The following is a 57,671-nucleotide window of genomic DNA, read 5'->3' on the forward strand; positions in this document are numbered from 1 at the left end:
CGGAAACGCTTCTGAAGGCGGTAAGCGCGCGGTTTCAGGAGACCTCCGCGCCCCGCGACCTGACGCTGTTTTTCGCCGCAGGGCAGGGCGATGGGAAGGACCGTGGCCTAAACCATCTGTCGCATCCGGGGCTATTGAAACGCGTGGTAGGCGGCCACTGGGGGCTGATCCCGAAGGTCGGGCGCCTGGCGACCGACGGCGCGATAGAGGCCTACAATCTGCCCCAGGGCGTGATCAGCCAGATGTTTCGCGACATCGCGGCGGGCAAACCCGGCACGCTTAGCAAAGTGGGCTTGGAGACCTTCGTGGATCCCCGCAAGGGCGGGGGCAAGTTGAACGCGGCGACGGTCGAAGACCTCGTGCGCGTCATGGATATCGATGGTGAAGAGTGCCTGTTTTACCGCGCCCTGCCCATCGACGCGGCGCTGCTGCGCGGGACGACTGCTGACACGGCAGGCAATGTCACGATGGAGAATGAGGCGCTGACCATCGACAATCTGTCCCAGGCCATGGCCGCGAAAAATTCCGGTGGCGTGGTGATCGTGCAGGTCGAGCAGGTGGTTGCGCGCGGCTCACTGAACCCGCGCGATGTGGAGATCCCGGGCGCCTTGGTCGATGCGGTGGTGCTGGCGGAACCGGGCGATCACATGCAGACGTTTGCCACTACCTTCTCTCCGGCGTTCACCGGGCGTTATCGCAAACCGGTTGAAGATGCTGCCGTCATGGCGCTGGACGCGCGCAAGGTGATCGCGCGCCGTGCGGCGTTCGAGTTGCCGGTGAACGGCGTCGTCAATCTGGGTATCGGCATGCCCGAAGGGGTGGCGGCTGTGACCGGTGAGGAAAAACTGCTGGACCACCTGACGCTGACGGCAGAACCCGGCGTGATCGGCGGCCAACCTGCCTCCGGCCTCGATTTCGGCGCGGCGGTGAACACCGACGCGGTGATCGCCCAGAACCAGCAGTTTGATTTCTACGACGGCGGCGGTCTGGACATCGCGATCCTCGGCATGGCGGAGGCGGACGCCCAGGGCTCGGTCAATGTCTCGAAATTCGGGCCGCGCCTGGCGGGGGCAGGGGGCTTCATCAACATCAGCCAGAACGCCCGCAAGGTGGTGTTCACCGGCACCTTCACCTCGGTCGCGCTTGATGTGGCGGTGCGCGACGGTGCCATCGCGATCTTGTCCGAGGGCCGGGTGCGCAAGTTCGTCGATGCGCTTGAGCATATCACCTTCTTTGGCCCCCGCGCGGCGCGGCTGGAGCAGCCAGTGCTGTTCGTGACTGAGCGCTGCGTCTTCCGCCTACGTGCGGATGGCTTGGAGTTGGTAGAGGTGGCGCCGGGTGTCGATATCGACCGCGATATCCTTGCCCAGATGGCGTTCCACCCGATCATCGAAGATGTGGCCCCCATGGACGCGCGCATTTTCAGTGAAGACACGATGGGCCTGGCCATTGATCTGCTGGCACTGGATTTGGATACGCGGATTGCCCTGGACCCGGGCGCGGACCGGCTGTTCATTAACCTCGAGAAACTGCGGATCCGCGACCACGCGGATGTGACCCGTATTGTAGCCCGGGTCGAAGAGGTCTGCGGGCCGTTAGAGGCCAAAGTCGACGCCATCGTGAACTACGACGGCACCATCATCTACCCCGAGATAGAAGAAGACTACGCGGCAGCGGTTCAAGGATTAGAAGACCGATTCTACCGGTCGACCACGCGATACTCTGCGTCTGCCTTCATGCGCATGAAGCTGGGCAAGGTCTTCGCGCGGTCCCAGGGCTCGCATATTTTCGAGACGGAGACCGAGGCCCGCCGATCCCTGGGGCCTGGCGGCGGGCAGTAGGGCTTCTTGGTGGTGGCTTGCGTAGGGTGGATGCAATGGCATGCGTCCAACCCGTCCCCAGATCGGTCAAATCTCACGGCCATCCAGAAGTTCCTTCAGGATCGCATTCGGGAACCGGCGCTTCAGCGTCACCGCGAAGAACGTCTCGCCAATATCTGGCAGTCGATCCGCTTCGATCAGGCGGCCACTGCTCAGCTCATCCTGAACCACGATCGGCGGCAGCACGGCCAGCCCAACGCCTTCGCGCGCCAGAAGGCGCATCATCGCCATATCTTCCACCTCCGCCGCGATCTGGGGCCGGATCCCGAGCCGTTCGGTCAAGGCGTCAAACCCGATGCGGACGGCGGTTTCGGCGGTTGGCAGGATCATCGGTTTCTCGGACAGCAATTCCGTCAGACCCGGTTCCCCAAGCAGAAGATCCGGCGCGCCCACAAGGCTGACGGGCTGCTCGGACAGGCGATGCGAGATGAACTGCGTGACCGAGTCTTGCGCGGGCGCGCGGTTGATCAAGACAACGTCAAGGTTCAGGGCCTCAAGGGACTGCAGCAAATCGGCACTCGTGCCGGAGCGTAGGATAACCTCCACATCGGGGCGGCCCAGGATCGGACGCAAAAACTCCATGTGGAAGTTGCGCGACAGGGTGGCCAGGGCGCCGATGCGGATCGCATTTCGGCTGCGGCCCTGTTCTTGCAGCGTGCCAAGCAACTCGCGGCCCGCCGCAAAGATCGCATCGGCATGGTCAAGCGCGATGCGCCCGGCCTCCGTCAGGATCAATTGCCGCCCGCGCCGCTCGAACAGCGCATGGCCAAGCTGCGCCTCCAACTGTTTGATTTGCACCGAAACGGCGGATTGCGACAGGTTCAGCCGCTCTGCCGTGCGGGTCAGATTGCCGTCATGGGCGACTGCCCAGAAGTAGCGCAGATGGTGGTAATTGAAGTCGGCCATATCGATACATTAAACAGAACGAATTAGATCAAACAATGAATTTTTATGGATGCTTTGGGTCTGCTAGCAACCGCCAACGCCGTTGTTCAGCCTCAAAGGACGCCTCGCCATGTTCATCGCCTTGCTGCCCTACCTCGCCCCCCTTGCCCTGATCGCGGGCGCGATCCTCGCCTTCCGCGGGCCGCAGATGCGACCAACCCAAGAGCTCGCGAAGGTTGAGATCGCGTCGCTCGTGGCCCTGGGGGTCGCGGTCCTTAGCGCCCTGGTGCTGATCCTGACCGGCCCGGCATCCAGCCTGTTGATTGGCGCGGGCGGCTTGGGGCTCTCGGCGCGGTTGGACGCGGTCAGCGCGGTGATGTTGCTGCTGGTCACCTTCGTGGGCTGGGTCGTGGTCCGCTATGCGGCCACGTATATGGACGGCGAGGCGCGGCAAGGTCCGTTCACCGGCTGGCTATGCCTGACCCTTGCCGCCGTCATGCTGTTGGTGATCGCAGGCAACGTCGCGCAACTCGTCCTCGCCTGGATCGGCACAAGCCTCGCCCTGCACAAACTGCTGTTGCACTACCCTGAGCGTGTCGCGGCGCAGCGGGCCGCGCGCAAGAAGTGGATAACGGCGCGCTTGGGCGACGCGGCCCTGTTGGGGGCCGTGGTGCTGATGGTCGCGGCCTATGGCACCGGCGATCTGGCGCAGATCCATGCCTCGGCCCGCTTGAGTGAGGGCAGTAACGCGGGATGGATCGCGGCGCTGCTGGCCATCGCGGCCATCCTGAAATCGGCGCAATTCCCGATGCACGGCTGGCTGACCGAAGTGATGGAGACGCCCACGCCTGTCTCGGCCCTGCTGCACGCAGGCGTCATCAACGCGGGCGGCTTCCTGTTGATCCGGTTCTCGGACGTCATGCTGCTGGCGCCCGGCGTTTTGGCGGTGCTTGTGATGATCGGCGGCTTCACGGCTCTGTTCGGCGGGTTGGTGATGCTGACGCAATCGGCGGTGAAGACCTCCTTGGCGTGGTCGACCGTGGCACAGATGGGTTTCATGATCCTGCAATGCGGCCTGGCGCTGTTCCCGCTGGCGCTCCTGCATATCGTGGCCCATTCGCTCTACAAGGCGCACGCGTTCCTGGCCTCGGGCCAGGCTGTAGACGGAGTGGCGGCGATCCGGCGGCCCGGGCCGGTGGCGATCCCCAACGGGCTCGCCGTGGGCCGCGCCTTTCTGATCGCGCTGGTGATCTACGCCGTCGTGGGCCTTGTTTTCGGCGTCACGGGGAAGTCACCCCAAGCCATTGCGCTCGGTGCGATCCTTATCTTCGGCGTCGCGTACCTCCTCGCGCAGGGCCTCGCCGACGCGGCACCGCGCGTCCTGACCCAACGGACGGCCGCCTATTCCCTTGCCGCCGCCGTCGGATACTTCGCGCTGCAAACCGGGGCCGAGTGGCTGATGTCTGGCACCTTGCCCGCCACGCCCACGCCGGGCCCGCTGGAATGGGCGCTGATCGTGCTGGCGCTGTTCAGCTTCGGCACCGTGGCCATCGCACAGGCGATGTTCCCCCTCTGGGCATACCACCCGGCGGCGGCGGGGCTTCGGGTGCATCTATCCAACGGCCTCTACGCCAATGCCGTCTTCGACAAGCTGCTGCGCGGCTGGTCGACCAAAACCTCTTCCTGAACCCTGCGCATAAGGATTACTGCCATGACTACTTCCTCTGACCTTTCCCTCGCGCAGATCAGGGCGGCAAGCGATGCTGCCGCCCGCGCGATCCCTCCGGTCTGGCCCCTGGCCTCCTCCGTCGCGGTGAACCCGTTCCTGGGACAAACGGGCGAAACACTAGCACAGGTCGGCGCTCGGCTTGGCCGCGTGGGCGGTGTCCCCGTCACCATGCCCAGGGCGCATTACAATGCCCTGATCGAGAGCGGTACGATCACCCACGCCGACATCACCGCGGCTCTTGCCGCTCAAGGCGCAACGGATCTGCCTGACCTGGCAGAGGTCAAACGGCTGGCGGACGCAGACGTTGCGCCGCCAGCGCCACAGCCCACGATTGCCGATCTGGCCGCCAAAGTGTCCGGCATCGATTGGCCCGGCGTCATCGCCGAGCGCTTCGGTATCTGGGCCGGGGGCTACTTCGATCAGGGTCAGGCGCTTTGGGCCGCCCCGCGCCGGCGCGGCGCCTATGACGCCTGGCGTCAAACGGCGACCCATGACCTGACGCCCGAGATCGTCGGGCTCACCGGCTTTGGGCAGTTCGTCAGCGAAACGCCCGATACAGCGGAAGAGGCCATGGCCGAGGCCATCACCGCGCTGGGGCTTGGTGCGGACGCGCTGGACACCTACCTGCACCAGCTTCTCTTCACGCTCGGCGGCTGGGCCCAGGTCGCGCGCTATCATCTGTGGCAGGCGGAACTGGCAGAAGGCTCGGACGCGACAATCACCGATCTGCTGACTATCCGGCTGGTGTGGGAGCAGGCGTTGCTAGGCCTCTATGGCGAACAGATCGCCGAGGATTGGGCCGATGTGAAAGCGGCCCATGCAGCACCCATTGCCGAAGATGCGGACATGGCAACCAACGCCGTCCTGCAGGAGGCGTGGGAGCGCGCGGTGCAGCGCGATCTGGCAGAAACCTTTGCCGCGCCCGCGCCAGACGCCCAGGACAAGCGCCCGGCGCTTCAGGCGGCGTTCTGCATCGACGTGCGCTCGGAAGTGTTCCGCCGCGCGCTGGAGTCCGTGAACCCCGGCATCCAGACGTTGGGCTTTGCGGGCTTCTTCGGCCTGACTGCCTCCCACAAGGGTTTTGCCTCGGACGTGGACGAATTGCGGTTGCCGGTGCTGCTGAACCCCGGGGTCACGTCGACCTCTGCGGGCAGAGACGCAAACGCCGACCAAACCGCCCGCTTCACCGCCCGCGCTAGCCGCGCTTGGGGTCGGTTCAAACTGGCTGCCGTGTCCTCCTTCGCCTTCGTCGAGGCGACCGGGCCGATCTATGCGGGCAAGCTGGTGCGCGACGCGCTTAGCCTCGCCCCCGATGTGGCCCCCGCGGGACCGGCCCCCCGGCTTGACCCGCCCCTGCCGCTTGAAGCGCAGATCGACGCGGCCGAAACCATCCTGCGCGCCATGTCCCTGACCGGGAACTTCGCGCGGTTGGTGGTGCTGGCCGGGCACGGCGCGAACGTGGTCAACAATCCGTTCGCCAGCGGCCTGCACTGTGGGGCCTGCGGCGGCTATGCGGGCGACGTGAACGCGCGGCTTCTGGCGGGTTTGCTGAACTCGGACGATGTTCAACGCGGACTTGCGGAACGGGGGATCGAGATCCCCACCGACACCTACTTCGTGGGTGCCTTGCACGATACGACGACGGACGAGATCACGCTTTTCGCCGCCGACACGCCCTCTACGGCCCACGATGCCGACATCCGTGAGGCCAAGGGCTGGTTCGCCCAGGCCGGGATCGTCACCCGGTCCGAACGTGCGCTGCGGTTGCCCCGGGCAAAAGGCGATGCGGATATCCCGCAACGGAGCAAAGACTGGGCCGAAACCCGGCCCGAGTGGGCGCTTGCGGGCTGCAAGGCCTTCATCGCTGCGCCGCGTCGTCGGACGGCGGGCAAAAGCCTGGGCGGGCGGGCGTTCCTGCACGACTATGACTGGAAGCAGGACAGCAGTTTCGGCGTGCTGGAACTGATCATGACCGCCCCCGTGGTCGTCGCAAGCTGGATCAGCCTGCAGTACTACGGCTCCACCGTCGCGCCCGACGCCTTTGGCGCGGGGAACAAACTGCTCCACAACGTCAGTGGCGGCATCGGCGTGCTGGAGGGCAATGGCGGCACCCTGCGCGCGGGCCTGCCCTGGCAATCCGTCCATGAGGGGGAGGGCTACGCCCATGACCCGCTGCGCCTGTCGGTCTGTATCGAAGCCCCGCGCGAAGCGATGACCGATATCCTCAAGCGCCATGACGGTGTCCGGGCGCTCTTCGACAACCGCTGGCTGCACTTGTTCGCCCTGAATGAGAGCGGCCAGATGGCCTGGCGCTATGTCGGCAACCTGGAGTGGGAGCAATGCGCGCAGGACGCTGAACGCGCGCCGACATTGGCGGCGGCGGGGTGATCTTGGCAAGGGCCGGGGGCACCCTTTAATGGGCACCCTCGGCCGCGTTGCCCGCTTAGTGGGACATAAGCACCGGCACCGTGGCGTCCCGGATCACATCCGTGGTGACCCCTCCAAAAACGTCATGGGAGAACTTCGAATGCTCGTAGGCGCCCATCACGATCAGGTCCGCCCTGATCGTCTCGGTCACGCTTAAAATCGTGCTGCCCACACTGCCGGACCTCGCGTGCTGCGCATGCTCGGCGTTGATGCCATGGCGTTTGAGGTTGGCGATCAAGCGCTCTGTCCCCTCGGGAGCCGTCTTGCCAATGGTCAGGACGGTGACTTTACCCTTCTCCTCCAGCATTTCCATCGCGTCCCCAATCGCCCGCGCGGCGGCGCGTTTTCCATCCCAAGCCACGACAACATGGGTCGACAGGCCGGGGGCGTCGTAGTCTTTCGGAACGATCAGGACTGGACGGCCCGACTGTAGGGCGATCATGTCGGGGCTGGCGGACATGTGTCTCTGGACCGGATCCTGGGTTTGTCGCGCCGTCACCACCAGGTCGAACGTCCGCGCAATGCTGGCAACAGTTGCGCCGTCCTGATCCACCACGTCGAAAAACTCCGACGCGTCCGCGCGACCCTGTTGTTGGACCAGATCCGTAAAGACATCCTTCACGCGCGCGATTTCATGGGCTTCGCTTTGTTGAATGGTTTCCACAAGCTCGCGAGGGGCCTGCCCGCCCAAAAGGCTGAGCACATGGGACCGCCCGTGGCCGACAATTCCGGTCACCCAGGCGTCATGTTCGTTGGCAATCTTCAACGCGTGTTTCAGCGGGCATTGCGAGGAATCCCAACCGGAATAGGCAACGAGGATGTTCTTTACGGTCACGAGGTGTCCCTTTCTTTCTCAATCGTATCAAAGAACGCTGCCGATGTGGACCGGCATCAGTTTGGTTCTTCCTGCGTCCCTTGGGGCGGCCCGCGAGGCGCGTCGCCGACGCAAACAACTCCATCTGTTGTCCTAAAAATAGAGCGATTTGATCAGAACCACCTTGTTCCAGATCAACTCGGGCCACAGGGCATGCTGTTTAGCACAGGCGCCTACGCCGCCTCGGACCCGCCCGACAGGATGACAGCCGATGCGCGTCACAGAAGGTGATGCGTCTGCGCCAGCTCTCTATCACACCAACACGCACCCCCGCATGGCGTGGATCTGATCCGATCCAACGCACAAAGCTTGATCACCAGAATTCGCGCAAGTGATCGAGTTTGAGGCCATTTGGGCGAAACAACAGAGACGCCGGGTACGCTCGGTCGGTCAAAAGCCGTTCTACCGAGAATTCGTCTTCCAGCGCTTGCAGTTTTTTCACCGCCTCCTCAGCCTCGTCCCAACGCTTTTGGTGGGCGAACAAACCGATCATGTATCGTATCGGGGGGCGGAACTGCGGGTTCGACCGGTGGACGGCGAGGAAGGAGTTCAAGGCACGGTCAAGCTCGCCGCGCGCCAGATAGGTCGCTCCCATCTGCAGCTCCCACCAGAACTTGCGGCTGGAACTGTGCGTGATCGTGCGACCATAGGTGGCGTGTTTGACCGATAGGTCCAAATCCCCAACATAAAGTGCCGCCGTGCTTAGCGACCACCTGGCCAGTGCATTGATCGGCTGTAGGCTGACGGCATGTTGGGCAAGCTCTGCAGCCCTGACTGAGTCGTTTTCCAGAAAGTGCGCCGTGTTGGCCGCAACGCTCAGGACGGTCGCGTTGAACGGAGCATCTTCCATCGCTTTCAGGGCGAACTCTTGTGCGGCTTCGGCCAGACCTTCGCGGTCCAGAAGATGGCGCTCGATATACTGGATAGTCCTGATCTGAGACCGCCAAGCCAGATAGGTTGCATCATCGAACTCTTCATAGAGCAATTGCAACGCCTCATCCGCCTCGCGCAAGCCATCGGCCTGCATCGAAAAGATCTTCCCGAGCACGGGCTCAAGCAAAGCACCCTGCGCTGAACGACGCCGAATGGCGTCATTGTGCAGGCACTTTGCAATCCCCTCAGATAGCATTGCGACAGCACGTGCGATACTCGGATCCCGGAACAATTGCAGCGATGCTTGCGCGAAATGCAGTTTTTGTCCCCAAAGCCGCTCCAAGGTGGAGCTGCGGCTGACACTGAGCCGCAAGGAGATCTCGCCTCTCAGAACCGGCGCGACTTGGATCTCGACAATAAGGTCTGAGGCGTCGTTTCGGGCGCTTAATCCGCTGCCTGCTTCGACCGTTTCGACAATAACGTCGGCTGGCAGCGACTCTCTCAACGCGGCTGCGGCCTCATCCGCAAGAGAAGACACCACCCAGTCAGCTTCCGCGCTTTCGCTGCGAAAGGCTAGGATCACAATGCGTTTTCTGGGGGTCGGTCGCCGCATCGGCTGCGACGGACCATCCGCCCCTTTGCCCTGGGCGCGGGCCGACAGGCGCATTTGGAACAGCCACTGGTCAAACTCGCGGTCGCCCACCTCCAACCCGCCAAGGAATTCCCCATTAGCCTCCGTCGGCCCCAAGACCTCTACGGCATCTTGCGCAAGGCCGACGCTTTGGCGGTCGGACAGGATAGCGTCTCGGTAGCGCCCGAAGTCGACGCGCAAATCGTGGACCGCCTTGCGCAGGTTCCCCTGCGCCTGCTCGACTTCACCTGTGGACCACAATTTGTTCTGAAGCCACACTCTGCTGCGCTCGAACGACGTGTTGGTTGCAAGCGCCGCAACCAGGGCTCTGTTCTTGGCCGACCGAGGGGTTATGTCTTCGCCGTCCGACCCCTCGACACGGAAATCTCCCCAGAGATTGACCCGAACCTTCAGATGTTCGGGCAGACGTTCGGGCATATGTTCTGGCAGAGAATCCATTTATTTCGCGTCCAACGACTAAATGGGATCATACCCGCAGAGGCAGAACCGTACAGTTATTTAATCGTTAATCACCGTTAACCTGTCCAGCATTTATTGCAAAACGCCCGGCCTGCCCAAATAGTGAATGCAGTTAACAAACCGGGGGGTGGAATATGTTCTTTTTGGGTGGAGCGAATGGCGGGGCCAACGGCGGAGCCAATGGGGGTGCGAATGGTGGCGCCAATGGCGGAGCCAACGGGGGCGCCAATGGCGGGGCGAATGGATCACACGCTGGCGGTCCCACCTCCGTCCTGCTCAGCGCGGCGCTGGGCGCAAGCCGTGACGCGATCCTCGGCTATTGGGACGGCACAATCGACGCTACCCGCGTCAACAGCCAACCGGTTGCCGGAGATGATCTGTCATACCTTTCAGGCGAGCGACGCGAAACGATCCTGGCTTCCGCGCTTGCCTCGTATTTCCGTGTCGCGCCGAAAACCGACGCCGGTCCACGGGAAGTAACGGTATTGTTCGATCAAGCGCCTTTGGTGAAACTGACGGCACCTGAAATTCCCACATTCGTGAAGCAGCTTGAACAGGTCCGGGCCTATGCGGACCTAAGGCTTGACCGCCTTTCGGAAATTCAAGTGCAGATCTACGACATCATGTCGTTCTTTGGCTCAATCCTCCAACTCGCTGAGGGGCGCCGTGAAAACGTATTGCGGCTTTTGCGGGTGGTCCAAAGCGTTACAATCATGGTCGAGCAACAGGTGAAACACGCCGTGCGCTCGCACCGGCCGATTGATTTCTCGGACAAGGTGCAGCCGATTATCCAAACGCCTGACCATTCCAGTTTCCCATCGGGCCATGCGACCGAAGCCTTCGCCATCGCCACGGTTCTGCACCGGCTCATCACGGGCCAAGGCCCGCAGAATGGGGCAGCAGAGGCGTCGATGCCCTTCCGGTTGGCCCATCGCATCTCAACGAACAGGGTCGTGGCAGGGGTTCACTTCCCGGTCGACAATGTGGCTGGTGCGTTATTGGGATGCCAAATCGGCGAAGCAATCGCCATTGCCGCGACGTCGGAGGAGGGTATTGCCAGCGAGGTCTCGTTCAAGTCATTCGCGGCAAAACCTGGAGAAGACTCTTTCGACTTTGCCCTCAGGCTCCAGGACGCAAACGCTAAGTTCTGGGGTGTCAGTAGTGTACTCGACCCGGCAAACAGCGAACCTCTCGACGAGGAGGAAAAACGGATTGGTGTGCCAGGTCATAGCTTTGACTTCGTGCAAAAAGCCTGGGCCAACGCACAGACCGAGGTCCTGGCATGACCTGGAAATCACTGAGCGAAGGCCTTTCGCCTTACGTCCACTGGTTCACAACCAAGAACAGTGTTCTTGTCGGCGGACAAAGCTTCTACGATCACAGAGATATCGCCCCCCCCTCGGATCTTGGCCCGACCACAACGCCAGGCGGTCATTCAGGGGCCAGCACGGAAGATGCGACGCCTTACGTGGCCGGTGACAACTTAGGCGAGCACTTAAGCAGCCGGGTCGGGCCCGAAGGGTTACCCTTTCTCGCCGGTTCGGTAGGGGCCAAAGGCGCCCCCATCGACATCGGGTCTCCGACACTGCCAAGCGATGAAGAGATGAAGGATCTCGCAATGGCGATATCCAAAGACGCGATCCTGACTGCAGTGATCGACATCGGCATTTCGCCGGTTCACCACCGCTTCCGGCACACAAAGGACACGACCCGTATCCTGAGTTCGTGGCAGCAATCCGGAGTGTTTGACGAAAAGCAGAACCGCACGCCTTTCGGATCAGAAATCCTGAAACGTGACATTGACGCCGCGTTGCGCGACCCAACCTTTGACGAAGTTGGGTATTTCCGGGAGGCAGGTCTTGTTCGCCCAGACCGACCCGAAGGGGCACGCGATCTGGAGTTTCGGTTCAGTCACGGCACCCATATGGCCGATTTGGCCTGCGGCGATGAACCCGGCGACGAGGATGGCCCGATCAGCCGCCCGATCTTAGCCGTCAACATGCCGTCCAAATATGCAATTGGCTCGGCAGGCACGTATCTGTCAGCCTTCGCGCTGTCCGCGTTGATACGGGTGGTCGCCTTTGCGAACAAGCTCTGGGAGCAAATGGACGCCGACCTTAAGGAGGCCTCCAAGTGGAAGGACGCGGGTGGGTTTCCGCTGGTCGTCAACTTCTCGTTCGGGATGCAGGCAGGGCCGAAGGACGGCAATGGTTGGCTTGAAATGCCGATGCAGCAAATCATTGCGCGTCGCAACGCGCCGCTGGACATTTGCATTCCCGCTGGGAACGACAACTTGAACCGAGTGAGTGCCCGTGCGGAGCTGAACTCCGGACATCTGTCACACACCTTTTCCTGGCGCGTACCACCGGCGGACCGGTCCAGCAATTTCGTCGAAATATGGACCGGGCCGCTGGCGGGAAATCGGCCGGACATCGAAATAACCGTCAAGGCTCCGGATGGCCGCGCAACTCAAGCGTTTGCACTGGCAACGGAAAATGACACTCGGGCAGTGAACCAATTCTGCGTATTCGGCCCCACCGTAACACTGTATCGGACCCGGTGGCCTGGTCCGAAAAAGGGCGACCAAGAGACGTTCCGATATCGGATCGTGATCGCGATTCTTCCGACAGAGATCGAAGCGTCCCTCCAAGGCGGCCCAATTGAGCCTGCACAGTCAGGTCTTTGGGAAATTGCGGTTCAGGCAACAGATCCTGCGTTGGTCACTGCAGATGAAGACAAAGTGGACGTGTTCCTCTACATTCAGTCGGACCAGGACATTCGCCCTGGCCGCGATCATACCTCGCTGCGATCCTACTTCGACGACAACAAATACACTACTCACACCGATGCCAGAGATCCGCTGGAAGGTGTGCCGATCGGAATGCCACGCGACAGCTACCACGTCGCGTTGGACAGACCCACGGCGACGTGGCGACTAGATGACTGGAGGTATGAAGGACCCGTTCAACGCAAAGGCTCTCAAAACGCGCTCGCAACCAACAGAGCCTTGTTCGTGGCCGGGGCGTACCGGCTGAGCGATGAACGTCCAAGTGCATATTCCTCGACGGCGCCCACCGAGAGGGCCGATCGCGACCCCGAAAAAGAGGAAAACCAGGACCAACAAAGCCCAAGCGGCATCACAGCACTGCTTCCCGGCGATGATAGCCCGATGCACCCGGGTCTGTTGGGCGCTGGAAGCACATCGGGATCAATCGTCACCCTGCAAGGAACCAGCGGGTCCGCCGCGCTCGCGACCCGGGAAATGGTGGAAACCTGGGCAGGCCTGAAGCGCAGTGAACTCAAGCCAAAAACAACCGGGCGCGACACGTTGCTCGAAAAAGCTGCCGAGACGCGAAAACCAATTCAAGAATTCCGGGCGGCATACTCCCGTCTCAAATCCGGCGCAGGAGTGATCGCGTCGTCCCACTACACCGCTCTGCGGCGGCACGGACCTGGGTGGTAGACCCGCCCAACACGTAACCAATTTCTGACCATCCGCAGCATCTGATGCCTTTTCAGATGACGGGAAAGGTGTGCCTGCCCTCCGCCATACCTGCGTAACCCTCTGATGAAAGGAGATAAATATGGAATTCAACGTGGCCATGCACAATATTTTGCAAACGGCGACCTACGAGGCCCCGGCCCGTCGCGGAAGCGCGTTCCATGAGTACCTGATTGTGCGCCGCCCGGATGCAGAGACGATCACTGTCTCAGACGCGGGCTCTGCTCCGCCGCAGGCCCCGTCTGACGCGCCCAATGATCTGGCGGCCAAAAACACGCAAGTGGGCACGCTGATCTCGCAAGATACCGTGGCCGGGACCGAGACGTTCATCCTCAACCGTTACCTGCCCCGCGGAGTCGTGCTCCCGGGAACGGAAACGTTCTTTCCGGCCGACGGCTTCGTGGTCCTCTCCCTTCAAGACGAAAAGCCCCGGGTGCGCGTCTCTGGCCGCCACGCCCATGCAAAGCAAATCGCCGGCGCGCGGTTTGTTCCCATCGATATGCCGGGCGAGCCTTCGACCTCCGCCTCGGCGTTCACCTGGCACTTCGACGCCACCTACCTTCCATGGGTCGGCGAAGCGCTTCCCTCCTAAACCCCCTGATTAATGAGGAAAAAACTATGACTTTTCATGATCCAAATCGCAAACCTGCAGACGTACGGAATGCGGCCACAAAGCTCTCGACCGAGGCACCGCTCGAACCCCACGATCCGAACGAGGATGAGGTTTCGCCCTATATCTTCAATTTCACCAAAGGGCTGACCCACACTTCGAACGGGCTTCTGTCCGACCCCGGCGACTTCGAGCAATTTGTCAAAGGGACGGAAACCCATGACCCCAAGGAATTTGCCAAGACGGTCCCTTTCCGCGGGGACTTTGAAGGCGCCGACCTGACCAACCTCCCCGAAAAGAGCCAACGCTACCGCCAATGGGAAAGCCCAACCTCGGGTCACGCCTACGTCCTGCAAGGGCCCGACCCCTACGCCGTAACCATGCCCCCCGCGCCCGCAGTCGGATCGGCAGAATTCGGTGCCGAGATGGCCGAGGTCTACCAGATGGCCCTCAGCCGCGACTGGGCTGTTGCCTCTTTCATGGACAGTGCTCTTGTTCACAAACTCACGGACTTGCACGGAAACCCAGTCTCCGCCGCGTGCAAAAAGCGCCTGTCCGACGACAACAAGAAAGTCGACCACGCCGCCAAACGCCTCAGCGCCATGCGCTGGTTCGAGGGCACGGCGGATGACAATCAGAAGCAGCTGCTGAAAGACCGCCGCCGCCACGGGAAACCTCAGACCGCAAGCAGTCTTTTCCGGGGCGAGGGCGAAGACAATTGGGCCACTCCGTTCCTGTCGCAGTTCATGGTCATGGGTTCCGGTGGACGCGACAAGGATTTCAAGAAGCGGTCCGAAGGCAAGATCCAGTACGGGGCGCAGTGCATCCCGCAGAAGGTTCGCGTCGCCAAGCCGGAAACGGATTATATGACCGGATGGCGGGATTGGCTGCATGTGCAAAACGGGTTTCAGGCACGGGGGTCGCTTCCGGCAACCGGCCCGGACGCAGAGTTCGTGGAAGACGCCTTCCGTCCGATCGCGCGGATGCGTGACCTGGCGACCTACGTCCATGATGATGCGCTCTATCAGGCGTACCTCAATGCCGCGCTGATCATGCTCGATGAAGGCTACGCCCTTGATCCGGACATCCCCTACCACGGCGCGGCCACGCGGAAGTTTCCGTTCCCCGGCGCCATGGCGGACGACACCAATCGGTCTCCGTTTGCCCTTTTTGGGCCGCCGCACTTGCTCACGCTGGTCACAGAGGTCTCAAGCCGGGCATTGAAGGCCGTGCGGCTGCAGAAGTTCTCGATCCATCGCCGCCTTCGCCCTGAAGCGGCCGGGGCGCTGTTCCATACCGTGTACTCCGATTACGAGCCGAACTGGGATGACGCCAACAGCCATGAATACGGGGCCCACGGCGACGCGATCGAGCAAAGTGCGCGTGACATGCTGGCCAAGACGGTGGCCGAGTACACCTTCCCGCAAACGCCCACGACGCCACCAACCGAGCCTGCGCTTGAGGACATCCTGACCGACATCCGCAAGCACAACCACGACCAGAACGACGGCAAGCTCAAGAACTCCTGGCTCTTGCCGATGGCGTTCCCCGAAGGCTCTCCGATGCACCCCGCCTACGGCGCGGGCCATGCGACGGTCGCCGGCGCCTGCGTGACGCTGCTCAAGGCGTTCTTTGCGATGACCGACAAGTTCGGGGCGCCGACCTACGTCGTCGAACCGGGGGAGGCTGCCTTGGTACCTGATTGCGGGACATCGCCCACGGATCAGACCATCGATCTGCTTGCCGTGAATATCGACCAGGGCCTGACCCTTGAGGGTGAGCTGAACAAGCTCATGTGGAACATCTCCAACGGTCGCAACGTCGCCGGTGTTCACTATTACACCGATTACATTGAAAGCGCGCTGTTGGGCGAGGCGATCACAATCGGGATCCTGCGTGAGCAGATGCTTGCGTATCACGAGCACGAGAGCGTTGGGATGACGTTGCCGCTGCTGGTGCCGCGCACATTGCCCAAGTCTTTGTTGACAAGTCAGACCGACCTGACACCCACCAGCGTGGTCAGCAAGATCCTGATCAAGAGCGATGGAACGCTGGCCGACGCCAGCTGATCGCTCTGGGTCCAGCCCGCGTCTCTCCCCTTCCGGCGGGCTGGACCGATCCCTTTCATACCCCTCTTTCAACAGACGTGCCTTGGGGCACGCATGAGGTGACACCATGGATAATTTCTTCAAATTCGCATCAATCGTCTTGGCCTTGGCAATCGGCTTGGGGGTGATCCAATCGGCACAAGTCGGATTGCTGGAGCTCAACGCAGATGAGGCGATACTCGCCAGCGCCGCCAACATCCTCTTGGTCTATTTCGTGCTTGCGCTGATGATCGAGCGGTCCTGCGAGGTGGTGATGGACGCCCTGACGGCCCTCGGCCTGGTCCCGCCCGGCATCAAACCCGAAACCGAGCCGCAGCCGCGAAGGCGCACTTTGATGGCGATCCTTGTCTGCCTGGGATTTGCCGTCGCCATCATGCTGACCGGCGTGCGTCTGATCGAGATGATCCTGATTGCCGCCTCCGATGCGCCCATCGTGACAACAAGCGCATTTGTCTACGCCGACACGATCCTGACCGCGTTCATCTTGGCCGGGGGCTCCGAAGGCATTCACCGGCTGATTAGCAAACTTCTGGGTGAGAAGAACCCGATCCCTGATCCCGCTTGATTACGAAAGCGGCGTGCGCCGCTGCCAGCCCCCACCAATCATTCAAAAAAGGAGACAGATTATGTTGAAAGAACCCGGAAACCTGTCGGACCTTGGCGCAGACGCTTTGAAGGCTTGGAACGACACGATCATCAACGAGGTCGAAACGGCGCAGCAAACCGCCTTTTCTGATCACTTCAAGCTGCTCCCCGATGCCGACTGGCCCGATGGCGAGGCTGTGGTGGATTGGGGCGGCGTTCCCCGGATCCTTGAGAACTGCCTGGGCGCCACCAGAGCCGCCAAGTTCTGCGATTGGAAGACCCCCGTCGGCGATCTGGGCCGCGTGTTTGGCCAGGATGAATATCTGGAGTGGCGCACCGTCCACAATCGCGCCGGAAAGCTCGTCCGCGTCGAAATCACGACGGAACTCGCAAAGTACTGGGAAATCCTCGCGGGCCATCACCCGATGACATGCCTGCGCATTCTTGGCCGTTTTGCCGGGGAGGACATGGCCACCTGGCAAGAGGTCTACGGCGACGTTGATCCGTTTGCCCCCGGCGTGACGACCCAACAGCGCTCTGACGCCTTCAATCGCATGATGGTTCGGCCGCCAAGCGGCCCCGTACGCAGTCCCTATAACAATGGTCAGAAGGCCATCGCGTTCCTCTCCAAGCCGGTCAGTTCCCTCCACGCCGCTGTCGCGCTTTTTGTGCGCGCTGCAGCACCCCTCGCCAAGATGGTCGACGGCGAGGAAGTGATGATGTCAGGACCAGAGGCCATCGCAAGCACGACCCAAGCCGCGATCGACTGCCGCAACAGCGACCCCACCATGGTCGGGCGCATGATCCAAGAGGTCTGGAACGGCGCGGCCGTGGCCTTCGACGATCCCGTCGGCGTCTATATCCGCAGCTTCGCACACACCACTCTGGTCGATGACACCGGCGTTCCCATGCCTCTGGACTGGGTCGATTTCCAGCGCGGATCCCGCCCAAGCGCGGGCGTCGGTCAGGAACGCTCGCAGCGGTTGGTCATTGAGGTGCCCCCGGGCAAGGGCTTCGTTCTGGGGGACATGTTCAACAAACACACCAATGAACGGATCGAATACGGATACCAGATCGCCGAACTGGTCAAAGCGGCATGCTACTTCCGGACTAGCGCAGACGGTTTCGTCACCACGCCCCGCATCGTCCAGCCCGTTGGCGCATTGGCCGATTGCACTAGCGAAGGCAACTGCAACTTCTGGCGCGCCCTCTTCAACGAGTTCGAGCAAAGCACCTCAGTCCCCTCCGAAGCCGTGGTGGCCAGCGACAGGTTGGGGGATCTCTGATGTTACAGGACGGGATTTACTGGGAGGGCGGGATGCCGCCCTTCTACCGGCTCTTGCAGGTGAACATCACGTCTGGGGCAACGCCGGCAAGGGTCCACGACGCCCTATCGCAGCTTTGGACGATGCTAGAGGCGCTGCGCCGGGGCGAGGTCCAGGATCTCCGCAAGGAACTCCGGCCCGGCGACCCTGACGTCGTGTTGGATGCGGGCGAGTTGCAGGTCCTGCTTGGATATGGGGGGCGTCTCTTCGACGACGCGCTGCACGTGCCACCCCTGGTCGACCCAGACGAAAAACCAAGGTTTCTACAGCCCTTGGATACGCGGCAGCCTACAGCGCCGTTTGCGAGACTTACCTGGCTGGATCACGAGGACCCTCGCCTGCATCCCCAGCACCCGAACACCACGCAATCCGATCTTGCCTTCCAGTTTACTGGAACGTCAGAACTCGCGGTCAACCGTGCCATCGTGGAAGTGCAAAAGTGCATCCACGACAATGACCTGCCGCTCCGCATCACCAACTTCTTTTCGGGCTTCCGGCGGGATGACAAACGAAGCTGGATCGATTTCCACGACGGCATCAACAACATGACACCGCCCGAGCGCCTTGTCGCGATGGAGGTGCAGAATCAGGGCAAGGCCTGGCTGCATGGGGGGACCTATATGTGCTTCCTGCGGATCCACGTGGACATCGAAGCCTGGCGCCGGATTCCGCGGGGGTTTCAAGAGCTGATCGTCGGGCGAAACAAACTGACGGCCTGCCCAATTGAAGACACCACGCGTTCCGACGCCCAATCCGATGTACAACCGGTCTTCCAAAGTGGCTGCCCGATGTCTGGCAACCTACCAGCCATGATGACGACCGATTTTCGGGACGCTCCCCAACCCACCGACAGGATCGCACTCGCGGCCCACATCTTCCGATCAAACCTGAACCGGACCGGAGGCCCTCAATCCGCAAGCAGTCGGATCTACAGACAGGGCTACGAATTCCTGGAACCTTCGCCCGACGGGGGAGTGTTGCAGGGTTTGAACTTTGTCGGCTTCATCCGGGATTTGAAAGAGTTCATCGACATTCTCGACTCGGTGGGTTGGTTGGGCGATGCGAATTTCGGCGGCCTGGAGACCGCGACAGAGAATGAACCGCCAAGCATCGAACTCATGAAGCTCCTGCACGGCTGCTACTACGCGGTGCCGCCCATGGGTTCGCCATTTCCGGGCTCAGATCTGCTGTTGTCTGGAACAACCCCGCTGGTCGCCTCAGCAGAGGGCGTGCAATCGACACCCCAAAGCGACGTTCGAGAGATTGCTGGTATCGGACAGGTCTACCAACGCCTTTTGAATGAAGCCGGAATATTCACCGTCGCAGATCTCGCGATGTATGAGGGGGGCCTAGCGGACGACTCCACGCCAGAGATCGTGAAGATCGCAATCGAGCGGGGCTGGGTGTCTGACGCTGCTAAACTCATATGACCTGTGAATATCGGCAGTTTCTCGGTCGTTACGATCCGACACACAGGCGACGCCCCCAGAACGTTTTAAGGGCAAGTACCTAGCGGGCGCCGTTCGTAAGCCTCGACCCACAACAATTGCGCCACAACACCAATCGAAACCGGCCACGCCGTGCGCCGCATTAACGCAAATGCCTTTCGGGGAATGGTAGCGGAGGAGGGACTTGAACCCCCGACACGCGGATTATGATTCCGGCGATCTAGTAAATCAATAGGTTACCTTTAGGGAGGCCACGGCTGAGTTAAGATAATTAATGATTTAACGTGAGTAGCTTACTCAATTTATTGCTGACAGAATTGACTCCGAAAATTCTCGGACTTGATGTTAGACCGATGTTAGACCAGATTTCCTACATGGACGAACTCAGGATCAACATTGACCTTCCAGGTGAGCCAGACGGCACTCTCACACTGGCTCTTCGGAAGCGGAGTGAGTCAAAGACGACCTATCAAGCTCGCCGCATCGTGCCCATGGAACTGAGGCGAAATCCAAGGAACCCATACGTGACCAAGAGCTTGGGCACGACTGATCTTGAGAAGGCCAAGGCGTTCGCAATTAGGTGGGAGCGCTCACTCTTCTCGAAGATTAGTCAAGGGCAAGCGTTGCACCCCATTCCTTTTGCCAGTGCGGCTCGAAAGTATCTTAAAAGGCTCGAAGCCGAGCAGAAGATTTTGGACCAAACCGGTCAACCCCTGGTAGCCCAATCTAAAGTCGCGAGGGCTCGCACAAGTATCAACCGTTACCTAGTTCCATTTTTTGGAGACATAGACGTTAGGTCGATAGATCAGTTGGTTTGCGATCAGTATCTGAACTGGCGAATGAAGTATTATGTTTCCGGTCCCGGGACAGACCAAGAGATGGTCACCTACCAGCGCGACGGGCTTCGACTGCAACGCCCGATCGCCAAAAATACCAAGCCAGCACCCTCGACGGTGAACAAGGACGTAGTGTGCTTCAACGAGATTTTGACTGAGGCACGGCTCTTACACAGCCTTCCAAACTGGAACTTCAAGATAAAGGTTCCGAAGGATAAGAGCAGTCGCACTCGCCGTCGTCCACGGTTCTACGATGACGAACTCAGATTAATGGAAGAGTGTTTGATCGAAGACTGCATCATGGCAACTGGTCGCACGTGGTTCCAGCGGCATATGCTATTCTACTTCATTCAATTTATCCTTGGGACAGGGATCAGAGTCTCGGAAGCTTATTGGATTAAGATGCGCGATCTTGAGCTTCGACCGATTTCGGACCGAAGCTTCGCTGATTGGAACAGAACTCCGGAGATGTGGCCAACTGAAGAGGGGTATGGATTTAGGCACACCGAGTTGCCGATAGTTGAAGATCGACCAATGGAGTTCAGGATTAGAGTTGGAACCGATAACCCGGGGCTAAAGCACCCCGATCATTCGAGGGTTGTTATCCCGACGCTGACATACTCTGAAGCTTTGATTCAACAACTAGGTTTTGTTCAGCAACGCTTGCACGAACTTGGCATGGTCAATGATGAGGCACCACTGAAGCTACCTCAAGATCGGTATGTTTTCATTAAGTATGATGGTTCCCGGGCGGCAAGCTATTCTAAAGGGTTTAACTCACTACTTGACCGAAGCAAGTCGCCAGAGTTCCCCGGTGGACTTAGGATGCGAGAGGGCAGGAACCGGCCTCTGACGAGTCTGCGACACACATATGCATCAAAGCAGATTGAAGCTGGGGCCACACGTAATGGGCTTGGTTTCCTTGCTGACAACATGGGAACTACGCCGGAGATGCTGCGAAAGCACTACGCCCAGGTTTTGCAGGAACTGAACGCCGATGACCTTCAAAACTACTAATTTTCATTAAGACCTTCGATAGGAAAGCTGCCGATCAACGCCCGTCATTCTTATTCTCCAGGTAAGCATATCTGGGCTGACAACATGCTCTTCGCAGGCGGCTTCAACACTAAGCCCTCTGCGTCGTATCGACAAAAGCGCTGGCCTCGGAAGCAACAGTGCTCCGGCCAACCAATCAGCTTCGTTCTCCTGCAACTGATCAAAGTGGCCCGGAACCAGTGAGCCATCTTCCAGAATGCAAGCATCGGAAAGTTCATGCCCCAAGATAATGTGGGATAACTCATGCATCACAATGCTGTTCCGCCTGCCTCTGGAATCAACGGGTTTGTGGACTACCAAATGGTCTGGTCCGTTCCTCATGGTAAAAGCCAGCCACGAGTCATCGTCAGCGTCATTGATCGTCCGCGATGTCGGTTCAGTTAGGTCCTTGACATCAGCGGCGGACCACACGGTGACCCTCAGCTCCTCTGCGAGTTTGTCGGCAGAAAGTGCTTCGTGTTCGTTCAGGCCGAAACGCCGACGGAACTCTACCGAGCGCTTTTCGCACTGAGACTTGAAACCGTGCTTGAACTTCAAATGTGGCCCCGTGCGTCGATTTCTTCTTCGAATTGGCGGGCGGCTTTCGTGATCAATTCGGCTAGTGCATGTGCTGTAGGCTGAGGCACGGCCTTTCTGTTTTTGAAAGCGATTTGCAGGTCGCCGACGCCTGTAAATCTCGCGGGGTCTTCTCCCAACCATTCACTGATTTTGTCCAATGTTCCGATATCTGGCACATGACCCTTTTCAATCCTAGTCAGTGTGGTCGGGCTTATCCCAATCTCTTTTGCAGCAGCCCGAACCCCCATGTTGCCTCGCTTTCTCAAGACAAGAGGCGCTAACTCCTTGATATCCATACATCCTCCAAGAAAGTGGGTCACAGATTGTGATTAGTGTTTCTTTAACTGTGACGCTCAGATATACCAGTCTGTGAAACACTTGAATCACGTAGAGACCTCGCGGTCAACTGCGACAAGATGGAGGCAGAAGCCTGAGTATGAATAAACCAATCAAGAAACTCACCCCACCTTGGCAAAGCATCGGTGAACAGTTGCTTGCAGCCGCCGCGGTTAAGATCGAACTGCCGCCGAGCCAGCATGCTTTGCTGGCAGAGCGGAAAGCAACGATTGAGAAGCACCTCGAACGCGATGGTAGCCCACTGAAGGGGCGCATCCGCATGTTCTACCAGCAAGGGTCTGTCGCAATCGGAGCTACGATCCGTGCTAAATTTCGGTTCGAAGGGTTCGATATCGACATCATTGTCGAATTGCTCGCGAACGGTATGACGCCTTGCGAGGTTTTGGACACCCTTTATGAAGCAGTTCGGGGTGACGAGGGATCACGTTACTATGAGATGACCACCCGCCAGTCGCGTTGCGTGACGGTGACCTATGCCGATGGGATGCACATCGATCTTTCGCCATCGGTGCTTCTCGATGAAAACGATCCTCGCCGCAGCAACATCTTCCATTCGAAGCTGGAAGAGCCTCGCAGCCGTGACACTACCATCCTGACCAACAGCTACGCCTTCGTTCAGGAATACATGGACCGCTGCCCAGTTGATCAGGCGTTCCAGGAAGACTATGCCCTTATCGTGGCTGCCGCTGACACAGGCTGGCAGCGAACCATGGCAGATGCTGAAACCCTACCGGTTCCGGAACATTCGACAGTTGTCGGTGGTAAGTCGGCTGTTACGGTCGCCTTGCAACTCCTCAAGCGCAATCGCAACATCCGATGGTCTACTCGTCACCGGCGCATGCCAGCCTCAGTAATGTTCAGTTGCCTCACTTTGGAGGTCGCTGCACCGGGACGGACGATTGGCGAAAATCTTCGCGTGATCGCGACATACATTCTTGATCGGCTGCTGTCGGCAAAAGGGCAGGGACGGCTAATTCATGTCGAGAATCCACGTTGCCCAGGTGATGTGTTCACGGATCGTTGGCCGGAAAACCAAAGTGCTCAAGACTTGCTCATCGGCGACCTGAAGCTGTTCCTGGAACAACTTCGCATTCTGCTGGATCAGAGTTCGTCTTTGGCCACGAAGGTTAAGGTTCTCAAAGAGATGTTCGGCGAGAACGTGGGTCAGGCGGTTGTAGACAGCATGGGTGACGAGTTGGGCGGGCTTATCCAATCTGGCAACCATCAGTTCGGGGCCACTGGCACGGTGTTGGCGGCTCCTGTTTCCACGCCTGGCAAGCTGAGAGTTCCAGCCTCAACCTTCTACGGCACACGGTGGGAACGTTGATGAAGTCGCTCCAAGACCAGATTCGGGCGATGGCTCGTGACTGGCCCCAATTTGAGCCAACAATTGGCATGGGGCCAGCCTCGGTCGTCTGGTTTGGCGATCTCTGTGGTCTCGACCGCCCCTTTCATCTCAGCGTTGAGTATGGGTTGCCGATGCGAGGCCGCGAGGACCTTTATCGGTTCATGCCCGTTGTTCGGGTTCTGCGGCCCGCGCTGGTCCCAAATTTCGACGCCGCCGATGAGGCACCACTGCCTCATATGTATTTCGAGAAGCCTGATATTGGGCTGTCGCCGCTTTGTCTGTTCGATCCGAAGGCGAACCAATGGGACGGCTCAATGCTGATCAGTCGAACCACCATCGGTTGGGCTGCCCGGTGGTTGGCTGCCTACGAATACTGGGAAGTTACGGGTCGTTGGATCGGTGGTGGTCGCCACGATTATCCCGATGATATTAAGGAGCCTGCACATGCCGCGTGATGATGCTTACAACCATACCGTGCCTCGCCGGTCAGACGGAACGCGGCAGACTTTTCGCCCAAAGCAGCCGTGGCCTGCGGACAAGCCCTTTCGCCTTCTGAGTATCGATGGCGGCGGTATCCTTGGCTTGCTGCCATGCCTTGTTTTAGCTGAGTTCGAGAAAAGGTTCCTAGACGGCGAACCAATTGGAACACACTTCGACATGATCGCTGGCACCAGCACAGGCGGCATCATCGCAATGGGACTTGGCCAGGGAAAGTCGGCTCAAGAGATTTCCAAGTTATACCTGGAGCGGGGGCACCATATTTTTCCCGGAAATTGGTTCAGTCGTATCTCTCGCAAGATCACACAATACTTCATGTCGGCCCATGACCGAAAGAACTTGGAGAATGAGTTGAGGCGCGAGTTCGGTGACCGGCTCTTCGGATCGAGCCAAAATCGGCTTTGTATTCCTTCTTTTGAAGGTCGTTATGGTGAGCCGTATATCTTCAAGACCCCTCACCACCCAGACTACAAACGGGACCAGCACAAGACTTTGGTCACCGTCGGTATGGCAACAGCCGCTGCACCTGGAACCTTTGCGGCTCATGAAGACGGGGGATATACGTTCGTCGATGGCGGGTTGTGGGCGAACAATCCCACAATGGTCGGCCTTACCGACGCCATGGCATGCTTTGATATCAACCCCCGCCAAGTTCGCATCCTCAGTCTGGGCTGTGGTCAAGACATCCATCGGATGTCCCGCTGGCAACGGGTCGGTGGTTTCTGGCATTGGAGAAAACACTTCACCTCGTCAGTGATGCGAGCACAATCCCACGATGCCATTGGGCAGGCCGGTCTCCATGTTGGGCGTGACAACCTCATCAGATTGGATGCGCCTGAAGTTGGAAAACGGATCGCGATGGATGATGTGGATCGTGCCGTGGTTCAGATGCCGCCTGTTGCAAGGGCGTTGGCAGAAGCGAGCGGTCATCGGGTGGCTGATACGTTCTTCTATGCTGAGGACGGGCAGCTTGCGCACAGAGACTTCGGACCGATGGAATGCAGATCGAGGCAAGATGAATAACCTGTTCGGCTGGCCATAATTAGCAACGCCGCCTTTCGCACTTTTTGGCTCTGAATGCATTGACTAAGATTTGAAGTATACACAGGTATTCGTATCTGAGATCCTGTTAAAGTATTTAAATCTGTGCCGCTTTGCGAGTCTTCGTTTCGGACTCTTGCGATCACTGGATGTTGGCGTTACTGGTCTCAGGGCCCAAATGTCGTCTAATTTTGGTTTTTTCCTAAATGGCGAACATAGCTTCAAAGCTAAAAAGTTGAGGCCAAAAGTGCCGCTGGTTTGGCCAATTTTCAGTTCTATGAAGCCAACAGACACGAGTATGCACAGTCTTGCGTGGAGAGCTTGCGACAAGCTATTTGAAGATGGACTTGCCAATCAAATAAGCAATTGCTCCGATCTGCGCGACTGATGCTGCTATCAATGCCAGTAAGACTTCCGTATTAAGAAGCCGGTCCGCCGGGTCCGAGTCCACCTCTAACAAAACCAAAGCTACGTCGAACGCCAACGCCGAGGCGATGATGCCCATCGTAAACGCTGATGAGTATCGGATGTATGTGCGCACGGCATCAGACCAATCTCGTCTCATCAACAAATTTTGACTCTCCCCTATACTGACTTCCGTAACTTCGAAATCTTCAAGAGGTTCATCGCCATCATCAGTAGTTTCGTTAGTCATAAAAATACCCCCATTGCGGGGGACCTCCACCTCACAACTTTACGGCAAGCGTTAATCCACCTTAATTTTCAACTTTTGGCCCTCTTCGGTCTGGAGAGTTAGCGCACCTTCCGAATCCGCATACTTACTAACCGCAGAAGTCTGTGATATTGCTCTGCGAAGCGCATCGTTGATCGACAGTGCATCAAAATGCTCGACCAACATTTCCAATTTTTCCATGTCTTTGTCAGACAAGTTCACTGTGCGACGGGGCATACATATCTTCCATTCGTTGACTACGTCCCTCTAACGCGGAGGGCAAACCTTTGGTTGCATCTAGAGACACTGGCTAGCACTTTCAAGTCAAGAGCATACTCTCATTCTCACCTCATCGGTGCAATTTTGCGCCCAAAATGCGTCACAGAGTTGACAGGCACTGCACTTGAGGTGTAAAAGAGAATCATAGCTACGATTGTCTATAGCGAACTGGCTTCAAAAGTCTTAAGGGTCTGTGCAGCATTGTGTTGGATAGACTATGGTAGCTACTGTTTCTGGGCTGAAGTTTGCCCACGAGAAGATTTCTATATCTCAAAGAGAATCATACTCGGTGCGCGTTGTCCACGTGGATTACTCTTGGGATTTAAGTTCTTCGATCATTGGAAAATCTCTCAAGTTCTTCGATGATCAAATTGATCGCACTGAGGTCAACACCAGGAACAGTTTACGGAAGTCACTAGAGACTGACTTGATCCCTGAACACGGAACCGCCTGCACCGCCATCCTGAAAACTGATCCATCTGTCATGCTGACGGAGCATGAATCGCAAGTATGGAACCTCGCGCCTTTCGCAAATGTATACGCGATGCCGCTTCAGATGACTGAAGGGATGCTTATCGGGAAAGATGCTGCGATGGTTCTTAACGCCTTGCTAGGTCGCGGGAACTTTGCAACCAACGAACTTGAAAAAGAGGTCGAAGAATTCGAAGGCCACTGGTTGAGGGGCTTTGAAAGTCAGGGGTATAGAAATACGCTCAGCGCCTTCCAGAAAGCAGTCAACCTTTGCCACGATTACCTGTCCTTCAATAATGCTCGAAATAGCCTGCTTTCTACGTTTGATCGACTGATAAACCTTTGTCACCGAGGTGAACTTGCTCCCGGTGATATTATCGTGTGTCCAATCAGTGCGCAAACGAGAGGGTTTTGCCCTACCACTGGGATTGTGAAGAGTTTCGATTTCCCCATTGCTCAGTTCTCGTCAGTAAGGCAACGAATTGCCAAGCTGACTACGGATCATTCAATAAGTGTCATTCTATCAGCAGGAAACAGTGGTCTCGATCTCAGTCATGGCGATCTCCCCCTCTTTTTCGGAACTATTGCCGACAGTTCGATCTATAGAAACCGGGGCATCGCCTGCGGAGCAGTCATTACTGGTGCCGATCTCAAGCATTCATCTAGAGCTACAACGAGAGCGGTTAATACTGGTAAATGTATTGATGCTTCCGGCAGATATGAACTGGACAACGCAGAAAAGTTCACTCACCGTGAACTGAAGCACTTGGCAAACCATTGGAGCTTGAGTAGCGGAGCATCAATGGTTGTCGCAGCTTGCCTAGCGTCCATTCAGCAATACCGCATCAATACGGGATACAAACCGTTGAAACCTTACGAAGCACGGGCACATATGAGGCAATGGACTTTGCTGCCGAACCATCGAGGGCGAGGAATAGTAAACGGTTCAGGCTTCATGGGAAGTCCGCCCGACCTTGAAGCTTGGATGGTTGGCACTGGCCTTGTATCGGCTGAGCTTTAGCTGAGTTTTCAAAAACGGTCGTTTATGGCTTCTCGTTACTCCCACCAAACTTGAAACCTGACACGCTTATACTACAGGTCTGGATATTCTCATAAACCCCTATCGATTCGAATCGGTCGTCCCGATATCATGTCGATGAGTTTTGAGAAGGAGATGCGATGCTGGTTGGTTACGCGAGGGTCTCGACCCGGGATCAGAATTTGGATGCTCAGATCGATGCGTTGAAGGCTGCTGGATGTGAGCGGGTGTTCACGGAAACAGCCTCTGGGGCAAAGAAGAGCAGGCCCGTGCTTGAGGAGGTTCTGGAATTCGTCCGAGCAGGAGACACACTGTGCATGTTCAAGCTGGATCGCGGGGCTCGCAGCCTGCCGCATCTCATCGAATTGTTGAATGATCTGAAAGCTAGGGGAGTGGGCTTTCGAAGCCTGACTGAGGAAATCAACACGACCACCCCAGGTGGCAAACTGCTGTTCCACCTGATGGCCGCGATTGCTGAGTTTGAACGGGACCTGATCCGAGAGCGCACAATGACTGGTCTGAAAGCTGCAAAGGCGAAGGGCCGAATTGGCGGTCGCCCAAGACAGATGACGGAGGACAAGATCGCAGCGGTGAGAGAGCTTCTGGCACAAGGAACACCCGTAAAGGACGCCGCCGCTGCCGTTGGTGTATCTGTGCCAACGTTGTATCGCTGGGTGCCTGGTGCATCGCGGTAACGGTCGTCGACTTGGCTGTCGCCAATTGATGGAGGGAGTGTTGTGTCGTCATGGAACCTAATCGGATAAGCGCTGACGACCACAACTCACGATTTCATCGACGCTCCCCACAAAGCACTTGTCCTCGCACACGATATAGAGATGCGGGCCCGACCCAGGCGCTCAACGCAATTTTGACGACACAGCGGAGCGGCATGGTGACTAGCCAGTTTCCGGGCCGGGCATATGGAAATATCGATCAGGATGCACGCGGTTCAAGGGGTTTGCGGATTGGCACAAAACTATTTCCGGACCATGGTTTGATCTATGGCATTCGGCATCTTCATCCATCGCACTGACTCGATCTACGACGATGTCCCGTCCGAGCGATACCAGTTCCCACGCCAGTATCTAGGTCGAGCGAAGCAGTGTGAAGGGGATTGGATTGTCTACTTGGAGCCGACGAAGGTCAGGCAAACCAAAGGCTACTTTGCAGTGGCCAAGGTTCAAGAGATCATTCCGGACCCACGAGCGACCGACATGTTCGTCGCGATCATTGAGCCAGGCACGTATCTTGATTTCGGCGACCCGGTATCCTTCCGCCACGATGGTGCTGTGGTGGAGACGGGCTTGCTGAATGATCAGGGAGTGATCTCGGGCCGTGCTCAGTCTGCCGTCCGACCCGTATCCCCAAAAGACTTCGCTCGTATCGTCGAGCTTGGCCTCGGCAACGATCAGGACGTGCTGCCGAGGGTTGATGCCAACGGAGTGCCCGACGGCTTTGCGGAGGGTGAACAGGTTTCTTTCTCCGGCCCCTCACACCGTCAGCGTATCTCCCAGGTGACGAACCGTGCCGTTCGGGATCGGAACTTCAGAAAGACTGTTCTGCGGGCCTACGGAGAGCGGTGTGCTGTCACCGGGTTGCGATTGATCAATGGCGGTGGAAGGGCAGAGGTAGAAGCGGCTCACATACAGCCAGTAGAGCATGATGGGCCTGACATCGTGAGCAACGGGATAGCATTGTCTGGCACAGCACATTGGATGTTCGACCGTGGGTTGGTTGGTCTATCCGATGGCTTGGAGATATTAGTTTCTCGGCAAGCCAATGACCCGGATGCGGTCAGATCAATGATCAACCCGACCGGCGTGCTCCTGGCTCCAGAGCGACCCGCGAACCGACCGAGACAGGGCTTTGTCGCGTGGCATCGTGAGAACTGCTTCAAGCATTGATGCTGTTGCTTAGGGCGATCCATCTGTCATGGAGATTTGCGTGAACGCCGGAATGTCGATCACCCTAGGTAGGCGTCTCCGTTCACCGGTTATCTCTTCCATGTCTGCTTCAGCGGCCTTGTAAACCCGTGATAGCTGTTGGATGCAGCCCTGCATACCTGGGCTGCCATCGATGCGTCTCCAGGCGTCCAAGACGAACGGCACAAGCCGCATCTCGTAAATCAGGTCTTTGAGAGTGACCGGGCCACCGTCGTTGCCCATGAATATCGGAAGGCGTCGAAGAAACCACCGGAGTTGATCGTCACCGGCGTCCTGTAAGAACTCGAAGGCGGCTGAGAATTCATCTTCCGTGTTGGTAAATCTTTGTTCGTCTTTCATTATCATAAACTCCTGTCTGTCATCCACGGACGAGCGTGCAGTTTGTATCCCTCAGTTGCATTTATCAGTGCCGGGCCTGAGGGAATTCGAAGATATAGCGACTTCACGCTGCTTCCTGCATCGCCAGTGATACCTCGGTATCTTCTTCATCAAAGGTCTCGTGCCAATAAGACCGGATGCAGTCCTCCAGGATGGCCCCCAGTTCACGGCGTTCATAGGCTCTGATGTCTGCCAGCATTTGGATGGCGTCCTGATCGAGGTTCCGAACGGAATAGCGTTTCAACATGAGCGTTCCTCCTGATCGTATTTAGGCCAATCGAAGAGTTTTTGCCGATGGTTCTACCCGATACCGGCAAGGGTCAGACTGAAGTTCAACGGTCGAACTTTGGTCTGACTAAATACCAATACCCAGATGGACATGGTCTCCGTTTTACGCGGATATCGGTGGCTGATTTCTCACTTCGGCATCGATCTCACTATGTTCGTTTGGTTGAGCAAAAAAGATCATGAAAGGATCACAACATGGCGAGACTTACGACACGTAGACTCCGGGACAACATCGATACACGCAAAGTAGGCAGAACTGGGTTGGCAAACGACCAATGCTTAAAGCGAAAAATTCTGGAACGTGAATTCGAAGCAACCGGCAATGCTGCAATCGCATCGGTATTGCATCACCAAGCAAAAATGGTGGAACGCGAAAAAGACCAAAGGCAATACGCAACGCCCCGCAGAAAGACCAAACGCAGTGGAGACAAACCACGTCGTAGGGATTTCAAATCCCCTGAGGGCTTCAACGAATGTGGTGCCGTTAAGGGTAGATCATACGCCAGCAAAGCCGGAGCACGGATGGAGAGGAAGCAGAACGGCTTTCCCGACATTATGCGTCACCCAGCAACCATCAATAATATGATCGTGCCTCTAACCGGTGACGCAAAGGCCGCCACTGACAAATGTCGTTGCCTGATGCGTGACGCCTTCAAGAATCTGAGCGAAGGCGCACAGGTATCAGGAGCTTTTCAAATCGCAATGGAAAGTGCGGCCTATCTTGCAACCATCTTTCCACCATCAGAGCTTCCTGAATGTCTCGACCCGATCAACCGACCCGATGAGGTCTTTGCTCTGCTTCATTGGCATGGTGTGATCGCTGATCCATACCTGACCAAACAAGAGGTTCGTCAGGTTCTTTCTGACGCCTTCCCCGGCTGCCGTCGTATCTGCGTTTCAAAGGTGCAGCCGGAAAGAGTCAATAAGCAGGGGCAGATTACACACGGTGTCCAAGGTTATCTCGAATACGCCGCCATGAATAAGACCGAGGTCAAGTTTGATAAGCCCAATCAGAAGAAGGATGCGATCATCGGTTTTGCTATGCTTGGTAGCCAGTTGACCAAGAAGAACCGTTCCTTCTCCTTTGGGAAGTCATTGGCGGTTACGGGAATAGAAATCGATCCGGGACGTATCCTTGAACTGGAGCACATGGAACGCTTGCACGACATCAAGAAGAACTGGAAGAACCTATCCTTTGGTGAGAAGTTCATTCACCTGTGGTGCTCTGGTGCGTTCGTGATGCTCCGTAAGGGTCAAACCTGGCTTAAAGGTTGTGCTACCCTCGGTGATCGCTTCCGGGTTTTCCTGGCCCTAGTTAAGAAATGGTGCGACGACCCATCAGCGGAAAGCCCTTGTTTTTATGACTATGCTAAGGTCGTCCGAGAATAGTTGGGTTCAAACTAGTCCTCTGACCTAGCGTAATCGCTGTTGGCTCCATTTGCGCTGCTCGCAATGCGAAAAGTCCGATCTCGGATGCCGGAAAGAGGCCGAAACGCCCCAAGATGCCTACCGCAGATGCCGCAGCTTGGGCTGTGAACGGTAGAACTATGTCTGGCACGTCCGGTGCGAGGCGCGATGCTACACACCTCTACTTCACGCAATTCATGCTGGTCTTGCCATGTTAGATAGCCAGCAAAACCCGGTGGACAGCGATCTCAAGGGGATGAAATCTGAATTTCAGCGACCCTCAGATTTCGGATGAATAACCGGTCTGTCGGGTTGCCTGAGGAGCTTCCTGGGCGATAGAGGCCGAATTGAGGTTGGAAACTGCCCTGTTCACGAATAACCGTTGGGCCGCGATAGACCTACTCACCTCCGAAGTAGACAGTCATGGTCTGCTGGCCCGAAACCGTGGTCACATCGACGGCGATCTCTGTCCACCCTTGGGCAAATCTGTCTCTCGTCCACCCGGGCACAAGATAGTGAATGTATCTGCTTCGCAACGACGGTGACTCGATTGCTATGGCCCCATCGGGGTCCACGTTGATCATGATGAATGGGTAGCACGAACAATTTGGTGTTTGGTGCTGATGAACTTGGAAAAAGGTGGTGCGGCCTGCTGATGCCGCTTCGGGATCAAACCGGAATTCACCACTGATACGATATGAACGGCCTTCCTTTGGCAGTTGCCGTGAGTAAATCAAAGCACGCTCCCAATACGGAGCATTGTGGCGAGCCGTATCATCTCCTGGGCAAACGCCTACGTCGCCGTGTTGCAGGGTAATCGTATAGACACCTTGTCGCCGAACCGCGGACGACCTGTCGGGCACACCACAGCCGCTTCTGGCATCGATCTGGATGTTCCGTGCGGCATCGAATTGCACGGAACTGATAGCATCAGGATTGGATTGCCCGTGTGCAACTCCGACCCAAACCATTGCCATTACAAATAATGCGATCAGCACAGCATTGGACTGGGCGAGGAAGACTATTTGCTTGGGGAACACTTCGAGCAATTCCTTCGTGTCACTAGGTGGTTGCAGGGTTCGACGCAGTAGATACCAATTAAGTCATTTGGGGTGACCTGCCGGTCCGTTGCTTCGTATATTCGCTTCATCAGGGACCTGCGGGGCATAACGGACCTGTCTACGACCCTGCTGATCGTCGCAGTGGTCGTTCCGGTGCGACGGGCAAACTCACCCATCGATACCCCGTTATGTATCAGAAAATCATTGAGTTGCATAACGCGCATTTATTACGTTCTGCGTAATGATTCGCAAGAAAGCAATTTGGAATAGGCTGTTACGCCCTTACGTCCCGTGTAATAGTCCGAGCAATACGATGCTCGGGGCTAACAATTGCGACTACATCAGTTACTTCGAAAGGTGCGGGAGGACTGCGGGTTCTCCCAGGAACACGTCTCTGGTGAGCTTGGGATTACCGCTGCTTCGTTCTCTCGGATGGAAGCAGGCAAGTCGTCGATTACAACGCACCGTCTCAGCCAACTGGCGGCAATCTACGAGGTGTCTGCTGGTGCTTTGCTTGAGGGTTCCATCGTGAGGCTCCCGCACCGCATAGACCTGGAGCGACTGAAGCTCGTGATCACCGAGATCGAAAACACTATCGCTCGACTTGATGTCCGCCCGTCCGCTGAAAAAGTCGCCGACGCCATTGCCGAAGTTTATCAGTCGGAGACCGAGCACGTCTTTGATAACCCACGTGAAACCTTTGATCCGTCGCGGCACAGGCGGCTGATCGAACTGATCTTCAAGAAGTAATACAGGTTTGCTGTGTTCAGCCCGCAACTGCGTTTCCATTCCGACTGATTAAGCCCATGAGATTCCACCAAAATGGTCCAGTGATCCCGGATAACCTCTTAGAGAGGTGCGATGCTGGTCGGGTCGTATTCCTGTGCGGTGCGGGCGTTTCGTTGCCGTCAGGAATGCCGACCTTCATTGGACTGACGAGGTATGTAATCGACTTCTTCGATCCACCTAGCGACTCTGAAATCATGAGGGCGTTCCAGCCTTGGATTGATAATCCAACGGCCTCAAACATGCCGCTGGACCAAATCTTCAACTTGCTTCACCAAGAGTATGGCAGGGATGAGGTAAACTCACTGGTAACGGAAAGGCTAACTACAGGGGCTGATGCTGTCGATATCGGTCACCACCACGATTTGATCAAACGCATCTCTTCAAGCCCCAACGGCTTGCCTCAGGTTGTGACCACTAATTTTGATCTCCTGTTCGAGACTGGCGAAGATACTATTACACACGTGCCTCCAGCTTTTCCGGACCTAGCATTTGGGACTTCGATAGAAGGCATCACGTATCTTCACGGGCGTCTTGCGGAGGTTTCCGCACAGCATCATTCTTATGTGCTCAGCAGTGCGGAATTTGGACGGGCTTATCTGTCTGAGGCATGGGCAACCAACTTCATAAGAAATCTCCTTGATCGCTATACGGTCGTGCTAGTCGGCTACCAAGCCGAAGACCCTCCAATCAAATACCTTCTTCAAGGTTTGAACCACGACGGTCAGTATGATCCCTCGAAGCTATTCGCTTTTGATCGCGGCAGACCTGAGGATATCGAGGCTAAGTGGCGTGATCGTGGCGTGACCGCGATAGCATATGAAGATCACTCAAATCTTTGGGAGACAATCGAAGCGTGGGCTGATCGATCAACAGACCCAAGAGCCTGGCGTTCGTCTGTTATACAGCTTGGGCAACAAGACCCGAAAAGTTTGATGCCGTATCAGCGGGGGCAAGTTGCGCATGTGTTGCGGAGCGTTCCAGGTGCTAAAGCATTCGCCGAAGCAGAACCGCCGTCTAACCCGGAATGGCTTTGCGTCTTGGATGCTGGGATACGGTCCGCTGAAGAGGCCAAAGGCTATGGCGATAATGCTGAGGTCTTCGACCCGAAGCAAATGTATGGACTAGATGATGACCGACATGACCTTACTGACGAGGATTACAGGAACGGGATTACAAACGATCACTTGATGGTTTGGCGGTATGATGACGAGAACCCTGCGGACCAACATCGGCTTGGCGGTCGACAGCCTGAAGGCAGTGAAAGAGTCCCTCCGAGGCTTTGGCACCTCATTGTTTGGGTTGGGAAGAACATTCATGACCCCATAGTGGCGTGGTGGGCGTGTAGACAGCACGGTCTTCACCCACGATTGCTCAGCCACATCGAATGGCAAATGGCACAACGGGACGACCTTCACGAAAGTGCCAGGACTGCCCTGAACCTGATTGTTGAACATCACAAAGACCCAAGGAACCGACAGTGGGACGGTGACTGGTTTGACCTGCAAAAGAGAATTTCCAATGAAGGTTGGACCACCAGCGTTCTGCGGGACTTCCGCCGCGTATGTTCTCCACGGATCGCCATCAAGCGGCCTTACAGTCTTGGTGGCGTCAGACCGCCGAGCAAAGATTGGCCCGACCTAAGGCTGGAAGATATGGGTCGGTTCGAAGTTCAGTTCCTTGAAAGGCACAATGAAGAACTAGCGGTGCCTGACGATGCACTGCCTCGCGTGATCGACATTTTGGCAGATCAATTGTTGGCTGCGTCCGGTATGCTTTCGGACATCGGAGCTACCTATTTCATCACCCCAACTTGCTATCCTGGTCGAGAGGTAGACGGCAACGACCGCTATTCCGATGCTGCTGAGGCGATGGCGTTCTTCATTGAACTCTTCAATCGACTCCAAGTGTTGCATCCCGCACTAGCAAGAGGCCATGCTGGCACTTGGCCGTTTGCCGATAAGTTCTTCTTCAGAAAGCTGAGGCTTTTCGCACTTTCCAAGCCTGCTCTATTCAGTGCCGATGACGTTGCAGAGACTGTCCTTTCACTCGACGATGAGGTTTTCTGGGACACGGATGTATCACGCGAACTGCTGTTCCTTTTGGTGGATCGCTGGGCATCGTTTTCGCAAGCACAGCAAACGTTGATTGGGACGAAAATTCTGGAAGGCCCAGATCAAGAAGAGCACTGGTCAGCCGAAGATTACCCCAGGTTCAAGAGCGAACTCGTCGGTCGTTACGGACGTTACCTTGAGCTTCAAGGCTGTTCGTTAACATATGACCTCAGCGAGAAACTTGCGCGGGTTGTCTCAGGCATCGAGAACTGGAGCGACGGTTGGGCGACCTCTACCGTCACCGAACGCGGTTCCCACGTAGGCTGGGTTGGCACTGACGAAACCCCTGATGTGATAATGAACCTGCCTATCAATGAAATTGTTACCCGGGCAACTGCTGACCTTCAGCGCGACTTCGATAGCTTTACCGAGAAGCGGCCTTTCACTGGATTGGTGAAAACCAACCCGCGCAAGGCACTGTCTGCCCTTACCGTTGCCGCAAAGCGGAATGAATACCCGCAAGCCTTTTGGGCGGCTCTGATCGATCACATGCCAAGGGACATCGATCCTCGGCTTAGGCGGGTTTTCTTGCACCGGGTCAGCAGGCTGCCTCACAGGGTCGTTGCTGAACTCAGGCATTCTCTGGGCAGTTGGCTGGAGAAGGGTCTGGGCGAACTTCTTGAGTTCGATGACTGGCTTGGATGGTTTGTCTTTGATCATATTGCCAATGGGTTTTTTGCTTGGGGAAACGATGTGGCTGAAAGCGATCTTGGCGAAGTTCTCCGAGGTGGCAAGGCTGTTAAAAAATCTAGACGGACCGTTGGTCACGCTATCGTTGGGCCGGTAGGAATGATGGCCGCAGCACTATTGGACGTTGCCCTTAGCGAGCAGCAAGAAGCAGGATCGCTGGTTCCGGACAACATCAAGACCCGTCTTGAGCGGCTTTTCGCTGCCCCTGGCGAAGGGTCTGACCATACTACCTGCATAGTGATGCGGCAGCTTAACCGGTTGATGCAAATGGACCCCCATTGGACGGAAAAGCGACTTCTACCAATGCTGGTTTTCGAGCACCCAGCTTCAGAACCATCTTGGAACGGTTTTCTTCATGCCGGACGGAATCCCTCGTCTGCATTGGCCGAGCAATTGAAGCCGCTGCTGCTTACGGTCTTTCCTTGGGTGGAACAGCAGGCGTGGGATCGTGATCTATCCAAGGTCGCCGCGAATTGGCTCTGTTGGATGTGCATCTTTAGGCAAGACAAGCCAGACGGTCTCACCAAAAAAGAGATGAGAAACACTCTGCGTTCAATGTCCGACGAGACCCGCAACAGAGTTATCTTTTGGCTCGGAATGGTTGGTCAGAAAAACGATAATGGCTGGGCCGATCTGGTCACCCCGTTCATACGAGATGTTTGGCCCAGAGAACGTGCATTCCGAACATCTTCTTCCGTTGGGTCCTGGATCAGTATGTTGGATGATACTGGCGACAGCCTGCCAATGGTCTACGCGGAAGTGAAAAGGTTTCTTGTTCCCGTCGAGACCGACCGGCATCCATTTTACCGGTTCACACGTGCTCTCGAAGACCAAGAGCCACTGACAAAAAGGTTCCCAGAGACAACTCTAGACTTGGTGCATACTGTAACACCAACGGTGCTCACTCGCCCGCCATACGAGCTTCCAGATATTTTATCCATCATAGCGGAGGTCCAGCCGGAGATAGTATCTGATCATAGGTATCTGCGCCTCATCGATCTCGTGGAGCGAAGCTGACCTTGGTCAGGCTATTCGTCGTGTTTCCGAAGTCCCATCGGCCCAAGTCGGCAAAGCGAGGCCAAGTTTGCGTGCAGGAGAGTGATTTATGGCGGCCCGATTCCTCGGTTCTGGTGGGTGCAAATGTTCGACCAATGTTAGACCAAATCCCCTCGGCTTCTCTCGTAGCGACGACATGCTTATAAGCATCTGATTTTAGGGCATTTTGGTAGCGGAGGAGGGACTTGAACCCCCGACACGCGGATTATGATTCCGCTGCTCTAACCAACTGAGCTACTCCGCCATACCGAGGCGGTGGGTAAGACAGCCGGCGCGTTGCGTCAACACGAAAAAGAGCGCCGCGTCCCGGCGATATCTCTATTGGTGCACGAGGCGGGCGTCCGGCACGGCCACACGCAGGATTTGGCGGGCGATGACCTGGCCGTCGGCACCATAGGCGGCACTTCGCACGACCAGAAGGGCGGTGTGGCGCTCCACCGACAGGGCCACCGATTGCGACATATCGGTGATCTCGGCGCGCGCTTCGGCGGCCACGCGGGCGGGCGTGATGCCGTGGTGCTCCAGTAGGTCTGTCAAGACGACAGGCGCGTCCTCGTCCAGCTTGTCGATCAGGGCGACCGGCACGGCGACAGCTTCAAGCGCCGCGCGGCTGCCCTTGTGTTTCAGGGTGCGCTCCAAACTGGCGACGCGCTCTGCCCCCATGGCGTCGGCTTCCGACGGGGTGGCCCTGCGGGTGTCCGTGCGGCCCCGGAACGGGTCGAGCGCCATGGGCGCGCCGGCGCCGTCGAGCAGCACAGGGGACGGAGCGCTCGTCTGCGTCACCGTCGGGGTCTGCGTTGCCACGATCGTGCCGCGTCCCGGTTTGCGGTTCAGGTAGCCCATCCCCTCCAGGCTGATCAGTGCCCGGCGCATGGTGCCCTGGCTGACCTTGAACTCATCGGCCAGGCCGAACTCGTTGGGCAAACGGCGCCCCACTTCCCACTCACCTTTGGTGATGCGTGAGATCATGTCGGCTTCGACGATCTGGTAGAGAGGTTGGCGTGCCATAGGCGGGCTCCGGGATATGGTCCCTGACTTATGCCGCAGTGCAGCATTTTTCGCAACCCGTCCCCGCCCTTGTACGAAAGGCGGGGACGGCCAAAGGTCAGACAGGTGTTACACGTCGGCGCGATTGGCGATCAGGTCATCGACCACCGAGGGATCGGCCAGGGTCGAGGTATCGCCCAAGGCGCCATAGTCGTTCTCGGCGATCTTGCGCAGGATCCGGCGCATGATCTTGCCCGATCGCGTCTTGGGAAGACCCGGCGCCCATTGAATGACATCGGGCTTGGCAATCGGGCCAATCTCCTGGCGGACCCAGGCCTGCAACGTCGCGCGCAGCTCGTCCGAGGGTTCCTCGTCATTCATCAGCGTCACGTAGCAATAGATGCCCTGGCCCTTGACCGGGTGGGGGAAGCCCACAACGGCGGCCTCGGACACGGTCTCATGGGCGACAAGCGCGCTTTCGATCTCGGGCGTGCCCATGCGGTGGCCGGACACGTTGATCACGTCATCGACGCGGCCGGTGATCCAATACTCGCCATCGGCGTCGCGCTTACAGCCGTCGCCGCTAAAGTAGTAGCCCTTGTAGTCGCTGAAGTAGGTCTTCACGAACCGCTCGTGGTCGCCCCAAACGGTGCGCATCTGGCCCGGCCAGCTGTCGGCGATGACCAACACGCCCTCCACATCGTCGCCCTCGATCACTTCGCCGGAGGTCGGCTCCAACACCAGCGGCTTCACCCCGAAGAACGGCTTCTGGGCCGATCCGGGCTTCAAAGCATGGGCGCCGGGCAGGGGCGTCATCATGTGGCCGCCGGTTTCCGTTTGCCACCAGGTATCGACGATGGGGCATTTGCCCTTGCCGACGTTCTCATTGTACCAGTTCCAGGCCTCGGGGTTGATGTTCTCGCCCACGGTGCCGAGCAGTTTCAGCGAAGACAGGTCGTATTTCTCAACAAACGACGTGCCCTTGCCCATCAGCGCACGGATGGCCGTCGGAGCCGTATAGAACTGGTTCACCTTGTGCTTTTCGCAGACCTCCCAGAAGCGGCCCGCATCGGGGTAGGTGGGCACGCCCTCAAACATCAGCGTGGTGCCGCCGTTGGCCAGCGGGCCATAGACGATGTAGCTGTGGCCCGTCACCCAGCCGACGTCAGCGGTACACCAGAAGACATCACCTTCCTTGTAGTCGAAGGTATACTCGTGGGTCATCGAGGCATAGACGAGGTAGCCGCCGGTGGTGTGCACCACGCCCTTGGGCATGCCGGTCGAGCCCGAGGTATAAAGGATGAACAGGGGGTCCTCTGCGTTCATCTCTTCCGGCGGGCAATCGGCGGAGACGCCCTCGGCCAGCTCGTGATACCAGTGATCGCGGTCGTCGACCCAGGCCACCTGTCCGCCAGTGCGCTTGACCACAAGGCATTGCGTGCCGATCTGGTTGTGCAAAAGTGCCTTGTTGACGTTGTCCTTCAGCTCGGTGACGCGGCCCCCGCGGGGCGCACCGTCAGAGGTGACGACCAGCTTCGCCTCGGACCCGTTGATCCGCGCCGACAGCGCATCGGGCGAGAAGCCCGCAAAGACGATAGAATGCACCGCGCCGATCCGCGTGCAGGCCAGCATCGCATAGGCGGCCTCGGGGATCATCGGCATGTAAAGCACCACCCGGTCGCCGCGCGCTACGCCCAGGCCCTTGAGGACATTGGCGAATTTACTGACTTCCTGGTGCAGCTGGTTGTAGGTGATGTGCTGTGCGGGGTCGGTTGGCTCATCGGGCTCAAACAGGATTGCGGTCTGGTCGCCGCGCGTCGCCAGGTGGCGGTCGATGCAATTGGCGCTGACGTTCAGCGTGCCATCCTCGAACCATTTCACATGGACGTCGTCATGGGCGAAGGAGGTGTTCTTTACGGTCGTGTAAGGCTTGATCCAGTCGATCCGCTTGCCATGCTCGCCCCAGAACGCATCCGGATCGTTGATCGAGGCGGCGTACATGTCGTCATATGTTGCGGTGTCGATATGGGCGTCGGGCAGCAGCGGCGGCATCTGGTCATTTGGCACGTTTGTCTCTCCTAGAACGTGGGTCGAACGGCGCGTTTGGGGGCCGGTTCGGGTCGGACGGATTGGGGGGGCTGTGGGGACCAGCACTTGGGTGCAAGCGTCATGATGTCCCGGCAGTCGTTAAACAATTTGGCCCTCCCCCAACAGATGACGCAGGCGGCGGGGTGGCCCGCCGTGGCGTGATCTCTGTCGGCGCCAACATGGCAGGGAACGGACAATTTGCGAAACGTTTCTTAGTGACGCAGCCAATCAAGTCAGGCAGATTTACGACTGTGACGCCAAACTGTGAATTTCTTTACACCCGCTGTGCGCGCGCCGCTGCCCCGATCACATCCACCCCCATTTGATCCAGCAGATCGATGTAATCCAGCAGCACCCAGTTCTCGGCGATCAATCCCGCCTCGATCCGGTAGAAGTCCATCACCCGCAAGGTCAGCGCGCGGCCCGTGGCGGGCACGCCCAGGTAGGTATCGTGGTGCGTCATCGTCATCGAGGGCCAGCCCGACACGGCGGCATAGTTTCCGTCGCCCACCCGCGCATAGTGATTGCCGCCCTTGCGGTCCGGGAAGGCGCGCAGGAACTGGGACCTGTGATGATCCACAAAGCCCCGCCACGCCACGGTCGAACCGATGCCGCCGGGCCCGTGCCAGGCGAAATCCGGCGCCCAGGTGCCGCCCGCGCCGACCTGGCCGTCGGACCCGAAGCTTTCGGGGTCGTACACATGTAGCGCGGATAACATCGCCTCCACCACATCAAGCGAGGCCGCGCCATCCTCGCGGTTTGGCGGGCACAGGCCGTCCTGGGTCTGCGGGGCGGGAAACACGAGGGGGGCGCCGTAAGGGGCCTCGGCCAGGGGCCAGACGCCGGTCTGATGGATCAGATCCAACAGGTCCACGATCAACCGCGCCTCGGCGATCTGGCCGTTTTCAACCCGCCAGAACTCTCCGATGCGCAGGTAGACCAGCTTGTCCGTGGGCGGCACGCCCCACAAGGGCGCGGTGAACAGCCCGGTGATATGGGTGATCGATGTCACCCACTCGCCGCCATAGGCGCGGCGATTCTGCCCGCCGAAAACCATCAGGTCGCGCCGCCGCGCAGGCGCCAAAGCGGCCCGCAGGGGCGCGATCAACCCCGCCACGATCTGCTCGGGCCCCACAAGCGTGCCCACCGGGGCCGAGACCTCGATCCGTGCGTCTGCCGCAAAGCCCTTTGCCGCAAGCCCCTGTAAATCCTCAGCCTCTGCGCTGAATAAACTGGCCAAAAATGCTTGGATATTCGCCCGAGTATCGCCCATCACTGCCCTCGTCCGTATCGTGATCGGAAAAAGACTTGCCAGATCGCCAGAGGGGACACTAGCGTAATATTGCAAACCTATGCAAAATTCGCATGGTAGAGGTCAGAGCGGCCAACGCGCCGCATCTGGACGACTTAAAAACAACGGGCCCACGCGGGATGATCCTGCACCGGTCTGACAAAAACGAACGAAAACCAACGGGAGAGATCCGATGTTTGTTAAACGACTTGCCCTCGCGGGCGCAGTCTCGGTGGCGGCAACGGCGGCCTATGCTGATGGCCACGCCACCTGCGATTGGGAAAACACCACCGAGGTGACGATGCTGTCCGCCGCGTTCGAGGCCTGGATGGCTGTCGCAGACGGCATGGCCGCCTGCGGTAACTTCTCGCCCGAACTGGACCAGGAATTCCGCACCAAGCAGCCCGAAGGCTTCGCGGCATCCCCCTCGCTCTACCAGGTCGGTGGCGTGTCCAACGGCACCATCACACCGCTCCTGAACCAGGAAACCATCCGTCCGCTCGATGACCTGATCACGGCCCACGGCGACCACCTGACACCCAACCAGCTGATCCAGATCGACGGCCAGACCATGGCCGTGGCCATGATGGTCAACGTCCAGCACCTGATGTACCGCGAAGACATCCTGTCTGACCTCGGCATCGAGACGCCCACCACCTGGGAAGAAGTGCTCGCCGCCGCCGAGACGATCCAGGAAGCAGGCGTCGTCGACTACCCGCTGGGTGGCACGATGAAAGCCGGTTGGAACATCGCGCAGGAATTCGTCAACATGTTCGGCGGCTTCGGTGGCGATTTCGTCAACGACGACAACACGCCCGCCGTGAATGGTGAGGCGGGCCTGGCCGCGCTCGACATGATGATGCGCCTGACCGAGTACATGGACCCTGAATTCCTGGTCTCTGACTCCACCTACGTGCAGCAGCAGTTCCAGCAGGGCTCCATCGCGATGGCCAACCTCTGGGCGTCCCGTGGCGGTGCCATGGACGACGAAGCTGAAAGCCAGGTCGTGGGCCTCGTGGCCTCTGCCGCGGCACCACTGGCCATGGAAGGCGGCGCACCGGCCACCACGCTGTGGTGGGACGGCATCGTGATCGCGGCCAACATCTCCGATGAAGAGGCCGACAACGCCTTCCGTCTGGCGATGGAAGGCCTCGATTCTGAGACCGTCGCAGGCTCGCCCGACGCGGCGATCTGGCTGATCGAAGGGTATGAGCCCAACGACATGGCCGCAGGCGCCATCGCGTCGGCCACGGCCAACCCGGCACCGCCCGCATACCCCTCCACCACGCAGATGGGTCTGATGCACACGGCTCTGGGCTCCGAGCTGCCTGCCTTCTTCACCGGCGACGTGACCGCAGAAGAAGCGCTGGCCGCAGTCGAGGCAGCCTATACGGTCGCCGCACAGGAAGCGGGCCTGCTGGAGTAATCAGCACCGACGGCGCGGCTCCCCCCTCGGGGGGTCTCCGCCACCCTCGGCGCGGAACCTCTGCCCTGGCAGAGTGACCCAACCGCCAAAAAATCCTGCCGGGGCCGCCATCGCACAGGCCCCGGCACCACCAGACAGGGGACCCCAACCATGAAGTTCAAGACATTCATCTGGTTCGTCGGACCATCCCTGTTCCTTATGCTGCTGTTCATCGCAGCCCCCCTGACATCCGTGTTCCTCGGCTCGTTCCAGGTCACCCAGCCGGTGGTGCAACAGGTCGAGGTCGAGACGTGCTCGGCCGGTTTCCTGGCGCAGACCTGCACCACGGATCTGCAAACCATTCCCGTCATCGACGATGAGACCGGCGAAATCGTCACCACGACCGAGTGGGTCGGCTTCCTGTCCTACGAGCGCGTGCTGGAACCCGCCCGCGCCTGGGAGGCGATCAAGGCGTTGGATTACAGCGCGCTGATGCAGATCGATTTCTGGTCGGCCCTGCGCTTCACCCTGATGTTCACCCTCGTGACGCTGCCCCTGGTGATCGGCGTCGGCCTGGCCATCGCGCTGGCGGTCAATAACGCGGCCAAATCGATCCGTGGCCCGATCATCTTCATCTCGCTTCTGCCCTTCATCATCACGCCGGTCATCGGCTCACTCTCGATCTACTGGCTCTTTGTCGGCGACGGCATCCTGACCCGCGGGATCGAGGCTTGGCTGGAACGCGACATCGCCATGTTCGCCCAGGGCTGGACGATCGAGCTTCTGATGCTGTTCTACCGCGTCTGGCACGTCGCGCCCTTCGCCTTCGTGATCTTCTACGCGGGCCTGCAAACGGTGAACCAGGACACGCTGGAGAGCGCGATCATCGACGGCGCCTCGCGCTGGGACCGCCTGAAATACGTGATCGTGCCGCATCTGATGCCGCTCATCGTGTTCATCGCGCTGATCCACCTGATGGATGCTTACCGCGTGTTCGACGAGATCGTCGGCTTCCGCGCCGAGGCCCATGTCACCTCGCTCCAGTATCTGACGTTCGAGTTCCTGCGCCCCGATGACGCCGGCAACCGGGCCTTCAGCCGCGCCTCCGCATCGTCAATGCTGACGATGGTGGGGATCGTGATCCTGCTGATCCCACTCTTGCGCCGCACCTGGCGTGATCACAAAGGGAGCTCGCACTAAAATTTTGTTTGTCAATAGCTTAGGTGCCTGCTCAAGCTTGAGCACCCCCCAAACCACCCAGGTGAGCACCTCGATCAGGAGCCAATCATGAGCGACACACCCCGCGCCATGCGCCAACCCTTGGGCCTGAAACTCGGCTCGGCTGCTTTCCTCGCCTTCTGGTGCATTCTGGCGGCCTTTCCCATCGTCTGGATCACCTTGATGAGCTTCAAGTCGCCGGTGGACGCCTTCGCGGCCAACCCCTTCGACGTGATCCTCGGCCCGGTGACCCGGGACCGGGGCAACGGCCTATCCTTTCTGGACCTGATCTTCGGCATCGTGGTGCTGTTCTTCACGATCAAACTGGCCTTCTCCTGGCTGCCGGGCCGCGTCCAGGCGTGGAGCCCCAAGGGCCAGGTCTGGGCCGGGTGGATCATCGGCGTGATGGCCTACGCCGTGGCCTTCATCTTCGCCTTCTTCCTGATCCTGCCCCTGATCCTGGGCGTGCTGAACCCGATCCTCGGCCCCCTCGGCACGCCGATCATCGGCCTCACGACCGAGCACTACCAGACGATCTGGGTAGAGCGTGGGTTCTACAACAACTTCATCAACTCGCTGATTGTGACCGGCGGCACGGTGACCATCTCGCTCACCGTCGGCACGCTCGCAGGCTACGGCCTCGCGCGCTCCGGCTCCAACATCGCCTTCTGGCTGCTGATCATGGCGCTGGTCTTCCGCGCGCTGCCGCACTCGGTCCTTCTGGCGGGCTACCTGCCGGTCTTCGTGAACTCCGCCGAAATCCTGAGCCCGATCCTGGGCGAGAACGCCCCCACGCTCTACGGCCAGCCCCTCGCGGTGATCGCCGTGCTGGTGTCGATCAACCAGCCCTTCACCATCTGGATGCTGCGCAGCTTCTTCCAGAATATCCCCAATGAACTGGACGAGGCCGCCCGCGTCGATGGCTGCACCCACTTCCAGGCGTTCCGCTGGGTGATCATGCCGGTCATGTGGCCGGGCGTGATCACCACGGGCCTGTTCTCGTTCCTTTTGGCCTACAACGACTACCTGATCACCGCGCTGCTGCTGGACGGCACGAACCAGACGATGGTTCCCGCCATCGCGGGCTTCTTCAACCGCGAGACCACGACAACCGACCAGGTCGTCGCCGTGGCCGCCGCCGTATCCATCATCGCGCCGCTCTTCCTGCTGGTCATGGTGTTCCAGCGCCAGATTGTCAGCGGCCTCACGGCCGGCGCGGTCAAGGGCTGACGCCCTTTCCCCCGGGCAGCCCCTCCTCGCTTCGCTCCTCGCAGCTGCGCCGAGTGGGGGCTCCTTCATCTTGCCAGAAAAACTCTCAGGGGGGTCCGGGGGGATGAAATCCCCCCGCGCGGTCGACCCAGCGCAAGCTGGGGCGAAATCCCTCAGAGCACCCGGAAGCGGTTTCCGAGCCAGGGCATCCGTTCCAGCCCCGGGTCCGCGAAATGCACGCCGATCAACTCTCGGGCCAGTTCTGCGATTTGCTCCGGGATGCCGCCTGACCAATCCGACGTCGCATAAAGCACGATCTGTCGGGACATCACGCCGCCGGGCAGGGGATGGGCCTCGATCCCGCCCGCGAAGCGCCCGGCGCGGGCCAGGGACAGGGCGGTCGTGACGGTCCAGCCGGTGCCCGCCGCCACAAGGGCCGAGATCGACTGGTTCGAATCCATCTCGAACCGACGCGGCGGGGGCGTGCCCGCGCGCTCCAGATAAGCCTCGATCTGCTGACCCATGACCTGATCGAGATCCCGGCGCAGGAACGGCAGATCGGCAAGGGCCGCGAGGCCCCGCGCCACATCCGTGCCCTTGGGCACGGCGAGGATATAGGGATCCTCCAGGAGCGGCAGGGCGACCGTGTCCCTCGGCTCGGCATCACCTGCAGCGCAGATCACCATGTCTAGCTCTCGCGCGGCGATGCGGGCCTGCAGGATATGGCTGGCGCCGGTCTGCAGTACGAAGGCGCATTGGCTCATCGCCTCTGCCAGGCGCGTGGTCAGAAGCGGCGTCACCTCATTCTCGAAATCCTCGATCACCCCCAGCGACAGGGACGCCAGATCGCTCAGGTCCAGGGCCTTCAGGTCCCGTTGCCCGGCGCGCAGGGCGCGCAGCGCCTCTTTGGCCTGGACCAGAAACAGCCGCCCCGCAGGCGTCACGACCATGGGGCGGCGCGAAGCGTCCACGAGGTCCACCCCCAAGGCCGCCGACAGGTTCTTCATTTGCTGCGACACCGCAGGCGCGCTCATGCCGAGTTCAACTGCCGTCGCAGCGACAGAACCCGTGCGCGCCAAGGTCTCGAACACTTCGAGACCGCGCAGTGTCAATCCCTTCAAAAGTGCGGTGGACATGGCTCAGGCGTTCACGATCTGCGCCAGCAATTCCGGCGCAAGGGCAATGCCCCGGGCCTCGGGCGCGGCGCTCATGTCGGGCAGATGCGCCATCAGTTCTTCGGCGGCCGTGGCCTTGGGGTCAAGGACCGTCAGCCAACTCGATTCCCGCACTGCCCCGCCCATGGGCGAGTCCGTTGCAGGCGGGGCCACGGCCATCAGGGCCGACAGCATCGTCTGCGCGCCCGTGTCCAACGCGATGACCTGCCGTTCCATCGGGCGGATGGCGAAAGCCTTCCCGTGGGTCCGCACGCAGACCGCCGCAAGACCGGACGCGGCCACCTCGACCATTGCGCCTGCCATGGCGCCGGGGTCACTGGCGCGGGTCATATGCACCATCGCCATGCCTTGCGCCTGGGCCGCCTCGATCACGGCGGGCAGGGCCTGGGACATGGCCGCCGCGGCGAAACCATGGCCCGCGTCCACAGCGACAACGGCGGGCGCGGGGGCCGTCACCGTGACGTGGGCGTCGGGATAAAGACGCCCGTAACGGATCAGCCGAATGTCGCGCAATAATGCCTCGAAACCGCTTTCCGGGTCTCCGGCTGCTTCCGACAGGGCAACGTCGCGGGCGACAGTCTGGGCGGTGGTGTCCCCCACGCCAGCGCGTGTGAGGCAGTCGCGGGCCAACATTTCAAGGTCGGAGAGGTCATAGGTATCTTCCATGACGATAGTTTTTCCCGCGCGACCGCAGAACGTCAATGGGCACGGCGACTTGGCCTCCGTCCCGGCGAAGGCCCGCAGGGCGTCCGCAATCCGCCGCTATCCCTCCAGAACCAACTCCGGGAAGCGCCGCGCCGTGTCGCGGATCGCCCCTGCCAACCGCTCGAACGCGGGCGCGGCCCCAGACGAGGACCGCCACACCAACCCGATGGAGCGCGAGAAGCGCCGCCCCCGGAACGGACGCACCACCACGTCATCGGCGCGCCCCTCGATCTCGGATCGGACGTAAAGCGCCGGCAGGAACGTCAGCCCCATGTCCAGGGCCACCATCTGGCGCAGCGCATCGAGCGATGTCCCCTCGTAATCGCGCGACATCTGCGCGCCGGTCTCGACGCAAAGCGCGCTGATCTGGTCGTGCAGCGCGTAGGCGGGCGACAGCGACAGGATCGACTGATCCTCCAACTCGGGCCCTTCGATGTTGTCCTTCTCGGTCAGCGCATGATCGACGGGCATCGCCAGCCCCAAAGGCTCTCGGAACAGACGCACCGAAGTCAGCCGCGCGCCTTGCACCGGCAGTTGCGTCAGGATCAGGTCGTGGGTGCCGTCGTTCAGCTCTCGCACCAGGTTTCGCGGCGCATTCTCGCGGATATAAAGGCGCAGATCGGGGTGAGAGCGGTGCAGATCCCCCACCACATGGGGCATCAGGTAGGGCCCCAGAGTGGTGGAGGTGCCCATCCGCAGCGTGCCGCCCAGGCCCGATTGCAATGTGGCCGATAGGTCGAGAATGCCTTGCCCGGCATCCAGGATTTCGCGCGCGCGGCGCGTCACTTCGCGCCCGGCCTGCGTCAGCCGCACCGGGCCGCGTCCACGCTCAACCAGGGTCAGCCCCAGAACGTCTTCCAGGGATTTGATCTGCACGGAGAGCGAAGGTTGCGAGATCCCGCAGGCTTCTGCGGCCTCGCGGAAATGGCGGGTGTCTTCCAGGGCCGCGAGGTAGCGCAGCTGCCGCAAGGTGAAGGGGAGAGAAGTGTTGTGCACGGCTGTATAGCTTTTTCCAATGGGTATTTCATGTTCGGTTGGGTTGGAACTATGTCGAAACTCGGCTAACTCAACATCACCAAGATAAAAATCTGATCCGAGGCCGGCACGCGCCAACGATCGGACGTGGCCCTGCGGTGCTGGTGGTTGTCCCTTCCAGTGCTCACAAACGACGCAGGACCACATCTTCGGATAGTCCGTGGGCGGCTCCTGCCGTCAGCTGCTCACGGGCTGTCCGAGCGATCCTTCCCGGCAGAAATAGGTGCGATCGCCCCCATGGCCATGCACGCCATGTCGCAGGGCGCAGACTATCAAAAATAAAAATACCAAAGGATTGACCTATCGATAGGCCCGTCCTATCTGACCAAAAACCGCCGCTCATGCAGAAAAGTGCATTTGGCGGTGGACGCGGCCGGGCTTTGAGCCAATTTGTGGGCAGACCGGCCAAACCATTGCACGCGTCGTCTTGGACAGACGACACAAAGAGCCCCCCGTTGCGGGGGTGGATGAGGGACAAAACAGTGGCAGTTGGCGGGGCAGAGGTGTCACGGGTCGCAGGAGGCCCGGCTGGATGGATTGCAATCCTGGTCCCGGTCGCCCTGTTCGCATGGTTCGCTCAATTTCTAGGTTCCGTGGCCGCAGGTCAAACGCCGCTGATCGGCATCGATTGGGTCCCCTCCATGGGCATCCGGTTGGAAATGCTGATCGACGGCTTGTCGCTGACGTTTGCGTTGCTCATCACCGGCATCGGCGCCTTGGTCACGCTCTACTCCAGCAAATACCTGGGCAATCACCCGGAATATCCGCGCTTTGTCCTTTATTTGCTGAGCTTCATGGTCGGCATGTTGGGCCTTGTGTTGGCCGACAACCTGATCGCGCTGTTCGTGTTCTGGGAAGTGACGACGATCTCGTCCTACCTGCTGATCGGCTTCAACTCCGATAGTGCCAAATCCCGCCGCTCGGCCCTGCAAGCGTTGTTCGTGACGGGCGCGGGCGGGCTGGCGCTTTTGGCGGGGATGATCCTTCTGGGCGCGGCAGCGGGCACATATTCCCTGGCCGAGATCCGGGGCATGGGCGACGAAATCCGCAATCATGAGCATTACGTCCCGATCCTGATCCTGTTCCTCGCGGGCGCCTTCACCAAATCGGCGCAGTTTCCGTTCCACTTCTGGCTGCCCAACGCCATGGCCGCGCCGACGCCGGTGTCGGCCTACCTGCACTCGGCCACCATGGTGAAGGGCGGCGTCTACCTGATGGCGCGGATGAACCCGACGCTGGGCGGGACCGAGCCCTGGTTCTGGGCGCTGGTCATCGCGGGCGGGTTCACCACGGTCTTCGCCAGCATCCTTGCGGTCCGCCAGACCGACATCAAACAGGTGCTGGCCTACACGACGCTGATGGCGCTGGGGGCGCTGACGCTGTTCATCGGGGCAGGCTCCAGCGATGCGATCAAGGCCGCGATGCTGTTCCTGGTCGTCCATTCCCTCTACAAGGCCGCGCTCTTCCTGATGATCGGCATCGTCGATAACCAGACCGGCACGCGCGAGGTTGCGGACCTGCGCGGTTTGGCCCGGAAGATGCCAATCACCTTCTTTGCAGGGGCACTGGCCGCGATCTCCATGGCCGGGATCCCGCCCTTCGTGGGCTTTATCGGCAAAGAGTTCCTCTACAAGGCGGGCCTGGGCATGGACACGGCGATGCTGTGGATCACCGGCACCATCTTCGCCGCCTCCGTTCTGATGTTCGTCGCCGCTGGCATCTCTGTCGCGCGCCCGTTCCTGGGCCGTTTGCCCGAGCGTTTCAAGGACACGACCGAAGGGCCGATGGCCATGTGGCTGGGCCCCGTGATCCTCGGCGCGCTGTCGCTGTACTTCGGCATCTTCTCGGACGTGCCCGAGATCTGGTTGGTCAGCCCCGCCACCCAAGCGGTCTATGGCAGCGCCGTCTCGGTCGATCTGTACCTTTTCCGCGAGGTGAACGAGGCGTTCATCCTGTCACTGATCACCTTCGGTGTGGGCTTCGTCTTCTACCTCCTCCACGGCCGCCTTCGCGACCTTCTCGCAGCGATATTCAAGGCCAATCCGATCAAGTTCGACCCCGGCTATGACCGGTTCATGGACGGCTTGAAGGCCCTTGCGGCCTGGCAGACCAAGTACCTGCAGGGCGGTATCCTGCAGCGCTATGTCTTCATCACCTTCGCCACCTTCGCGGTCGCCATCGGCGCCACGCTTTACCTGCAAGACGCGCTCAACTTCCGCGTCGATTTCGCGGCGGAATTTGACGAGCTTCAGTTCAAGCACTGGACGGTTCTGTTGTTCATTACCGCAGGTGCGCTGCTGACCGCGCTGACCCAGTCGCGGATGACGGCGATTGCGGCGCTTGGGGTGGTGGGCATCGGCGTCGCGTTGATTTTCATCATCTTCTCTGCCCCGGATGTGGCCATCACGCAGCTGCTGGTGGAAACGCTCGTGGTCGTGCTGGTGGCCGTGGCAATGCTGAAGCTGCCGCACCTGGGCCTCAAGAAAGAGCCCAATCGCGCGGTCCATGCCGCACTTTCGATCACCGTGGGCGTTCTGACGACGCTGGTGCTGGTGGGGGTGCTCCAGTCTGACCTGGACCTGCGCCTGACGGAGTACTTCAACGCCACCTCCTGGCCCGAGGCTTACGGGCGCAACGTCGTCAACGTCATCCTCGTGGACTTCCGTGCCCTTGATACCTTCGGCGAGATTGCCGTGGTCGTCGTGGCCGCCCTTGCGGCCTATGCGCTGCTGCGCGGCACGCGCTACGGCACGATCAAAGAGGACGCGGCCAGCACCCCGAAAGCCACGGGCGGGGAGGACGCGACATGATGAACTCCATCATCCTCAACGCCGCGACGCGGCTTCTGACGTCGCTGCTGCTGCTGTTCTCGGTCTACATGCTGCTGCGCGGGCATAACCTGCCCGGCGGCGGCTTTATCGGCGGGCTCATCGGCTCGACCGGGTTCGTGCTTTACGCCATCGCCCAAGGCTCCCAAGCCACCCGCGATGCGCTCAAGTACGAGCCGCAGAACATCGCCATGATCGGCCTTGGCATCGCCCTGGCCTCCGGCGTCTACGCCGCCTTCTTCGGCGACGCCTTCTTCGAGGGCCAATGGTGGTTTGCAGGCGCGGACCCCAATGACCCCGATGACAAGGGCCTGCCGATCTCCAGCGTGCTGTTCTTTGACATCGGCGTGTACCTCGTGGTGTTCGGATCCATCCTGACCCTTGTCCTCGCGTTGGAGGATGAAGTCTGATGGAACTGCTTGTCGCGATCATGGTCGGCGTTCTTGTCGCCGCCGCCGTTCACCTGATGCTGGCCCGCAACGTGTTGCGGTTCCTCTTCGGGCTGATCCTTCTGTCCAACGCCGCCAACCTGACGATCTTCGTGGCCGGCCGCCTGACCTCGGAAAGCCCGCCGCTGGTGCCCGAGGGCAGTGATTTCCCTGTGGCGGACGCCGCCAACGCGCTGCCCCAGGCGCTGGTGCTGACCGCCATCGTGATCGGCTTTGGCCTTTTCGCCTTCGCCCTGACGCTGGTCTACCGGGCCTACCAGAACCTTGGCACGCTGAACTCCGATGAGATGCGCCTGGCCGAACCGGTTGAGGACACGCCGCAAGAGCCCTCCAAAAGCTTCATTGCCCGGCCCGCCACCCCCGGGGAGGCAGAGCAATGAGCTGGATCCTCGCGGCCCCCATTATCATCCCCTTCGCCACCGCCGTGCTGGCGTTCCTGTTCCGCCACGGGCCCGAGGGCCGCTGGCTGAGCGTGTTGGGCTCTGCCGCGCTTCTGATCGCGTCGATCATCCTGATGATCGATGTCTGGGATCAGGGCGTTGTCGCGGCCCAGATGGGCAATTGGCCCGCGCCCTTCGGCATCACGCTGGTCGCCGACCTGCTGAGCGCGGTGATGGTCGTCATCACCGGCATCACCGGCCTTGCGGTTGCCATCTATGCCCTGGCCGACATTCACGAACGCAAAGAGGCGCTGGGTTATCACGCCCTCTACCAGGTGCTTCTGGCAGGCGTCTGTGGCGCGTTCCTGACGGGCGACCTGTTCAACCTCTACGTCTGGTTCGAGGTCATGCTGATCTCGTCCTTCGGCCTTCTGGTCATGGGCGGCAATCGGCAACAGCTGGATGGCGGCATCAAATATGTGACCCTCAACCTCGTCTCGACGGTCCTGTTCCTCGCCGGTATCGGCCTGCTCTATGGCATGACCGGCACCCTCAACATGGCCGACCTGCACGCGGCGGTGCAAAACGTGGAAAACCCCGGCCTTCTGGTCGTGGTCGCGGTGATGTTCATGGTGGCCTTTGGTGTCAAGGCGGCGGTCTTCCCGCTGTTCTTCTGGCTGCCCGCATCCTACCACACGCCCTCTGTCTCGGTGTCGGCGATCTTCGCAGGCCTACTGACCAAGGTCGGCGTGTACGCGCTGATGCGGATGTTCACGCTCGTCTTCACAACGGACGTGCCCTACACCCACACGATCCTTCTGTGGGTCGCGGGCTTCACCATGGTCACGGGCGTTTTGGGCGCGGCGGCGATGAACGATTTCCGCCGTATCCTGTCGTTCCACATCGTGTCCCAGATCGGTTACATGATCCTGGGCCTCGCGCTGTTCACGCCGCTGGCGATCGTGGGCGCGGTCTTCTATCTGGTCCACCACATCATCGTGAAGGCGAACCTGTTCCTTGTCGCTGGCGTCGCGCGCCGCATCGCGGGCAGCACGGACCTGGCCCAGATCGGCGGACTATACAAAACCGCGCCTTTGCTGGCGATCCTTTTCCTGATCCCGGCGTTTTCCCTTGCAGGTTTCCCGCCTTTGTCCGGGTTTTGGGCGAAGTTCATTCTGGTCAAGGCAGCGCTGGAAAACGGCAACTATTGGATCTCGGCCATTGCCCTGATCGTGGGCCTCCTGACGATCTATTCGATGACGAAAATCTGGGGTAACGCGTTCTGGAAACCGCACCCGGCGGGGGTAGAGCCGAAGCTGTCCAGCCTGGCCGCCAAGGATCGCGCGGCGCTTTTGGTGCCCATCGCAGCCCTTGCGATCCTGACCTGTGTCATCGGCCTCTTCCCTGAGCCCTTCGTGCTGTTCGCCGAACGCGCAGCGGACCAATTGCTGAACCCGCAGGCCTACATTGACGCCGTCCTGACCTCTGGCGTGGAGGTCAGCCAATGACGCGCACCATGCCCCGTCTGCCTTGCCCCCATATGCACTCCGAAATGGCCCCCCCCGCGTGCGCCCGAAAGGAGGCCCCATGAACATTTTCGCCCTCAACGTCGCCCTCGCCGTCGCCTGGGCGGCCCTGACCGGGGACATCAGCCTGCCCAATCTGCTGGTGGGCTTTGCGCTCGGCTCTGCCGCGCTCTTCGCCACACGGCCGCTTTATCCTGGCTGCGACCGCTATTTCTCCCGCGCCACGAAGTGGGTCAAACTGGTCCTCGCCTTTGTGTGGGAGCTTTTCGCAAGCTCGGTCCAGGTGGTCTACGATGTGCTCACGCCCGAGCATAAATCGCGCCCCGGCATCATCTCGGTGCCGCTCGACACGGAAGGCGAAATGGCCATCCTTGTGATGACCAACTACATTTCCCTGACGCCCGGCACTCTCAGCCTGGATGTGACCGAGGACCGCAAGACCCTCTACATCCACGCCATGTTCGCCGATGACCCGGAAGAGATCCGCCGGTCCATCAAGGAAGGTGTGGAGCGTCGCGTGAAGGAGGCCATGGAATGAGCCCGATCCTCGTTACCGCCATCGACATCGGCTTCGTGCTGGTCATGCTGGGCGTTGTGGGGGCGTTCATCCGCCTCGTCAAAGGGCCATCGCTGCCCGACCGCATCGTGGCGCTCGACATGATGACGGTGCTGATCGTCAGCTTTTGCGGCATCTATGCGATCCTGTCCGGAGAGACCGCCTTTGTGGACGTGGCCATCGTGGTCGCCATCATCGGTTTCCTGGCGACGGTAGCCTTGGCGCGGTTCGTCGACCGCGCCCAGCACCGCACGGGCACACCGCCCGCCAAGGAAGCCGCCAAGGCGGAGGACGCGCCATGATCGTCGCACCGGAGGTCCGCCATGCTGGCTGAATACATCATCGCAGGCCTGATCCTGCTGGGCGCGTTCTTTTGCTTCGTGGCCGGTCTCGGCGTCTTGCGCTTGCGCGACGTGTTGATCCGAATGCACGCCTCCACCAAGGCGGGGACGCTGGGCGCCGGTCTGATCCTGATTGCCGTCGCGATTTTCTTTGGTGACATCACCACGATCACACGGGCCGTGGCGACGATCCTGTTCCTTTTGATCACCGCACCGGTCGCCGCCCACACAATCGGCCGCGCCGCGTTCCGCGCGGGCGTGCCGTTGTGGAACACCAAGATCGAAGAGGGCACCCGCGAGAAGCTTTAGCGCGGGTCTGGTGGTGCGAAAATTGATATACCATTGATATACCTGGGGCCGGCGCTTGGGGTCATTGGAAGTGGCCAAATCCGCGATTGATATACCATTGATATACTCTGGCGCGGGCTTAGCCCTCAGGTCTGAAGGAAATCATACCGCCCGTCGGGCCGCACCGCGCAGGCCGTCAACCGCCCCGAGCGCCAGGCGCCGGTGTCCGTCCCGATGCGGCCCTCGGCCACCACGGGCGCGTCAATTTCCGTGTGACCATGGGCGATCCAGACGTCATCGCCGCGCGGTCCGCCATCAAATTCCGGGTGCCCCCAGAGCAGCACGCGGGCCGATTGATCGGCCATGTCGTGGCCCGGATCTGCCCCAGCATGGACCGCCCAGAGGTTGCCGGAGGACCAGCTAAGGGGCAGATTTTCCAGCCAATTCAACGTCTCAGCTGGAATCCGGCGGCGCAGGGCCGTGGCGGCGGTGGGGAAGGCATCGAATTCGGGGCTTTCTTCCAGATCCGCCGTCGCCACCCCGAATGAGCGCAGCGTTTCCACCGCGCCCGAGCGCATCCAGCGCGGCCCCCGCGTGGCGGGGTCGGCCAGGAAATCGAGCATCATCCGCTCGTGGCTGCCCATCAGACAGGTGACATTGGTCGGAAAACTCTCCTGCAACTCGCGCATCCGCGCCAGCACCACAGCCGAGTCAGGTCCCAGGTCAATGTAATCGCCCACGAACACCAGCATCGGGTCCACCGCAGAGGTGCCGCCGATGTGCGCATCAATCAGTTCCAGCATCAGCTCCAACAGGTCAGCGCGCCCATGGACATCGCCGATGATGTAGGTCTGACGCTCGGGCAACGGCATATCTTGTGTGGCCGGGGTTTCGGCCTCTGCCGGGACTGCGCTGTGTTGCTTCCGCCCAAGAAGTGATCGCATCGATTTCAACATGAGATCAGAGGTGCGCATTCAGGCGTGATTTGGCAAGGGGAAACGCCGTCACAGGCCTACGCTCGTGCCCTCAAAACCTGCGCGGGGCGGCTGGCCAGGGGCCGCCAGGCAAAGGCCAGGCCCGCCAGCAGGGTCGCAGCCGCGCCGCCCAGAACGATCGCCGTGGCAGAGACGGGCTCGAACACGTAGTCGGTGTCCATCACGAACGTCATCACGGCCCATCCCCCCAGCGCCCCCGTGGCGATGGCGACAATCCCCGCCGCAGCCCCTAACAGGCTGGCACGCAACGCAAAACTGGCCAGCACTGTGCCTCGCGACGCCCCCAGCGTTTTCAGAACGGCGGCTTCAAACACGCGCCCCCGCTCCCCCGCTGCCGCCGCCCCGATCAGCACGACGAAGCCGGTCAAAAGCGTGGCCAAAGCGGCATAGGACGTGGCGCGCGCGATGCCGCGCAGGGCTTCGGCCACACGGTCCAGCGCGTCGCGCACAAGGATTGCGGTGACGTTGGGCGCGTCCGAGGCCACATCGCGCAGGATCTGCGCTTCGGCGTCTTCCTCAGCATAGACCGTCGCAATATGGGTGTGCGGCGCGCCTGCAAGTGCGGCCTCATTCATCGTGACGATGAAGCCTATCCCTGCGTTTTCAAAGGAAACTTCGCGCAGCGCCGCAATGGTCGCCGTGATGTCGCGGCCCAGGATATTCACGGTGATCACATCGCCTAGGTCAAGCCCGATCTCCGCCGCTTCCTCTGCTGCGAAGGCCATCAGCGGCGGGCCGGTGTAATCCTCGGGCCACCAATCGCCCGCCATGATCTCCTCTGCCGGCGGCGCGCCCGCCATGTAGGTCACGCCTCGGTCGCCTTGCAGGACCCAGTGATCGCCCGCCACCTCTTGCGCACTGGTGCCGTTGATCTGAGTGATCACACCGCGCAGCATCGGCGCGGTATCGACCCGGCTGACCTGGGGATCAGTCTCGACCCGGTCCAGGAACGGCTGGAGCTGATCGGGTTGAATATCCACGAAAAAATAGCTCGGCGCGACCTCGGGCAGATCCCGTTGGATGGCGCTGCGCAGATTGGTGTCGATTTGCCCAACGGCGGCCAGAACGGCAAGGCCGAGGCCGAGGGAAAGGACGACGGATCCGGCCTCGGACCCCGGCCCGCCCACGGCGCCAAGGGCCGTGCGGATCGCCGTGCGCCCCCGCACGAACCGGACCCGTGCCAAGCGTCGGCATATGGCGCGGATCCCCCAAGCTGCCCCTGCGAGGAGCGCGAGCGCGAGGAGGAGTCCGCCTGCCGTCCCGAGCGCCAGTCGAGGGATGCCAGAGGCCCAGACGGCAGAGCCGATGAGGACGATCAAAAGGCCCGTAATTGCAATAACATAGGTCGCCTGGGGCCAGGCCGCCGCGCCAATAGAGGCATCGCGAAACAGCGCCGCCGCGCGGACCTGGGCGGTGCGCGCCAAAGGCCAGAGCGTGAAGATCAACGCGGTCAGGATGCCGTACCACGCGGCCTCCAGAAGCGGCCCGGGATAGACGCTGACCGCGACGGGAACCGGCAAATTCGCCTGGATCACCGGCGCGAACGCCAAGGGCGCGGCGGCGCCGAGGATCACGCCCAATGTGACCCCAAGCGCTGTCAGAATGCCGACCTGAATGAAGTACGTGGCAAAGATCGTGCGCCCCTCGGCGCCCAGGGTTTTCAGGATCGCGATGGTCGCGATCTTGCCCTCCAGATAGGCGCGCACCGCAGCGGCGACGCCGACCCCACCCACGGCCAAACCGGCGAGGCCGACCAGCACCAGGAACGCGCCGATCCGATCGATAAACTCGGCCACGCCCGGTGCCCCGTTGCGGGCATCGCGCCAGCGCGCGCCGTTAACCTCTAGCGGAGCAGCCGTGGTTTCGGCGGCGGCCAGATCAGCGCCCGGGGGTAATCGCAGGCGGTACTGGCTTTCGTAAAGCGTTCCGGTCTGGATCAGGCCCGATCCTTCAAGCCCC

The 57,671-nt window shown here is 59.8% G+C and carries 48 protein-coding genes and 1 tRNA gene (2 of these 49 running past the window's edge); 30 read left to right on the forward strand and 19 right to left on the reverse strand.

The window, feature by feature from the left end:
- Window positions 1-1,841, forward strand: the 3' portion of a protein-coding gene (locus AC6I9R_RS04735; protein WP_461427674.1) for an acyl CoA:acetate/3-ketoacid CoA transferase. It extends 94 nt beyond the left edge of the window; 1,841 of the gene's 1,935 nt are visible here — the last part of the coding sequence; its start codon lies off the left edge, out of view; it ends in the stop codon at window positions 1,839-1,841.
- Window positions 1,842-1,907: 66 nt separating this feature from the next.
- On the opposite strand, the gene AC6I9R_RS04740 is transcribed toward AC6I9R_RS04735, so the two are convergent.
- Window positions 1,908-2,786, reverse strand: coding sequence for a LysR family transcriptional regulator (locus AC6I9R_RS04740; RefSeq protein WP_461427675.1), 879 nt, complete (start codon window positions 2,784-2,786; stop codon window positions 1,908-1,910).
- A 109-nt stretch (window positions 2,787-2,895) separates the two neighbouring features.
- Here AC6I9R_RS04740 and AC6I9R_RS04745 point away from each other — a divergent pair, with 109 nt between their 5' ends.
- Window positions 2,896-4,452: a proton-conducting transporter transmembrane domain-containing protein gene (locus AC6I9R_RS04745; protein WP_461427676.1), complete on the forward strand. Its 1,557-nt coding sequence runs from the start codon at window positions 2,896-2,898 to the stop codon at window positions 4,450-4,452.
- A 24-nt stretch (window positions 4,453-4,476) separates the two neighbouring features.
- Complete coding sequence (locus tag AC6I9R_RS04750) at window positions 4,477-6,882, forward strand: YbcC family protein (RefSeq protein WP_461427677.1); 2,406 nt, start codon at window positions 4,477-4,479, stop codon at window positions 6,880-6,882.
- 55 nt (window positions 6,883-6,937) lie between these two features.
- Here the strand turns inward: AC6I9R_RS04750 and AC6I9R_RS04755 are convergent, their stop codons facing one another.
- Together AC6I9R_RS04755 and AC6I9R_RS04760 are read right to left on the reverse strand one after the other, a co-directional pair.
- A complete protein-coding gene (locus tag AC6I9R_RS04755; protein WP_461427678.1) occupies window positions 6,938-7,756 on the reverse strand; it encodes a universal stress protein in 819 nt (272 codons plus the stop codon).
- A 352-nt stretch (window positions 7,757-8,108) separates the two neighbouring features.
- Entirely contained in the window at window positions 8,109-9,737 is a 1,629-nt protein-coding gene (locus AC6I9R_RS04760; RefSeq protein WP_461427679.1) for a hypothetical protein, read from the reverse strand.
- A 176-nt stretch (window positions 9,738-9,913) separates the two neighbouring features.
- On the opposite strand from AC6I9R_RS04760, the gene AC6I9R_RS04765 reads away from it, so the two are divergent.
- From AC6I9R_RS04765 to AC6I9R_RS04800, 8 genes are all read left to right on the forward strand, one after another.
- Window positions 9,914-11,065: a phosphatase PAP2 family protein gene (locus tag AC6I9R_RS04765; protein ID WP_461427680.1), complete on the forward strand. Its 1,152-nt coding sequence runs from the start codon at window positions 9,914-9,916 to the stop codon at window positions 11,063-11,065.
- Window positions 11,062-13,242: a S8/S53 family peptidase gene (locus tag AC6I9R_RS04770; protein WP_461427681.1), complete on the forward strand. Its 2,181-nt coding sequence runs from the start codon at window positions 11,062-11,064 to the stop codon at window positions 13,240-13,242. Before AC6I9R_RS04765 ends, AC6I9R_RS04770 begins: the two co-directional genes overlap by 4 nt.
- A 121-nt stretch (window positions 13,243-13,363) precedes the next feature.
- Window positions 13,364-13,873, forward strand: a complete 510-nt coding sequence (locus AC6I9R_RS04775; protein ID WP_461427682.1) for a hypothetical protein — start codon at window positions 13,364-13,366, stop codon at window positions 13,871-13,873.
- A gap of 26 nt (window positions 13,874-13,899) precedes the next feature.
- Window positions 13,900-15,960 carry a phosphatase PAP2 family protein gene (locus AC6I9R_RS04780; RefSeq protein WP_461427683.1) on the forward strand — a complete coding sequence of 687 codons (2,061 nt, stop codon included), beginning with the start codon at window positions 13,900-13,902 and terminating at the stop codon, window positions 15,958-15,960.
- A gap of 106 nt (window positions 15,961-16,066) precedes the next feature.
- The gene (locus AC6I9R_RS04785) at window positions 16,067-16,564 is read left to right on the forward strand and encodes a hypothetical protein (protein WP_461427684.1); all 498 of its coding nucleotides are present in this window, start codon (window positions 16,067-16,069) and stop codon (window positions 16,562-16,564) included.
- 61 nt (window positions 16,565-16,625) lie between these two features.
- Window positions 16,626-17,870 carry a DUF8225 domain-containing protein gene (locus tag AC6I9R_RS04790; RefSeq protein WP_461427685.1) on the forward strand — a complete coding sequence of 415 codons (1,245 nt, stop codon included), beginning with the start codon at window positions 16,626-16,628 and terminating at the stop codon, window positions 17,868-17,870.
- A 32-nt stretch (window positions 17,871-17,902) separates the two neighbouring features.
- Window positions 17,903-19,339 (forward strand): hypothetical protein, encoded by a 1,437-nt coding sequence (locus tag AC6I9R_RS04795; protein ID WP_461427686.1) that lies wholly within the window; start codon window positions 17,903-17,905, stop codon window positions 19,337-19,339.
- Between the two features lie 392 nt (window positions 19,340-19,731).
- Window positions 19,732-21,210, forward strand: coding sequence for a site-specific integrase (locus tag AC6I9R_RS04800; protein WP_497863066.1), 1,479 nt, complete (start codon window positions 19,732-19,734; stop codon window positions 21,208-21,210).
- A 6-nt stretch (window positions 21,211-21,216) separates the two neighbouring features.
- On the opposite strand, the gene AC6I9R_RS04805 is transcribed toward AC6I9R_RS04800, so the two are convergent.
- Window positions 21,217-21,570, reverse strand: coding sequence for an ImmA/IrrE family metallo-endopeptidase (locus AC6I9R_RS04805; RefSeq protein ID WP_497863109.1), 354 nt, complete (start codon window positions 21,568-21,570; stop codon window positions 21,217-21,219).
- Window positions 21,571-21,782: 212 nt separating this feature from the next.
- On the reverse strand, window positions 21,783-22,103 hold the full coding sequence (locus AC6I9R_RS04810) for a helix-turn-helix domain-containing protein (RefSeq protein WP_461427689.1): 321 nt from the start codon (window positions 22,101-22,103) through the stop codon (window positions 21,783-21,785).
- A gap of 140 nt (window positions 22,104-22,243) precedes the next feature.
- Here AC6I9R_RS04810 and AC6I9R_RS04815 point away from each other — a divergent pair, with 140 nt between their 5' ends.
- From AC6I9R_RS04815 to AC6I9R_RS04825, 3 genes are read left to right on the forward strand one after another with little or no spacing between them, the layout of a single operon-like run.
- Window positions 22,244-23,491 (forward strand): nucleotidyltransferase domain-containing protein, encoded by a 1,248-nt coding sequence (locus AC6I9R_RS04815; RefSeq protein WP_461427690.1) that lies wholly within the window; start codon window positions 22,244-22,246, stop codon window positions 23,489-23,491.
- Window positions 23,491-23,967 carry a type II CBASS E2 protein gene (locus AC6I9R_RS04820; RefSeq protein WP_461427691.1) on the forward strand — a complete coding sequence of 159 codons (477 nt, stop codon included), beginning with the start codon at window positions 23,491-23,493 and terminating at the stop codon, window positions 23,965-23,967. Before AC6I9R_RS04815 ends, AC6I9R_RS04820 begins: the two co-directional genes overlap by 1 nt.
- Window positions 23,957-25,033 carry a CBASS cGAMP-activated phospholipase gene (locus AC6I9R_RS04825; RefSeq protein ID WP_461427692.1) on the forward strand — a complete coding sequence of 359 codons (1,077 nt, stop codon included), beginning with the start codon at window positions 23,957-23,959 and terminating at the stop codon, window positions 25,031-25,033. Before AC6I9R_RS04820 ends, AC6I9R_RS04825 begins: the two co-directional genes overlap by 11 nt.
- A 349-nt stretch (window positions 25,034-25,382) precedes the next feature.
- On the opposite strand, the gene AC6I9R_RS04830 is transcribed toward AC6I9R_RS04825, so the two are convergent.
- Together AC6I9R_RS04830 and AC6I9R_RS04835 are read right to left on the reverse strand one after the other, a co-directional pair.
- A complete protein-coding gene (locus AC6I9R_RS04830; RefSeq protein ID WP_461427693.1) occupies window positions 25,383-25,706 on the reverse strand; it encodes a hypothetical protein in 324 nt (107 codons plus the stop codon).
- 51 nt (window positions 25,707-25,757) lie between these two features.
- Window positions 25,758-25,925: a hypothetical protein gene (locus tag AC6I9R_RS04835; protein ID WP_461427694.1), complete on the reverse strand. Its 168-nt coding sequence runs from the start codon at window positions 25,923-25,925 to the stop codon at window positions 25,758-25,760.
- A 295-nt stretch (window positions 25,926-26,220) separates the two neighbouring features.
- Between AC6I9R_RS04835 and AC6I9R_RS04840 the strand changes: the two genes are divergently transcribed.
- The 3 genes from AC6I9R_RS04840 (at window position 26,221) to AC6I9R_RS04850 (ending at window position 29,417) form a co-directional block, all read left to right on the forward strand.
- Window positions 26,221-27,495, forward strand: coding sequence for a hypothetical protein (locus AC6I9R_RS04840; protein ID WP_461427695.1), 1,275 nt, complete (start codon window positions 26,221-26,223; stop codon window positions 27,493-27,495).
- A gap of 158 nt (window positions 27,496-27,653) precedes the next feature.
- Window positions 27,654-28,208, forward strand: a complete 555-nt coding sequence (locus AC6I9R_RS04845) for a recombinase family protein (protein WP_461427696.1) — start codon at window positions 27,654-27,656, stop codon at window positions 28,206-28,208.
- Between the two features lie 306 nt (window positions 28,209-28,514).
- The gene (locus AC6I9R_RS04850; protein ID WP_461427697.1) at window positions 28,515-29,417 is read left to right on the forward strand and encodes an HNH endonuclease; all 903 of its coding nucleotides are present in this window, start codon (window positions 28,515-28,517) and stop codon (window positions 29,415-29,417) included.
- 9 nt (window positions 29,418-29,426) lie between these two features.
- Here AC6I9R_RS04850 and AC6I9R_RS04855 read toward each other — a convergent pair whose 3' ends face one another.
- A complete protein-coding gene (locus AC6I9R_RS04855) occupies window positions 29,427-29,795 on the reverse strand; it encodes a hypothetical protein (protein ID WP_461427698.1) in 369 nt (122 codons plus the stop codon).
- A 103-nt stretch (window positions 29,796-29,898) separates the two neighbouring features.
- The gene (locus tag AC6I9R_RS04860; protein WP_461427699.1) at window positions 29,899-30,081 is read right to left on the reverse strand and encodes a hypothetical protein; all 183 of its coding nucleotides are present in this window, start codon (window positions 30,079-30,081) and stop codon (window positions 29,899-29,901) included.
- A gap of 302 nt (window positions 30,082-30,383) precedes the next feature.
- On the opposite strand from AC6I9R_RS04860, the gene AC6I9R_RS04865 reads away from it, so the two are divergent.
- Window positions 30,384-31,511, forward strand: a complete 1,128-nt coding sequence (locus AC6I9R_RS04865; protein WP_461427700.1) for a hypothetical protein — start codon at window positions 30,384-30,386, stop codon at window positions 31,509-31,511.
- Between the two features lie 416 nt (window positions 31,512-31,927).
- Here the strand turns inward: AC6I9R_RS04865 and AC6I9R_RS04870 are convergent, their stop codons facing one another.
- Entirely contained in the window at window positions 31,928-32,578 is a 651-nt protein-coding gene (locus tag AC6I9R_RS04870) for a hypothetical protein (RefSeq protein WP_461427701.1), read from the reverse strand.
- 342 nt (window positions 32,579-32,920) lie between these two features.
- Between AC6I9R_RS04870 and AC6I9R_RS04875 the strand changes: the two genes are divergently transcribed.
- Both AC6I9R_RS04875 and AC6I9R_RS04880 read left to right on the forward strand, forming a co-directional pair.
- Window positions 32,921-33,340, forward strand: a complete 420-nt coding sequence (locus AC6I9R_RS04875; protein ID WP_461427702.1) for a helix-turn-helix domain-containing protein — start codon at window positions 32,921-32,923, stop codon at window positions 33,338-33,340.
- 164 nt (window positions 33,341-33,504) lie between these two features.
- A complete protein-coding gene (locus tag AC6I9R_RS04880) occupies window positions 33,505-37,197 on the forward strand; it encodes an SIR2 family protein (protein WP_461427703.1) in 3,693 nt (1,230 codons plus the stop codon).
- Window positions 37,198-37,403: 206 nt separating this feature from the next.
- On the opposite strand, the gene AC6I9R_RS04885 is transcribed toward AC6I9R_RS04880, so the two are convergent.
- The 4 genes from AC6I9R_RS04885 to AC6I9R_RS04900 all read right to left on the reverse strand — a co-directional run bounded on the left by AC6I9R_RS04885 (window position 37,404) and on the right by AC6I9R_RS04900 (window position 41,551).
- Window positions 37,404-37,480, reverse strand: a tRNA-Met gene (locus AC6I9R_RS04885).
- 74 nt (window positions 37,481-37,554) lie between these two features.
- On the reverse strand, window positions 37,555-38,244 hold the full coding sequence (locus tag AC6I9R_RS04890) for a GntR family transcriptional regulator (RefSeq protein WP_461427704.1): 690 nt from the start codon (window positions 38,242-38,244) through the stop codon (window positions 37,555-37,557).
- Window positions 38,245-38,352: 108 nt separating this feature from the next.
- Window positions 38,353-40,275 (reverse strand): acetate--CoA ligase, encoded by a 1,923-nt coding sequence (acs, locus tag AC6I9R_RS04895; RefSeq protein ID WP_461427823.1) that lies wholly within the window; start codon window positions 40,273-40,275, stop codon window positions 38,353-38,355.
- Between the two features lie 310 nt (window positions 40,276-40,585).
- Entirely contained in the window at window positions 40,586-41,551 is a 966-nt protein-coding gene (locus AC6I9R_RS04900; RefSeq protein WP_461427705.1) for an ester cyclase, read from the reverse strand.
- 244 nt (window positions 41,552-41,795) lie between these two features.
- On the opposite strand from AC6I9R_RS04900, the gene AC6I9R_RS04905 reads away from it, so the two are divergent.
- From AC6I9R_RS04905 to AC6I9R_RS04915, 3 genes are all read left to right on the forward strand, one after another.
- Window positions 41,796-43,028: an ABC transporter substrate-binding protein gene (locus AC6I9R_RS04905; RefSeq protein WP_461427706.1), complete on the forward strand. Its 1,233-nt coding sequence runs from the start codon at window positions 41,796-41,798 to the stop codon at window positions 43,026-43,028.
- A gap of 150 nt (window positions 43,029-43,178) precedes the next feature.
- Window positions 43,179-44,207 carry a carbohydrate ABC transporter permease gene (locus tag AC6I9R_RS04910; RefSeq protein ID WP_461427707.1) on the forward strand — a complete coding sequence of 343 codons (1,029 nt, stop codon included), beginning with the start codon at window positions 43,179-43,181 and terminating at the stop codon, window positions 44,205-44,207.
- Between the two features lie 87 nt (window positions 44,208-44,294).
- Window positions 44,295-45,455: a carbohydrate ABC transporter permease gene (locus AC6I9R_RS04915; protein WP_461427708.1), complete on the forward strand. Its 1,161-nt coding sequence runs from the start codon at window positions 44,295-44,297 to the stop codon at window positions 45,453-45,455.
- 152 nt (window positions 45,456-45,607) lie between these two features.
- Here AC6I9R_RS04915 and AC6I9R_RS04920 read toward each other — a convergent pair whose 3' ends face one another.
- The 3 genes from AC6I9R_RS04920 to AC6I9R_RS04930 all read right to left on the reverse strand — a co-directional run bounded on the left by AC6I9R_RS04920 (window position 45,608) and on the right by AC6I9R_RS04930 (window position 48,310).
- Complete coding sequence (locus AC6I9R_RS04920) at window positions 45,608-46,570, reverse strand: LysR family transcriptional regulator (RefSeq protein WP_461427709.1); 963 nt, start codon at window positions 46,568-46,570, stop codon at window positions 45,608-45,610.
- 3 nt (window positions 46,571-46,573) lie between these two features.
- Window positions 46,574-47,275, reverse strand: coding sequence for an Ldh family oxidoreductase (locus tag AC6I9R_RS04925; RefSeq protein ID WP_461427710.1), 702 nt, complete (start codon window positions 47,273-47,275; stop codon window positions 46,574-46,576).
- Window positions 47,276-47,371: 96 nt separating this feature from the next.
- A complete protein-coding gene (locus AC6I9R_RS04930; protein ID WP_461427711.1) occupies window positions 47,372-48,310 on the reverse strand; it encodes a hydrogen peroxide-inducible genes activator in 939 nt (312 codons plus the stop codon).
- 506 nt (window positions 48,311-48,816) lie between these two features.
- On the opposite strand from AC6I9R_RS04930, the gene AC6I9R_RS04935 reads away from it, so the two are divergent.
- From AC6I9R_RS04935 to mnhG, 7 genes are all read left to right on the forward strand, one after another.
- A complete protein-coding gene (locus AC6I9R_RS04935) occupies window positions 48,817-51,159 on the forward strand; it encodes a putative monovalent cation/H+ antiporter subunit A (protein ID WP_461427712.1) in 2,343 nt (780 codons plus the stop codon).
- Window positions 51,156-51,587, forward strand: a complete 432-nt coding sequence (locus tag AC6I9R_RS04940) for a Na+/H+ antiporter subunit B (protein ID WP_461427713.1) — start codon at window positions 51,156-51,158, stop codon at window positions 51,585-51,587. The genes AC6I9R_RS04935 and AC6I9R_RS04940 overlap by 4 nt, the downstream gene beginning before the upstream one ends.
- Window positions 51,587-52,006, forward strand: coding sequence for a Na+/H+ antiporter subunit C (locus AC6I9R_RS04945; protein WP_461427714.1), 420 nt, complete (start codon window positions 51,587-51,589; stop codon window positions 52,004-52,006). Before AC6I9R_RS04940 ends, AC6I9R_RS04945 begins: the two co-directional genes overlap by 1 nt.
- Window positions 52,003-53,514, forward strand: coding sequence for a Na+/H+ antiporter subunit D (locus AC6I9R_RS04950; RefSeq protein ID WP_461427715.1), 1,512 nt, complete (start codon window positions 52,003-52,005; stop codon window positions 53,512-53,514). Before AC6I9R_RS04945 ends, AC6I9R_RS04950 begins: the two co-directional genes overlap by 4 nt.
- 79 nt (window positions 53,515-53,593) lie before the next feature.
- On the forward strand, window positions 53,594-54,070 hold the full coding sequence (locus AC6I9R_RS04955; protein WP_461427716.1) for a Na+/H+ antiporter subunit E: 477 nt from the start codon (window positions 53,594-53,596) through the stop codon (window positions 54,068-54,070).
- The gene (locus tag AC6I9R_RS04960) at window positions 54,067-54,390 is read left to right on the forward strand and encodes an MrpF/PhaF family protein (protein ID WP_461427717.1); all 324 of its coding nucleotides are present in this window, start codon (window positions 54,067-54,069) and stop codon (window positions 54,388-54,390) included. Before AC6I9R_RS04955 ends, AC6I9R_RS04960 begins: the two co-directional genes overlap by 4 nt.
- 21 nt (window positions 54,391-54,411) lie before the next feature.
- Window positions 54,412-54,738, forward strand: a complete 327-nt coding sequence (gene mnhG / locus AC6I9R_RS04965) for a monovalent cation/H(+) antiporter subunit G (RefSeq protein WP_461427718.1) — start codon at window positions 54,412-54,414, stop codon at window positions 54,736-54,738.
- 125 nt (window positions 54,739-54,863) lie between these two features.
- Here the strand turns inward: mnhG and AC6I9R_RS04970 are convergent, their stop codons facing one another.
- Together AC6I9R_RS04970 and AC6I9R_RS04975 are read right to left on the reverse strand one after the other, a co-directional pair.
- A complete protein-coding gene (locus AC6I9R_RS04970; RefSeq protein ID WP_461427719.1) occupies window positions 54,864-55,691 on the reverse strand; it encodes a metallophosphoesterase in 828 nt (275 codons plus the stop codon).
- 38 nt (window positions 55,692-55,729) lie between these two features.
- Window positions 55,730-57,671, reverse strand: partial view of an ABC transporter permease gene (locus AC6I9R_RS04975; protein WP_461427720.1) — the 3' portion only. The gene runs 587 nt beyond the window's last position; only the last 1,942 of its 2,529 coding nucleotides appear in the window; its start codon lies beyond the right edge, outside the window; it ends in the stop codon at window positions 55,730-55,732.

The sequence above is a fragment of the Gymnodinialimonas sp. genome, assembly GCF_059726805.1.

Bases quoted from the DNA above. Each gene is read 5' to 3' on its own strand.
- AC6I9R_RS04740 (WP_461427675.1), bottom strand. From the start codon at position 2,786: ATGGCCGACTTCAATTACCACCATCTGCGCTACTTCTGGGCAGTCGCC.
- AC6I9R_RS04745 (WP_461427676.1), top strand. From the start codon at position 2,896: ATGTTCATCGCCTTGCTGCCCTACCTCGCCCCCCTTGCCCTGATCGCG.
- AC6I9R_RS04750 (WP_461427677.1), top strand. From the start codon at position 4,477: ATGACTACTTCCTCTGACCTTTCCCTCGCGCAGATCAGGGCGGCAAGC.
- AC6I9R_RS04760 (WP_461427679.1), bottom strand. From the start codon at position 9,737: ATGCCCGAACGTCTGCCCGAACATCTGAAGGTTCGGGTCAATCTCTGG.
- AC6I9R_RS04765 (WP_461427680.1), top strand. From the start codon at position 9,914: ATGTTCTTTTTGGGTGGAGCGAATGGCGGGGCCAACGGCGGAGCCAAT.
- AC6I9R_RS04770 (WP_461427681.1), top strand. From the start codon at position 11,062: ATGACCTGGAAATCACTGAGCGAAGGCCTTTCGCCTTACGTCCACTGG.
- AC6I9R_RS04775 (WP_461427682.1), top strand. From the start codon at position 13,364: ATGGAATTCAACGTGGCCATGCACAATATTTTGCAAACGGCGACCTAC.
- AC6I9R_RS04780 (WP_461427683.1), top strand. From the start codon at position 13,900: ATGACTTTTCATGATCCAAATCGCAAACCTGCAGACGTACGGAATGCG.
- AC6I9R_RS04785 (WP_461427684.1), top strand. From the start codon at position 16,067: ATGGATAATTTCTTCAAATTCGCATCAATCGTCTTGGCCTTGGCAATC.
- AC6I9R_RS04790 (WP_461427685.1), top strand. From the start codon at position 16,626: ATGTTGAAAGAACCCGGAAACCTGTCGGACCTTGGCGCAGACGCTTTG.
- AC6I9R_RS04795 (WP_461427686.1), top strand. From the start codon at position 17,903: ATGCCGCCCTTCTACCGGCTCTTGCAGGTGAACATCACGTCTGGGGCA.
- AC6I9R_RS04800 (WP_497863066.1), top strand. From the start codon at position 19,732: ATGGACGAACTCAGGATCAACATTGACCTTCCAGGTGAGCCAGACGGC.
- AC6I9R_RS04805 (WP_497863109.1), bottom strand. From the start codon at position 21,570: ATGAGGAACGGACCAGACCATTTGGTAGTCCACAAACCCGTTGATTCC.
- AC6I9R_RS04810 (WP_461427689.1), bottom strand. From the start codon at position 22,103: ATGGATATCAAGGAGTTAGCGCCTCTTGTCTTGAGAAAGCGAGGCAAC.
- AC6I9R_RS04815 (WP_461427690.1), top strand. From the start codon at position 22,244: ATGAATAAACCAATCAAGAAACTCACCCCACCTTGGCAAAGCATCGGT.
- AC6I9R_RS04820 (WP_461427691.1), top strand. From the start codon at position 23,491: ATGAAGTCGCTCCAAGACCAGATTCGGGCGATGGCTCGTGACTGGCCC.
- AC6I9R_RS04825 (WP_461427692.1), top strand. From the start codon at position 23,957: ATGCCGCGTGATGATGCTTACAACCATACCGTGCCTCGCCGGTCAGAC.
- AC6I9R_RS04830 (WP_461427693.1), bottom strand. From the start codon at position 25,706: ATGACTAACGAAACTACTGATGATGGCGATGAACCTCTTGAAGATTTC.
- AC6I9R_RS04835 (WP_461427694.1), bottom strand. From the start codon at position 25,925: ATGGAAAAATTGGAAATGTTGGTCGAGCATTTTGATGCACTGTCGATC.
- AC6I9R_RS04840 (WP_461427695.1), top strand. From the start codon at position 26,221: ATGGTAGCTACTGTTTCTGGGCTGAAGTTTGCCCACGAGAAGATTTCT.
- AC6I9R_RS04845 (WP_461427696.1), top strand. From the start codon at position 27,654: ATGCTGGTTGGTTACGCGAGGGTCTCGACCCGGGATCAGAATTTGGAT.
- AC6I9R_RS04850 (WP_461427697.1), top strand. From the start codon at position 28,515: ATGGCATTCGGCATCTTCATCCATCGCACTGACTCGATCTACGACGAT.
- AC6I9R_RS04855 (WP_461427698.1), bottom strand. From the start codon at position 29,795: ATGAAAGACGAACAAAGATTTACCAACACGGAAGATGAATTCTCAGCC.
- AC6I9R_RS04860 (WP_461427699.1), bottom strand. From the start codon at position 30,081: ATGTTGAAACGCTATTCCGTTCGGAACCTCGATCAGGACGCCATCCAA.
- AC6I9R_RS04880 (WP_461427703.1), top strand. From the start codon at position 33,505: ATGCCGACCTTCATTGGACTGACGAGGTATGTAATCGACTTCTTCGAT.
- AC6I9R_RS04890 (WP_461427704.1), bottom strand. From the start codon at position 38,244: ATGGCACGCCAACCTCTCTACCAGATCGTCGAAGCCGACATGATCTCA.
- acs (WP_461427823.1), bottom strand. From the start codon at position 40,275: ATGCCGCCGCTGCTGCCCGACGCCCATATCGACACCGCAACATATGAC.
- AC6I9R_RS04905 (WP_461427706.1), top strand. From the start codon at position 41,796: ATGTTTGTTAAACGACTTGCCCTCGCGGGCGCAGTCTCGGTGGCGGCA.
- AC6I9R_RS04910 (WP_461427707.1), top strand. From the start codon at position 43,179: ATGAAGTTCAAGACATTCATCTGGTTCGTCGGACCATCCCTGTTCCTT.
- AC6I9R_RS04915 (WP_461427708.1), top strand. From the start codon at position 44,295: ATGAGCGACACACCCCGCGCCATGCGCCAACCCTTGGGCCTGAAACTC.
- AC6I9R_RS04920 (WP_461427709.1), bottom strand. From the start codon at position 46,570: ATGTCCACCGCACTTTTGAAGGGATTGACACTGCGCGGTCTCGAAGTG.
- AC6I9R_RS04925 (WP_461427710.1), bottom strand. From the start codon at position 47,275: ATGGAAGATACCTATGACCTCTCCGACCTTGAAATGTTGGCCCGCGAC.
- AC6I9R_RS04935 (WP_461427712.1), top strand. From the start codon at position 48,817: ATGAGGGACAAAACAGTGGCAGTTGGCGGGGCAGAGGTGTCACGGGTC.
- AC6I9R_RS04940 (WP_461427713.1), top strand. From the start codon at position 51,156: ATGATGAACTCCATCATCCTCAACGCCGCGACGCGGCTTCTGACGTCG.
- AC6I9R_RS04945 (WP_461427714.1), top strand. From the start codon at position 51,587: ATGGAACTGCTTGTCGCGATCATGGTCGGCGTTCTTGTCGCCGCCGCC.
- AC6I9R_RS04950 (WP_461427715.1), top strand. From the start codon at position 52,003: ATGAGCTGGATCCTCGCGGCCCCCATTATCATCCCCTTCGCCACCGCC.
- AC6I9R_RS04955 (WP_461427716.1), top strand. From the start codon at position 53,594: ATGAACATTTTCGCCCTCAACGTCGCCCTCGCCGTCGCCTGGGCGGCC.
- AC6I9R_RS04960 (WP_461427717.1), top strand. From the start codon at position 54,067: ATGAGCCCGATCCTCGTTACCGCCATCGACATCGGCTTCGTGCTGGTC.
- mnhG (WP_461427718.1), top strand. From the start codon at position 54,412: ATGCTGGCTGAATACATCATCGCAGGCCTGATCCTGCTGGGCGCGTTC.
- AC6I9R_RS04970 (WP_461427719.1), bottom strand. From the start codon at position 55,691: ATGCGCACCTCTGATCTCATGTTGAAATCGATGCGATCACTTCTTGGG.